The sequence below is a fragment of the Candidatus Paceibacterota bacterium genome (genome assembly GCA_041660505.1).
GTDB lineage: Bacteria > Patescibacteriota > Minisyncoccia > Phycocordibacterales > JACRKE01 > JBAZWG01.
Genome location: JBAZWG010000002.1, coordinates 1 through 57,671 on the forward strand (window position 1 = coordinate 1; position 57,671 = coordinate 57,671).

Consider the following 57,671-nt stretch of genomic DNA (forward strand, 5'->3'; position numbering starts at 1 on the left):
AAGATGAATATAGACAACGCCTAGCCAATATCGACTTGGGCTCACGGGAGACTGTTGCGTCAGAATTTGAGAAGGCAAAAAGTTTTTGGTTGAAATTCCCAGTCAAATATATGCACAGCCTAAAAAATTCTGACTGCGCCGGAGAATATATTTATGAATCCAAAAATGTTCGAGACTCGTATCGCGTACGCGGAGCTGAGGATTGTCGTTTCGTGCAGAATTTAATTCTTGGCCCATCTAAGGATTGTTACGATCATCTTGGTTGGGGCGACGGAGCCGAACTCGTGTACTATTGTCAACAGGTTGGAAGTGGCGCCTATAATGTGCGTTTTTGCAACTCCTGCTTTCTTCAATGTCGCGACATGCAATACTCGATAGCCTGCATTTCATCGAACAATCTATTTGGCTGTATTAGCTTGCGCAAAAAAGAATACTGTATTCTTAATAAGCAATATTCTAAAGAAGAATATGAAGCCCTGATGCCGAAAATTATAGAGCATATGAACGCGATGCCATATGTAGACGCACAAGGACGAACGTATAAATATGGCGATTTCTTCCCTTTAGACATGGCACCTTGTGCATACAACGAGACGCTTGCCCAGGAATTTTTTCCGATAACTAAAGAAGCGGCTGAAGCCATGGGTTCTAGGTGGGCCGATACAACTAGTCGAGAGTATAAAATTACAGTACCAGCGAAAGACATGCCCGATAATATTAAGGACGTGTCTGACGCAATTTTACAGGAAACGATCGGCTGTGAGCATGCTGGAAATTGTCTCGATGGTTGTTCGGTGGCTTTCAGAATTATTCCAAAGGAACTCGAATTTTATCGCTCAGTAGGTATACCCCTCCCCAGAATGTGCTTCCGTTGCCGACACATGTCCCGTGTCGCACTCCGCAACCAACCCGGCCTCTACGAACGCACCTGCGCCAAGTGCGGTAAACCCATAAGCACGCCATACGCTCCAGACCGGCCGGAGATTGTGTATTGCGAAACATGTTACCAACAGGAGGTTGTATAAAATAGCTATTTTTGAATAAATTTCAGTCTTTCCATCACAAATAATTATGGAACCGCTTGTGTCAGACACGGAGAATATTGAACCGACATATGAAAAAAATATTGGTTCTCGACTTATTTCTGTTTTAATGAACGAAGAGTTGGCACCTTATTGCCTTAACACGTATATTAATTCATTTTCGGGAATGGGAGTGGATAATCCTGAACAGCATGCACAGAAAACGAACGAGTTGCTTTCGCAGGACAAGCCACTGCGTGAGCGAGAACGGGAAATCTGGGAATATTTGAAGACGCTTTCGGTGCATTATACACCTTTTGAGTCATATGTTGCCGGGCTCGTAAACGAACGACGAGACATTATGTTCAAGCAGGTTGCTCCGAACTTACTCATCGAAGGAAAAACTTTGGATTTCGGTGCTGGCAATGGAGAGTTTATGAGACAGGTCCATGCGAGCTTCCCAAAACTGGACATTGAAGGATGGGATGTTGTAAGCGATGATTCAAAGGGCCAGGTGCAGGTATACGACGGTAAAGTCGTACCTCGTGATGATAAATTTTATGATCAGGCATATGCGACCACTGTCCTTCATCATACGGCAGACCCATTTGCCGGTGCAGAAGAAATGGCACGGCTTACAAAAGAACGCCTTATTCTGATCGAGACAATTCCCGGTGAGCACACCGGCGATCGCAAAAAAGACTGGGACATTACCTTTGTTGCCGATTACTTTTGGCGTTTGATCCACCGAAGCACCGAACCGGTACCCGGCTCATATTTAACAGCAGAAGAATGGCAAAAATTGTTTACAGAAAGATTGGGGTTCAAGCTAAAACACTTTGAAAACCTAGGCCAAGACCAGAAAACAATCACCGTGAAGCACATACTTGCCGTGTTTGAACGAACCAGGGTTGTATAAGGAAGAGAGCTCTGGTATAGTTTACCCATGAAAGCAAAAGCTCCTAGTACGAAAAAGTATTTGACCGAGAAAAAGTTCGGTATTTTTCAGAGTACTTTTGATAAGGCCATGACGGGGATTGCGAAATCTTTCGCCGGAATTCATCAACTTCTTGCAGAACACGGCAGAATGCATGCAAGCCATACAAAATCCTTTGAGTTAATAATGACCGAACTGAAAACAATTCACACAGATAACCAACATTTCAAGCAAACTATGTCGGCCATGCAGCGCGATTTAACTGGGCATGATAGACAGCTCGACAATCATGAAATCCGCATAGAGAAACTGGAGGTACATGCATAGAACTCCAGAAAAAAATATTCTTGTATTTTATCACGCCAATTGCCCGGATGGGTTTGGCGCCGCTTGGTCGGCTTGGAAGTCGCTTGGCGACACAGCAGAATATATTCCTTATCAGCATGGGCGCACGCAACTGCCGGATGTAACGAGTAAAGAGGTTTATACGCTTGATATGACCTTACCCGAGCCGGTATTTAGTGATGTGTTGATTAAAGCTAAATCACTAACGAGCATTGATCATCACATTACAAATCAAGATCATATTGGCCGATCAACGAAATTCGTTTTTAACGTGAATCATTCCGGCGCATCACTTTCTTGGATCTACTTTCATCCAGAGTTGCCGGTGCCTAAACTTATTCAATATGTAGAGGATAACGACTTATGGCTTCATAAGTTACCTTTTGCTCAGGAGATTCCATCAGCGACATGGCTTTTAGACTATAACTTCGATGAGTGGAGCGATTATGCAGACCTACTTGATGATTCAGTAGGATTTGAGAAATCTACAGAACAGGGGACACTCTTGCTTAAAGCATTCTTGAAGCAAGCAGGCGAGCTGGCCGAGGAGCACTATTTTATAGAACTCGAAGGGATGAAAATCCCGGTTGCGAACTGCCCGGGCCATGTCTCCGACGTTGGTCATATGCTCTATACCAAGTATCCGCCGATGGCACTCATGTGGTCACGCAAGAAGAACGCAATAGTTGTGTCATTACGCTCCGACGGCAACAAAGACGTCTCGGAACTTGCTGTTAAATACGGCGGGGGCGGTCACAAAGCGGCTGCGGGGTTTACGATACTTCTGGATACCGTAGATATGCCGGAAAATAAGCTAAAAAAAGACTTGTTGGCCAAACTTCTTTCCCCTTCGCAAAAGTAGCTATTCTCTGCTATTATTAGCCATACATAACAATATTGTATGGAAAGAACATATATCAAGGATCTTGGCCAACAAATTGGCCAGGAAGTGCTAATTAAAGGCTGGGTTAACGGGCGACGCGATCAAGGCAAGTTGGTCTTCTTCGACTTTCGCGATATGAGCGGACTTGTACAGGGAGTAGTGCTTCCTAAAAGCTCGGCGATGGATACGGCTAAGGACATCCGAAATGAATTTGTGGTAAAGGTAGAGGGGGTTGTAAATAAAAGGGCGGAAAGAAATATTCAAGCCGGACGCAAAAATGGCGACATAGAAATTGAGGTAAAGAAGATTGAGGTCCTGGCTGCGGCAGAGGCTTTGCCATTCGACATGTCATTCGAGAGTTTTAATTTCGATTTAACGACACAGCTTGATCACCGCGCCTTAATGCTCCGCCACCCGCGCTTACAAGCGATATTCAAAGTGCAAAGCGTCATCATAGATTCCTTCCGGGAATACATGAAGAGTCAGAACTTCTTTGAGTTCCAAGCTCCGTCTATCACTCCGGCCACTGCGGAAGGGGGCGCGGAGGTCTTTCAGGTTAATTATTTCGACAAGAAGGCATACCTTTCTCAATCTCCGCAACTGTATAAGCAGATTGTGATGACAGCTTTCGAGAGGGTCTTTTCGGTAAATAAAATCTTTCGCGCAGAGCCGAGTGCTACCACCAGACATCTGACCGAGATTGTTTCTCTTGATGCCGAGATGGCATTCATCGACTCTTGGCTTGACGTAAGAGATATGTCAGAATCAACCGTGCGCTATATTCTCAAGGAGGTGAGTACCCGATGCGCAGATGAGTTGGCCATCCTTGGTGCCGAAATTCCAACCATGATTGACAAAACACCCACCCTGTCACTTACGGAGGTGCAAGAGAAAATATTTAAGGCCAGTGGCCGCGACTGTCGCGGTGATAAAGACCTTAATCCGGAAGATGAGCGGGCAATATGCGAAATTATTAAGGAAGAGACCGGTTCAGATTTCGTCTACGTCTATGGTTATCCGACTCGCCAGAAGCCCTTCTATGTCTACCCTAATCCGGAAAATCCAGAATTTAACGAGGGGATGGACCTTCTCTGTCGCGGCGTGGAGTGGCTCTCCGGCGGACGTCGCATCAACGACTACAAGCAGCTTATGCAGCATGTAAATGAGTGGAACATGGACCCGGAGAAAATTTCTATGTTCCTGGAGGCCTTTCGCTACGGGGTCCCGCCAGAAGGCGGGTTTGCGTTCGGAGCAGAGAGACTTACGATGCAGATATTGGGACTCAAGAATGTCCGAGAGGCCTCAATGTTCCCAAGGGACATGAATCGGATAGATACATTATTAAGCCAGGAGTAATGCCGCAATTCGCCGTCAAAAATGAAAAATTCGAGGGACCGCTCGGGCTTTTGCTTACCTTGATCACCGAACGCAAGATGCATATTTCGGAAGTTTCTTTGGCCGAGATTGCCGACACTTATATTTCTTACGCGTCTAAGCTCGAGGAGTTCCCGATACACGAATCAGCCGAGTTCTTACTCGTCGCCTCGACACTCATGCTTATCAAATCGCGTTCGCTCTTGCCCGGCATAGTCATAACAGACGACGAGCAGAGCGAGATAAAAAATCTTGAGGAGCGCTTGAGGTTATACGCAATATATCAAGAGGCAGGCAAGAAAATTTCTGAAGAGTTCGGGGCTAGAGAATTACTATTACCATATGAACGTAAAGAAACTGTTATATTCGCACCGCCCGCAGACGGTTCGCTATGGCCAACAGGGTTGTCTAGAATAGTCATGAACCTGCTTAATGCCATACCAACTATCGCGCCTATCCCGCAGACGACAATCAAGAAGATAATGTCGCTGGAGGAGGCAATGCAAGGTCTGCTCACGCGCGTCACGCAGGGGATTAAACTGTCGTTTAGAGAAGCTCATGAGGGCAAGCACGGGCCGGAGCATAAGCTAAATATTGTTTTAAGCTTCCTAGCTCTGCTCGAATTAATGAGGAGAGGCAAAATAAGCGTCGAACAGCACAGCACCTTCCATGACATACTTATCCAACCGGAAGAAGTAAGCACACCGATATATGGATAAAAATATAGCGAAATAAAAAAACTAAAATGAACCGAGAAAATAAATCCTGCCAGAATTGTAAACAAAGCTTCGTAATAGAACCGGAGGATTTCGCCTTTTACGAGAAGATAAAAGTTCCTCCGCCCACTTTCTGCCGTGAATGCCGCAGGACGCGTAGACTATTGTGGCGAAACATTCGTACGCTTTATCGCGGCTCTTGTGCGCTTTGCGGACAGGCTACAATATCGATGTACGCACCAGAGAGCCCTTATGTCGTATATTGCCGCACCTGCTGGTATTCCGACAAGTGGGACCCGACGAGCTATGGGCGCGATTACGACTTCTCTCGACCATTCTTCGAACAATTTGGTGAATTACTCCGTGTCGTGCCACGCGTTGCGATACTATATTACGGTAATCCTGTTAACTGCACTGCTTCTAACTCGCTCCTTGATAGCAAGAATTTGTACATGTGTTATTCGGGTATTTTTAGCGAGGACTGTGCATATTCGCAAAATTTAGACCAATCCAGAAGCTCCTTTGATTGTCTCGATGCAAAAGAGCTGGAGCTTTGTTATGAAAATGTCGATGCCACCAAAAATTACAATTCGCACCACCTCGTACATACGCGCAATTGTCTAGAATCATCTTTCCTTTACGATTGCTCAAACTGTCAGAACTGTTTTATGAGCAGTAATTTGCGCAATAAACAGTATGTGTTTCGCAATAAGCAATACAACAAAGCAGACTATGAACTTGCAATCAAGGAATTAAATACCGGCACCATAGCCACTATTGAGGCACTGCGTACTGAATTTAGGCAGATGATCAAGGGAGCATTGCATAAATATGCCGATATAAACAAATCTTCAAATTGCACAGGAGATATGATTGACAGCTCAAACAGCGTTCGCCAGTCGTTCAATGTTTACAACGGCGATAATCTTAAATACTGCGATCGACTATTACCCGGCCATAAAGATTCTTATGATGTTATGGGCGGCAGGGGTTCGGAATTACTGTATGAAGGGATTATTTGCGGGTCAGGATCCAACACTATTCATTTCTTCAATTCTTCCGACCAAGCTCGCGAAACAGATTACACAGACTGGTGCATGGATGTTTCTAATTTATTCGGCTGCGTGTCTTTGAGAAAAAAGAAATATTGCATATTAAACAAGCAATACTCGCAGGGGGAATATATCGCTCTGCATAAAAAAATTATAGAACACACTACCCAGACCGGAGAGTATGGGGAATTCTACCCTAAAGAAATCTCACTTTTTGCATATAATGAGACGTTGGCTCAAGAATACGACCCTCTCACAAAAGTAGAAGCTCTCGCAAAAGGTTTTAGGTGGCGAGACCCCGACACCAAGGATTATAAAGTTACGCTCCCAACGCAAAACCTCCCGGAGTCAATAGATGAGATTGATGACAACATCATTAACGAGACCATTGGTTGCGCGCATGAAGGAAAGTGTAACGACGGGTGTACTACTGCCTTTCGAATAATACCAACAGAACTTTCCTTGTATCGCAATATGCGACTTCCCATACCGCGTTTATGCCCAAACTGTCGACACGTAGAAAGACTTTCGTATCGCAATCCATTCTATCTTTGGCACCGACAATGCATGTGCGATAAAGCTCATTCTCATCATCAAGGTCATTGCTCGAATGAATTTGAAACAACCTACGCCCCTGATCGGCCGGAGATAGTTTATTGTGAACAGTGTTATCAAAATGAAGTTGTCTAATTTAATCAGCTCCGACGCTTTGGTCGGAGCCCCGACTGCAACGTCGGGGCAAGAAGTGGTATAATAGAAGATAATATGGAAGTCAGGATACTTGAATACAAGATTGGATTGGATGAACTCAAATAATAACATGGAGAGAACAGCACTATTCTACATGGCGAATGCGCACCCAGAGATTGGGAGGATGTTGAACTATGCCGAAAAGGGCGAGACGATTGCAGCCGAAGCGGCGCAACAACGCGCCCTTGCTATCGTTGATACGATACTTGCGCGGCACGATATCGCTCCCGCAGGTAGGGAGGAGTGGCGTGCCGTAAAAAGTCTTCTGATGGGTTATACGATCCTTGATGAGTACGCACGCAAGGTATTGCGGAACTTTGCCGAACCGTTTTCTTACAAATTTATGTATGAATACGCACATGGAAAGTAGCGTGATACAACTCGACCGGAAAATAGAGGCTCTGCTTTTTATGAAAGGCGAGCCTATGGGGATTGCGGAGCTTATGAAGCTTTGTTCTGTCGGAGAAGGGGAGCTTGAGATGGCCATTGCAGAACTAATTACGCGACTTGAGGCGGGCGCGACGCGGCTCACACGCACGGAGGATACTGTGGCGCTCACGACCAAGCCGGAGCTTTATGAATTCTTGCAGGAAGTCTTGAAGCTGGAGCGGACAGAGCCTTTGACCAAATCCCAGCTCGAAGTTCTCTCGATAGTCTTGTACGAGCATCCCGTAAGCGCGGCCAAGGTAGAATATGTGCGCGGGGTTAATTCTCGCTACAGAATCCGTGCGCTTATGCTCCGCGGGCTTATCGAGCGCAAAGCAGACGAGAACGACGCTCGAGTTTCTCTCTATGTGCCGACCATCGAGCTCCTCCAACTCCTAGGAATCACGGATGTGACACGATTGCCGGATTATGCTTTAATTAAAGACAAACTTGCCGCTGTGGTACAAGACAAGCATTAGGCATTATCTTTATGAACGCGCCGATTTTAAAGATTTTTATACCGCTTACCATATCATTCCTAACCGGATTGGCGATAACGCCGACTCTAACTACTTTTTTATATAAACACAAATTGTGGAAGAAGAAGGTACGCAGTGTCGGTATCGACGGCAAGGCCACGCCGATCTTCAGCAATCTGCATAAAGATAAAGAGGTTGGCACCCCGCGCATGGGCGGTATCGTGATCTGGGGGAGTACGCTGATAACTACACTTATATTTTTCGGCCTGGCGCAAGTCGATCATAACAGTATTCTCGAACGATTCTCTTTTCTCTCGCGCAATCAAACCTGGCTGCCGTTTATTTCTCTTATCGCCGGCTCTTTAGTTGGTCTGATAGACGACATCTTGCACGTTGCGGAGAACGAGGGTCACGCGGTGGGCGGAGGGGGCCTCTCTTTGGCGAAGCGCCTAGCCGCAGTGCTTGTCATCGGGCTCATCGGCGGCTGGTGGTTCTATGCCAAGCTTGGCAACAGCACCCTCTGGTTCCCATTCGAAGGCCAGATCTACGTCGGATTATGGATGATACCACTGTTTATGCTGGTAATGATTGCAATGTATTCCGGTACTGTTATTGACGGGCTAGACGGCTTGTCCGGCGGAATCTTTACTATCATGTACGCGTCGTATTCTCTCATCGCTTTCTATCAAACGCAATATGACATAGCCGCACTTTGTGCGGTAATCGCCGGCGCAACGCTTGCGTTCCTTTGGTTCAATATCCCGCCCGCCAGATTCTATATGACAGAGACCGGTACGCTTGGCCTAACTATTACCTTGGCAGTTATTGCCTTTCTTACAGACACCGTTCCGGTTCTTGTCTTTATTGGTTTTCCCCTGCTCGCGGAATCAGGTTCAGACATCATTCAACTATTGTCAAAAAAATTCAGAGGCGGTAAGAAAGTTTTTCTTGTCGCACCGATACATCATCACTTCGAGGCGCTTGGCTGGCCGTCGTATAAAGTGACAATGCGCTTCTGGATAGTGGGTATCATCACATCTATCATGGGTATTGTTGTAGCGATAGCGGGCAAATAGAGCAGATTATGATAGAACGCTTTACTGTAAAGATGCTTAGAGGATCGGCAGAGCAATTGAAATTCAAGTGTATTGTTGAGCCTAAGTTCGGCCATGTCGGTTATATAGAAAATAATACCGGCGAGAGATTCTTTTTTAAGTTATCAGCTCTGGATATAAATCCACTGGGCGCTTCGAAGATTGCGACTGATAAAGATTATACGCAATTCCTGCTGGAGAAATTCGGTTATCCTGTGATATCCACAGAAACATTCTTCTCTGACGAATGGTGCAGAATAAATAATACCCAGAATAATTTAACTGCCGCACTGGAATACGCAGAAAAGGTTGGTTATCCGCGCATAGTTAAACCCAACAGCAAGGGCCAGGGTAGGGGAGTGGCCAAAGTATATTCCGACGAAGAGCTCAAATTGGCACTTATTAATATTTTCGCAATAGATAATATCGCGCTTATACAGCCTTGCGTTCCGGGTACTGATTATCGCGTTGTAGTGTATAAAGATAAAGTTGTAGCGGCATATTCTCGCACGCCACTTATTATATTCGGCGACGGAATAAAAAGCATACGAGAGCTCTTGCCTGCATATGACATACCACTGCCAACAATCGTATCGAGGATAAAGCGCGAGTATAATTTGACATTGGATTCTATCCCAAAAAATGGCGAGAGATTACAGCTTCTGGATAATGCCAACCTCTCGACCGGAGGCCAAGCCAGAGACATGACAGATACTATATGCGATAACGCGAAAGAGTTAGCCATAAAAGCGGTAAAAGATCTGGGGCTCAATCTGGCGGGCGTTGATATTTTAACCACAGACGATATCGAGAAGAGCATGGTAGAATATGTAATTGTAGAGGTTAATTCGATGCCGGGCATGGAACATTATTCGGCACTAGGTCCGGACCAGCTTGAGCGTACTCGCAGATTATACATAGATATAGTGCAAGATTATTTTAGCCATGATTAGTAATGAATAGAACAAAAAGAGTAGATGTGATACTAGCCACACTTACCGTGCTATTGGTCACGATCGGCTTTCTGGTATTCGCCTCCGCTTCTATGGGTTTGCTATCCAGGGGTGGAGCCAATTATTCCTTGGTATTAATGAAACAGGGTGCTATTGCGCTCGCCGGTATTGTTTTGCTATTTTTCCTCGCTACGAAGATCCATTATAAATTCTTTCAGCATTATGCCACGGGGATTTTTTTCTTAACCCTTATACTCACTATTCTAGTTTTCATTCCGCACATAGGTTTCAGCACCAAGGGAGGTACGCGCTGGATAGATCTCGGTTTCGGCACTATTCAGCCATCGGAATTTCTAAAGCTCGGCACGGTACTCTTTTTGGCTGCTTATTATGCGAAGATAAAGACTCACGTGACTTCGTTCACAAAAGGCTTTCTCCCGTTTCTTATTACTGTCGCAGTTGTCGGCGCGATAATACTTAAACAGCCGGACACGGGGACATTCCTGGTGGTCGTTTGCGGTGCTACTGCCGTTTTTCTGGCTGCAGGCGGGCGCTGGTTGCATTTAGCTATTTTCGCATTGGCGGGAATAATTCTTGCTGCCGGTCTTGCTACCGTATACCCGCATGTGCAGGACCGTATTAATACTTTTTTGAATTCAAAACAGGGGACTCTGGATACTTCGTACCATTTGCGTCAATCGCTCATAGCCATAGGTTCGGGGCAGATAATTGGCCGAGGCTTCGGCCAGAGCGTGCAAAAATTCAAATATCTCCCGGAACCGATAGGTGATTCCATATTTTCTGTATTTTCCGAGGACTTCGGCTTTATCGGCTCATCTGTTCTAATTCTATTGTTCATGTTCTATTCCTTGCGGGGGCTTCGTATCTCCGACAGGGTGCCCGATCAGTTCGGTAGACTTCTTGGTATAGGAATTGTTATACTGATAGTGTCACAGTCGTATATAAACATAACGGCTTTGACCGGTATTATCCCGCTTACCGGAGTCCCGCTTGTCTTTATAAGTCAGGGCGGTACGGCTCTGTTAATGGCGTTCATTGAAGCGGGGATATTATTGCAAATTTCTAGACATACTCAATAGTTATGAAAATATTATTTACCGGAGGGGGAACGGGTGGACACTTTTATCCTATTATCGCTGTGGCGCAGGAACTTGCACGGCTATCGGAGGAAGAAAAATTCGTAGCACCTCAACTCTACTTCATGTCGAACGGCCCGTACAACAAACGAGCGTTATTCGACAACAGTATCGCCTACATTTTCGCGCCGGCTGGTAATCAAAGAATATATTTTTCACCAAAGAATATCTGGAATCTAATAAAAACATTTTTTGGTATTTTGGGCGCCATCTGGAAAATATATCTCCTGTATCCGGATGTAATCTTCAGCAAGGGCGGGTACAGCAGTATCCCGGCGCTCGTAGCGGCGCGGGTATTCGGAATCCCGGTTGTTATCCACGAATCAGACAGTGTCCCTGGGCGTGTTAATCTCTGGGCGGGCAAATTCGCCGTCAAGATTGCCGTATCGTACCCTGAGGCAGCCAAGTTCTTTCCACCGGACAAGACCGCGGTCACCGGCAACCCAATTCGTAGAGATTTCTTCTCTCCGGCATATTCCGGAGCGCATGAGTTCTTCGGCTTCGATCCGGCATTGCCGGTGATCTATGTGACGGGTGGCTCAAGCGGGTCTGCAAAAATGAACGACACGCTTGTCGACACACTTCCACAGCTAATAGAGCATGCCCAAGTCATCATACAGACAGGCAAAGACTCTTACGAAGATATCTTGAAGAGAGTGACCTATATACTTGAAAAGACGGGTAAACAGTCTCGCTGTAGGGTTTATGACTACGTAAATACATCGGCCTTGCGCATGATCGGCGGGAGTGCCGCAATAGTTATCTCACGAGCCGGATCTACGATCTTCGAGATTGCCGCATGGGGCATACCGAGCATAATCATCCCGGGCGATGAGAGTGTCTTTCATAACGACCATCAACGCAAGAACGCTTACGCTTACGCGCGCACCGGTGCATGTGTTGTCATAGAGGACAAGAATCTGCGTCCGAATATATTATATTCGGAAATTGAACGTATTTTGCAAAGTCAGGAGGTGCAAAAAAATATGCGTGAGGCGGCCAAAGCATTCGCGGACGATAAGAGCGCGCAACGTATAGCGCGAGAACTCTTAACGATTGCTTTGTCACATGAAATATAAGTTTGTAATTATATATTTTTTGCTAATTCTGGCGCTGACTCCGCTAGCCTCAACTGTTGCGCAAACTGCCGATCTACAGAGTAAAATAGACGACAAAACCGCCCAACTTAAAAAGCTAGATTCAGAAATAAAGGCGGCAAGCTCCTTGGCTGCCAACGCCGGCAAAGAGGCAACCACGCTGAAGAAAACGCTTGCTGGCCTAGACGCGTCGCGTAAGGCACTCGAACAGCAGATAACCACTGCGAAAAAACAGATCGGTGCAACACAGGGTACGATTAAAAATTTGAATGTTTCGATACAGGCAACAACCAAACAGCTAGAATTACGCAGAAACATGGTGGGGGAGACTGTGCGCATATTGGCCGAGACAGAATCAGCATCTCCAGTAGCCGTCTTCCTTGGTTATGATTCTATGGGTGCTTATTGGGCTTATGAGCAAGGCGTAGAACAAATACAAAAGAATCTCACCGCCCGTATCATAGAGGCCAAACAGACTAAAGAATCCCTTGACCAGAACAAGACAATACAGGAGAGGGAGAAGGCGCGCTTAACCGATTATTCCGAACAAGTTCAGGATAAGAAGAAGATTGCCGAAGCGACAAGCCAGGAAAAAAAGGCTTTGCTCGACGTGACGAAATCAAAAGAGGCCACTTATCAGAAGCTTCTGCTGGAGAAGAAGAAGGAACGCGAGGCCGTAGAAGCCGAATTACTTGATTACGAAGCGAGGCTTTCATTCACCCTCGACCCAAGTTCTATACCCAAGGCAGGTACGAAGGTATTTAAGTGGCCAACACAAGGCGGAGTTATAACCCAACTTTTTGGCAATACTGCGTTCTCTAGGACTACTACAGCCTATAACGGTAAGGGTCACAATGGCATCGATATAGGAGTGCCAATAGGTACACCGGTTTACGCCGCCGCAGACGCAGTGGTGCGCGGTTTCGGCAATACAGACTTAAACTGCAAGGGAGCCTCCTATGGCAAATGGATACTATTAGATCATGCCATGAATATGAGTACTCTCTATGGTCACATGTCGCTTATCTCCGTTACCGAGGGACAACTCATTAAAGCTGGGGACAGAATAGGCTACAGCGGCAATACCGGATACTCAACCGGTCCTCACATTCACTTCTCATTGTTTGCTAAGGCGAGTGTCAATATAAGCAAGCTCCAGAGTCGAGTGAGGAGCTGTGGTGCATATACCCTGCCCGTAGCGTCCTTTAGCGGCTATCTGAATCCAACTTCATATTTGCAGATGCTGTAGTTTACGATATAATAATATTATGCCTAAAAAATTTTATACAAAAAGGGGAGTGTCTACACTTGGAATCATCGTAATCATCTGCGCTGTTATAGCGCTTCTTGTGTTCTTTAAGACAACCACATTCGACGAGGTTAAACAGCTTGGTATTGATGTCGGGCAAGGAGCCGTCGCCGTTCTCAAGGCAATCTGGTATCAGGTCATTATGCCGATCGTAAACTTTCTTCTGACAATTTTCTCGAGAGTCGTCCATAAGTAGGAGAGTGATGATCAGCGTATCCTTGTTAGAATTTATAGGCTGGCTAGCATTCGCAATAATCCTTGGAGGGGCCATTACCATCTGGGCAATGGATAAGATAGGATAGCCCCCTAGCCGCCATGACCTTTTCCGACACACCGTGTCGCAAAAGATATATTCTACGACATGTATAGTATTATACAATACCGCTCCCCTCTAATAAATAAGCCTACTGGAGGCCTTTGCAATTTGCGGCCGGTGTGTACCCCTTTGCTCGTGCCTCAGCCACTGAAGCAAAATATATTTTATTTGCGGTACTGATCCGGTTAGCACCTCCGCACCATGGATAGTAATACTTGGTACCCCCTTTCGAGGCCACAAGAGTGCCTCCTGTCCCCTGCTTGGGTTCAGAAGGTCCAGACGCTTGGCTTCCGGGTTCCGTTTTGAGAAGCCGAGCGTCTTGAGCCGGTACGGGTTCGCTTATTGTTACGGCCGGCCTTTGTTTGTTTAGATTAGCAATAAGCCCTAGCTCGAATGAACCTACAGCCACGAAAATAACCAAAACAGCCAGAAACAGGCGTGAATCCAGGAAGTGTCGCACGGTGGACAGAAATCGGTCTAGGCGTCCTGTATTGCCCTCCTCGTCGAACTTGATTATTTCCCCCGAATCTGGTATCATAATACCCATTATATCACACCAATATGGCACATAAAAAAGCAGCCGGTTCAACAAAAAATCTACGCGACTCAAACCCAAAGTATCTTGGCGTTAAGATTGGCGACGGTCAGACGGCTAAGGTTGGCAATATAATCGTCCGCCAGCGCGGAACTCGCGTCTTGCCGGGTAAGAACGTCTTAATGGGTACAGACCATACCCTTTTCGCCTCTAAGGACGGCAAGGTCAAGTTCGGCACGAAGCGCAAGACCCACTTCGATGGCACAATCAATCGCCTCCCTATCGTCAGCGTAGAATAGCCTTATAGCGCAGTTATAACCACTCGAACATGAGTGGTTTTTTCGCCCGCCTTAAGCTCTACTTGATGCTCGCCAATATGCTTGAGCGGCTTCTCGAGGACAACGAATTCTGCCGGAACAAGAATGCTGTGCTTTGCAAGCTCTGTAACTATCTCGTCTTTATGTATGCCGGCAAATAAACTGCCGGTCTCTGTTGCTCTGGATTTGAACGTTAGCGTCAAGCCTTCTATTATTTTGAACTTGGTGAGGAGTAGCTCTTCTGCTTTCTTTTTATCAAGATGACCTTCTTCGACTTTCTTTTTGGCCCAGGCCTCCTTAGCCGGTGTAGCGACTTCTGCCAGTCCGTTCTTTACGAGATAATTCCTGCCATAACCGTCAGACACATTCTTGATCTCGAATCTCCTGCCGACATCTTTTATATCTTTAAGTAAAACAACCTTCATATATTTATTATTTCCAGAGGGAATTATCTTTTAATACTGCGAGGGCCTTATCGAACTGCGGATCAATCTTCTTGTCTACATTATCTTTTGTAATCGTCACAGGATAGTCCGGTGTGAGTCCGGAGTCGGAGATTGATCGGCCCTTTGGGGTAAACCATCTGGCGATGGTTATTTTAGCTTCCGTATCGGTCGTTATTGGAATAAGTTCTTGCACAGAACCTTTACCGAAACTACGCTCGCCAATCAATTTCGCCACTCCCTCGTCCTGCAAAGCTCCTGCGAGAATTTCTGAAGCCGAAGCCGAACCTCTATCTATTAATATCGCTATCCGTGGAACACTCTTTAGTTGAGAAACGGTACCGCGACTTTTGTGCTCCTTGGTTATTGCATTCGCTTCGGACCCCGAACGTTCGCTTACAACAACCCTCCCTGCAGGCACGAACCAGCTCGCGATATCTACGGCAGAATCAAGATAACCGCCTGGGTTCCCGCGCAGATCCAGGAGGAGTTTATCAGACCCGGAATCGACGAATTTCTGGAGCGCTTGACGGAATAGGTCTGATGCCTGCGCGGAAAAATTATATAGTCTGATAACAAATATTCCGTCGGGGCGTATACCCTCATGACCTTCCGCATTACCGATTATGCTCGAGTTCCCTTCTATGCTTATAGTCGGAATAACTATGGTGTCGCGAGTAATTGTAATATCTCTTTGAGGTTCTCCGTTGCGGCCAATCGTAATCTTCACTTTCGTTCCCTTCTCTCCCCTGATTTGTTGCACTGCGACATCAACAGGCAAATCGGCGGCGGATTTATCGTCGATTTTTACAATTCGATCGCCGGACTTGATCCCCGCTCGAAATGCGGGCGTATCCTTAAGCGGAGCTACGACGGTCAGAGCTCCATCACGAATGCCGATCTCCATACCGACTCCGCTAAAGCTGCCATTAACTTCGTCCTGGAATAACTTAGCTTCTTCCGGCGGGAAGAACACGGTATAAGGGTCCCCCAGAGACTTGAACATTCCCTCGATAGCGCCATAAACTCGATCTTGACTCGTAATTTTTTTTGCATCAGTGCCGGTGGCCATATTACCGAGCCCTTGATGTGTTGCGACATAATGGTCGTCAATAGCCTTCCATGCCTGCCAGAAGGGGGCGAAGTCGACATCCTGTGGTTGATCCTGATTTTTATTGAGAACGCCCAGAACTTTATCCGTAAGCGGTTTGTTAGAATACCCGACATATGCGCCGGCCATGAATGACGCTCCTAAAAGGAGTATGACTGCGCCTATTAATGTTACTTTCTTACCATAAGGTGTCATTTATACAGTATCTCATGTAGACGGGAAAATTTCAACGCGTTATACTATTCTAATGATTACCAGCTATGACATGCACGGTACCACCTGGGTAGACCTCGAGAAGCCGTCCAAGGATGAATTGTTCGGGCTTAAAGAAGCTTACAATATCCACCCCATTGTATTGAACGAACTCAGTGAACCGTCTCTGCGCACAAAAGTTGATCTATATCCGAATTACGCCTATATGATCTTCCGCTTCCCTTCTCTCTTGAGTAATGGGGATATCCACGACACGGAGGAGCATGAAGTTGACTTCATCGTCGGCAAGAATTTTTTGATAACGGCGCATTATGAATCGATAGAGCCGATTTACACAATGGGCAAATATCTGGAGACCGGCGCAATGCTAAACAAAGACAGGCAAATCGAACATGCCGGCTTTTTATTCTACGCAATAATGAAGCGCCTTTATCAAGCATCAGAAGATGACTTAATACACCTGCGCCATCATATTAAAGACACCGAGGAAGCAATTTTCGCCGGCAATGAACAGAAGATGGTGGAGGAAATTTCCAAGTTAAATAGAGTACTTATCAACTTCTGGTGGTGTACGCGAACGCACGATCAATTACTTTCTTCATTCGAAATCGTCGCCAGGAATTTCTGGGGAGAGTCTTTCCACTACTATCTTCATTCGTTATCCGGGGAGTTTTCTAAAATAGACAAAATGATAGATGGTTATAAAGAAGTCGTCATCGGCCTGCGCGACACGAACGACTCACTTCTGACGACAAAAACTAATCAGACGATGAAGGTGCTCTCGATGGCGGCGGCCACTATCCTACCCATATCGGCGATAGCATCGATATTCGGGATGAATGTCCAGCATATGCCGTTCGTCGAACTTAAGTACGGGTTCTGGGCAGTCATTCTGCTTATGGTTTTGCTTTCTGTCGCCGGTATGGCATACTTCAGGTTCAAGAAATGGATATAGTTTTTACCAATACCCTATCTAGGCAAAAAGAGATTTTTAAGCCCATTCGTGAGAACGAGGCGGGTGTTTATTACTGCGGGCCGACGGTTTACTGGACGCAACATATCGGCAATCTGCGAGGCGCAACCTGCGCGGATTTGATTGTGCGCGTTCTTAGATATAACAATTACAATCTTAATTTCGTTCGTAATTATACCGACGTCGGACATTTAACAGGAGACAATATTGGCGATGCCGACACTGGCGAAGACCGCATGGAGAAAGCGGCGAGACGCGAGGACAAGTCACCCGACGAGATCGCTAGAACATACATAGAAAGATATGAACAAGATACTAAAGAGCTCGATTTATTGGAGCCGACTCATAAACCGCGTGCAACAGAACATGTTCAGGAGATGATAGAAATAGTAAGGACTTTACTGAAAAAAGGCTTCGCCTACGAGACTGATCTAGCGGTCTATTTCGATGTTTCCAAAGCTCATGACTATACTCGCCTATCCGGTCAGGATTTAGATATGAACAGGCCTGGCGCCGGCACGGGTGATACGGAAGATCCAAACAAGAAACATCCCTTCGACTTCGCTATATGGTTCTTCGCCGCGGGCGCGCATGCAAACGCTCTGCAAACTTGGCCATCCCCCTTTCATTCAGTTTTGGTCAAGGACGGTACAGGTTTCCCCGGCTGGCACATAGAATGTTCGGCTATGAGTAAAAAGTACCTCGGCCCGACATTCGACATCCACATCGGCGGGATAGAACATATACCGGTGCACCACACCAACGAAATCGCCCAGAGCGAATCGGCGAACGGAGTGCGCTATGTTAACTATTGGCTTCACAATGAGCACCTTCTGGTCGATAACAAGAAGATGGCTAAGACAGAAGGTACTGCATATAGTTTGAATGAGGTTATAGAAAAAGGCTTTTCTCCCCTCTCGCTCCGATATCTATTCTTGACCGCGCACTATCGTTCTTCGCAAAATTTTACTTGGGAGGCGCTCGGGCAGGCGGAGACAGCGTATAAAAAACTTCTGGGTTTTATCGAAGAACACAGATCAGACGAGCTGGGATCTATTATAGAATCATATGAACAATCATTTCACACTGCGATCAATGACGATGTAAACATCCCGAAGGCGCTGGCGGTAATGTGGACAATGATTCGAGACCAGAAGCAGAAATCTGGAGATATAGTCGCTACTTTATATCAATTTGACAAAGCATTAGGGTTAAGACTTGCTTATACACAGGAAGATATGCCCGAAATTTCGCAGGAGCTTGCCGATTTACTAGCCCAGCGTAACACTGCGAGGGAAAATAAGGATTGGATTAAGGCCGACGAACTGCGCAATAAAATAGAGTCACAAGGATACATAATTAAAGACACTGACAAGGGGTCAAAGTTGATTAAACGGTGATATACTGATTGCCTTATGTCAGAGCGCGGGCAATTTATAAAAAAGGTCAGACTTCCTCCTCAAAACAATGAGGCTGAACAGGCGCTCCTTGGTTCTATTATGCTTAGTCCCTCGATACTCGAGGAGATAATGACGATAGTAACACCGCGATCCTTTTATTCAGAGAAGCATCGAGTCGTTTACGATGTGTGCGTAGAACTATTCCAGAAAGGCAGTCCCGTCGACCTCCTCTCTGTCTCAACTCGCCTAACAGAGCGGCAACTAATCGATCGCGTCGGAGGCGCCTCATTCCTGACCGAGTTGGTTAACGTTGTACCGTCCGCTTCCAATGCGGAATATTATGCCAAAATAGTTCAGAAAAAATCCACACTGCGCGAACTTATCGACACCGCCGATTATATTTCTTCACTAGGATATAATGAAGAAGAGGACTTGGATATTGTACTGGATAAAGCCGAGAAAAAAATATTTGAAATCGCGAACCTATCGCCTAAACAGAAATTCGTTAGCATCAAGTCAACACTTTCTGAAGCATGGGATAGAATAGAAAAATTGCACGAACATACAGGAGAATTACGCGGAACGCCTACCGGCTTCCCCGAACTTGATAGTAAACTTGCGGGACTCCAAAACTCGGACCTGATCATTCTCGCGGCACGACCCTCGATGGGTAAAACCTCCCTAGCAATGGATATCGCCCGCCAGGCGGCAACTAAGCATAATATCACGGTCGGCATCTTCTCTCTCGAAATGAGCTCTCAACAGCTTGTAGACCGTATGCTTGCGGCGGAATCGTACGTAGATTCTTGGCATTTGCGTACCGGTAAATTATCCCGAGATGAAGATTTCGCCAAAATCCGTGACGCACTTGATAAACTATCGCGTGCGCCGATATTCATCGATGACGCACCGGATTCGAGTATAATTAATATGCGGGCAACCGCACGCCGGCTCAAGGCAGAGCACAATCTGGGGCTTATAGTCGTTGATTACCTCCAGCTTATGGCGACAAGCAAAAGCTATGATTCATTAGTACAACAGGTAACCGAAATCTCGCGCTCGTTAAAGGGCCTCGCCCGTGAATTGAATGTTCCCGTGCTTGCACTTTCCCAGCTCTCGCGCGCCGTTGAGGCGCGCGGCGGAGAACCGCGCCTGTCCGACCTCCGCGACTCCGGCTCTATCGAGCAGGACGCGGACGTCGTAATGTTCATCCATCGCGAGGATAAGTATGATAAAGAGTCAACGCGCCCGAATGTCGCCAAGATTATCATCGCCAAGCACCGTAACGGCCCGACCGGCGAGGCCGAGCTCTACTTCGACGAGAAGCGCGTTAGCTTCGTCAGTATCGACAAGTCAGGTAACGCCGGCGGCGATGGCTTTGGGGGGTTTTAATTTTAGAAAGAACTCACACGAATTTACATGGTCTGGTTGAGTGACGAGGAGATCCGAGGACCTGAAAATTTGTTTGCGGGTTTGAGAAACAACAATGTCAGAATCAGTACAAAAACTTACCGAGTTATTTAGCAAGTTTCCGGGTATCGGCCCGAGACAAGCTCGGCGCTTTGTCTATCACCTGCTTGAAGAGACAGAGTCTTCACGAGGTTTTCTCGCTCAAAAAATCCTGTCGCTAAAAAGCGAGATGATGCGGTGTTCAAAATGTAAAAGATTCTTTAGCGTCGGTGATGCTCCTCATCAGAATCTTTGCCCGTTATGCGCAGACACGGCTCGCGACAGTTCCCTACTCATGGTCGTAGCCCGCGATGTAGACCTCGAAAGTGTCGAGAAAACAAAACAATATAGCGGTAACTATTTCGTTCTGGGTGGCCAGCTTAAAATCTTAGACAAAAATCCTGAATCCAGAATCAGAATCATTGAGCTCGAGGCACTACTGCACAAGTCTCCCGATATAAAAGAAATAATAATAGCAATGAACGCCAATACCGAAGGCGATTATACTGCCGACTATGTGCGCCAAAAGCTGACGGAGTCCTTCCCCACCCGCGATCTCAAGATTACCGTCCTAGGCCGCGGTCTTTCGACAGGCACGGAATTAGAATATTCTGATTCTGAAACGATTACCTACGCACTTAAAAACCGCTTCTAGCGGCTCTTAAGTTTCTTTATTTTATCGAAGTGATTTTGACTTTGGTGTACGGTTGGCGATGGCCGTTTTTCTTCTTGTACCTTGACTTGGCCATATACTTCATGACGATAACCTTGTCGGCTCTCCCCTGTTCGACAATCTCTGCCTCTACAGTCTTGCCCGCTACCGTCGGCGTGCCGAGCGTTGATTTGTCGTCTTCTGATACCAAAAGCACTTCAGCGAAGCTGATTTTATCTCCCGCATTGCCCTCAAGCTTCTCAACGCGGAAACTAGAGCCTTCAGTAGCGATATATTGCTTGCCCCCTGTCTTGATAATAGCCAATTTCATAGAAATACTATTATACACGATTTTACGAATTTCGCAATGACCCTACAGGGAATCGAACCCTGATTACCGCCTTGAGAAGGCGATGTCCTAACCGTTAGACGATAGGGCCGAAAAAGGAATTAGACCCTATTTAACCATTCTTTTTCTTGTCTGACAAGCAGTTTTTCGGCTTCTTCGGGAAAGGCCATTATTTCTTTCACCACCCTCTCCATGCGGACGCCTTGCGAGCCTTTTACCAGTATCAGATCACCTGATTTTATTATCGGCTCTATATACTTCCCCGCTTCTTCGGCAGTGTCGAATGACTGAATCTTATCGGGATCTAGACCCGCCTCGCGAGCGCCGTCGGCGATGAATTTGGCGCGCTGGCCGGCCGTCACAAGCAGGTCACAGATCTTGGCAACTTTCCTACCTATCTTCTCGTGTGCTTGAACAGTATGTTCACCAAGCTCGAGCATGTCGCCAATGACAGCAATCTTTTTGCCTGCAACCTTAAGCTCGTTCAAACTATCCAGCGCCTTCTCGGTAGCCAATGGCGAAGCATTATAGGTATCGTCCAGAATTATAGTATCTTTCTCCCCTTCTATAAGGCGCAGACGGCCGGGTGCCTTTTCGTAGTCCTGCAGAGCCTCAAGCATGGTTACCAGATTAATTTTAAGCGTGTGGCCGACGGCGACAGCGGCTAGCGCGGCATAAATATGGTGCTTACCGAAGATACCTTTGATGCGCACGGGTACGCTCTTGCCATCCATATCGAGCTTGAAGCTGATGCCTTCTGGGAATTCTTTGCCGTTGTTGGTTTCGTACAGTATTCTGTCGTTGGATGCACGAATATCGGCTTCTTCTTCGAAGCCATAAGTGACGGTTTTATGAGAATGCGTGCCTTCCGCCGTGACCCCCATTGCGAACACGAGCGGATCATCTGTATTTAGGACCAGTGTCCCGGTTGCTATCAGGCCGTTCTTAATTTGGGATTTCTCCTTGGCCAGAGCTTCCTTTGTTTTAAAAAATTCGATATGCACCGGCACTTCGCCCACGCTTGTCACGACGGCAATGTCGAGTGGCAGCCAGCTGGCTAGAGACTTAATGTCACCGGGCCTATCGGCACCAAGCTCGAGGATAAGCCACTCGGGATATTCGTGCGGGAAAATTATAATGACCAAGCCATAAGCCAAATTATAAAGCCAGCTAAAGAGGTTGCCCCAGCCTGAATCAAGACCGAGAATAGTGAGGGGAACGCCAAACTCGCTATTTAGACTCTTTTTGCTTTTACGTACTCTATAGGCAGTCGCTAGCACCGCGTGTATCGCGTCTTTAGTGGAAGTCTTGCCAACGTTACCCGTAACACCGACAATGCGCGGTTTGTATTTCACCAATACTAGCTCCGCCTCTTTGCGCAGAATACTTAAGATAATTTTCTTGATGATACTTTTGAACATATTTGACTGTTATCTGTCCGGTGGAATATTGTAATAGTTTATCAAAAACTTTGTAAGACTCATAAACGGGTCGGTCAAGGTGGCGGAAGCATACTGCGCCCCCTTGGGGTAGGTATGGAACAGGAATATCAGGAATCTGGGATTGTATGCCGGGAAGTAGCCAAAGAACGAGTGGAGGTATCTGTCATCATAATACTCTTTTGTAGCCGGATTGACCATCTGCGCCGTGCCGGTCTTGGCCGCGATACTGTAGTGTTCCATCTTGGCTTTGCCGTTTACGAGAGCTTTGTCGACTACGGTTACGAGCATTTTGGTAATTGCAGTTGAGGTTTCGGGCTTCAGTATTTGTACACCCTGACTAAAGTCTGTCTTATCTACTATGCCCAGACGATATTCTATTCTGTCCAATATGTGCGGTGCAACGAACCTGCCGCCATTCGCAAGCGAGGCGAGCGCAGTGGCCATCTGGATTGGTGTGACAGCTATCCCCTGCCCGAAGGCCGCTGTGGCATAATTAACATCTCGATTACTTGAGAGATTAGCAATCAGGCCGCTCGCTTCATTCGGCAATTCTATACCGGTCTTCTCGCCAAATCCATAACCTTTCATATACTTCGCAAAAGTGGCGTTGCCTGTTTTCTGCTCCACGAAGACCATGCCGACGTTCAATGATTGATTCAAAACTTCCTGCATATATATCCGACCTCGCGCCTTGCCGTCGTAATTGCTTATCTTCTTTTTATCGAGAATAATTGAGCCGGTGTCGGTGTACATCGTGTCGGGAGTAAGCACGCCGGAATCAATCGCCGCAGCCATTGCAAGAGGCTTCATTGTCGAACCCATCTCATACATATTTTCGACATTCGGATTCTGGAAGGCGCGCGGATCTTTGACCGCATTGAACTCGTTAGGGTCATAATCTGGATATCCAGCCATGGCAACGATCTTGCCAGTCATTGGGTCAAGAATTATTCCTCCTATCTGATCGGCATGCCACGTTTTTTCCGTCGTAGCGAGTGTATCTTCCAGTTGCCTCTCTACTGTCGGTTCAACCGTCGTTACAATATCACCGTCTAGCTGATTCCCGCCAGCAGACATCGCGGAACTTAGATTAGAGAATACTTCGGCGAAAAAATTCACATATAAGCCACCTGCGTGCCGAACAAGAATGTCGTCGAAGTAGGATTCGAGCCCGGCTCTACCGGATACCGTATCCCCCGTATCCTTCGATAATCCGACAAACCCAAGGAAGCCAGAACCGAGCCTCCCCCCGGGATAGTAGCGCTTTTTTTCCGTATAAATAGTAACACCCTTTATCTTTAGTGCCGAAATGTTGTCGGCATTCTTCTGGTCTATATTTTTTTCGATTACTTCGTAGGTATCGTCCTTTTTTGTCGCGCGGGCAAGAAATGTCTGTTCGTCCGTCGTCAGATTGCTCTTGAGCCTAGTGTAGACTTCCACGGCATTCATTAATAGTGCCGGATTCACCGCAACGAAGTAGGTGTCCTTGAGTGTCGCCGCCGATACTCGCCCCCCGGTCTTTTCTTTAAAGTAAATATTCCCGCGTGAAAATTCGGCGGTTTCCGAATGAGCATATTGACGATTGGCAACCTCCGCGAATTCAGCGCCGTTCAATACTTGAATATACGCAAGTCTGGCGACACATACTGCCGCAACCACAACGACAATTAGTGAGAGGAGTCGTACACGCATAACAAATTATGACGCACCCGGATCAATTACCCTTCGTTAACATCACTATCGGCTCGCCATTAGCATCGACATATTGGACATGCGCCGCATTTATGTACTGCATCGAATTGGCAGTCTCTATCGTAACCTCGTTCTGAAGCGCAAAATATTTTGACTCCAGCACGGCGACACTCGATGAAAGTTCGTCGGTCCTCTTTTCTAAAGCCATTCTACCGACAACATGACCGACGGAGGCGTTCACCAAATACCCGTAGGCAAGGATCTGAATGACTACGAACGTCGCAAATACCGAAAACGCCCGACGTCCTTTTTCGGTTGTATTTTCTTTATTGCTTTGTGTATACAATTTTGTCACGATACTTTTTCTATAATCCTTAATTTTGCGCTTCTGGCTCTGGGGTTTTTTTTGACTTCTGTCTGCGTTGGCGCTATGACTTTCTTCGTGATTATTACCCCACCCCGCTTTTTAAAATCAATGAACTTCTTTTTGACTATTCTGTCTTCGCCGTCATGGAATGTAATGACTGCTATTCGGCCAGACGGAGCTAAGTAATCCCATGCGGAGCCGAGTGCGATTACAACAGAACCAAATTCGTCGTTAACGGCAATGCGTAGAGCCTGGAATGTCTTGGTTGCGAAATGGATTTTGCGATGCTTATAGAATTCCGGAACGGCCTTTTCTATAATCTCGACCAGATCGAACGTAGTAAGTATTTTTTTGTGCTTCCTTTCTTCTACAATAACCCTCGCTATCCTGCCCGAGAACTGCTCTCCGCCAAATCCGCGCAAAATTGCCTCGAGAGACTCTTCGGACCATTCGTTAACGATAACCCGTGCAGTTAGTACATTTTCTCCGGGGTTCCTCTCTAGGGTCATAACAAGCGGCTCGTTGATTTGGAAAGAGAATCCTCGTCCGGATGATTCGAGCTGAACAGAGTTAAGTCCCAGATCAAAGAGAAATCTATCTACCTCACCAGGTTTAGTGCCGACTATTTCAAGCGTGTTCTTAATGTCCCTGAAATTGCCAATTTTGAGTGTTGTTTTACATTCGAGAGCGCCGAGAAAATCTTTTACGTCGTTCACATTCTGTTCGTCCGCATCTAGGCCGATAAGCCAGCCGCTAGTACCGATCTTCTTGCTGATTTCGCACGTATGTCCGCCTCTGCCGAGCGTTGCGTCTACAACAGTCTGTCCCAGTTTAAGGTTAAGGCCGTCTATTGTTTCTTGTAAAAGAACCGGAATGTGTTCTGAGTTATCTTTAAACTGGCTCATATTGCACCAATATCTGAAAGCTGCTGCGCCAGACCGGCTACTTTGCCTTGAATCCCCTGCTTGTAGGTCGTCCAGATTTCTTCATCCCAGATTTCTACCCGTGAATATACTCCCGTGACTATCGCGTTTATTTTGAGACCGGCATGCAGTTTCAAAAAATCAGGAATCAGAATGCGTCCGATAGTATCCACTGCTGTCTCCACTGCGCCCGAAAACATAAAGCGGTTGAAGTCTCTTGCATTTACCTGTCCGATGGAAGGGGCCGCCAATTTCTCGGCAACAGTCTTCCATTGGCTCATGGGGTAAACGAAGAGACATTTATCCAACCCGTAGGTAATCACAACGGTCTTGCCCAATTCCTTCCGGAACTTTGCCGGCAGCGAGATGCGCTTTTTTTCATCTATCGTGTGATGATACTCGCCAATGAGCATAGACTTTTATGATTTACCCCACTCTTTCCCACTTGAGTATATTTTATACCACTTCATCACACAGCACAACATATTTTATAGTGGATAACTCCTTAATTACAACGCAAAAACGCCCGTAGGCGTCTTTGTCAATCCTGTTTGAAATCTGAATCTCTACTTTATTTCTACAATAGAATATGATGCTGTCTGGCCCGATGGGGTTTTTACGATAAATGTATCACCCGCTTTCTTGCCTATCATCGCCGCTCCAATAGGAGATTCGTTCGATATCTTGCCATCTTTAGGCTCGGCCTCTTCCGAGCCGACGATACTGTATTCCACGGCTACACCGCCGTTCTTTTTAACCACAACCTTCGATCCGATATCTACTGTTGTGCCGTGCTTCTCTTTAACTATCACTGCTTGTTTCAGAACATCCTCGATCTTGGCAATACGTTCTTCAAGATCAGTAAAAGCCTCCCTGGCCTCTTGATATTCCGCATTTTCCGACAAGTCTCCAAGGGATTTTGCGTATTCGAGACGTCCGGCAACCTCCTGCCGTCCGGTCGTTCTTAAACGTTCAAGCTCTGCCGAAAGCTCGGCAAATTTCTCTTTTGTTAGATAGTCGTTTGACATATGGATATACTATATATCTAAAATGACATTGAGTCAACTTTTGATGTATTCCGGGGCGTGCCAGAACATCCAGTCGAAAAGTTGGCGCATCACGTAAACACCGCCAATGGTATTATGAACGGGACCGGCCTCCATAACTATCGTAAATGCATATTTAGGATGTTCATACGGGAAGAACCCGACAACCCATGAGTTTACCTTAGATTTAGAGACGCCGAGCTCGGCCGTGCCCGTTTTGGTTGCAACCTTTAAATAATCAAGATTAAGCCCTTTACCTGTGCCGGTTACTGCGGACATGCGCATCCCTTCCTTTACAACATTAAAGTTCGCTTGCGGAAGATCTATAGTGCGTTGGATTTCCGGTGTCTCTGTCTGTAATATTGTCGGCCGAACCAGTTTGCCATTCGTAGCAAGCGCCGCGACAGCCCGCACGGCCTGAATAGGCGTCACAAGAAATCCATATTGACCGATGACAGTATGGTACGTATTTCCTACGCGCCAAGCGGCGTCCTTCGGGAATGTCTTGGCCTTCCACTCCGGTGAAGGAATATTGCCCATCTTCTCGTCCGCGAATTCGATCTTCGTCGGTTCGCCGAAACCAAACATGCGCGCATATTTCTCTATATTCGTAATACCGAGCCCCCTTTGATCCTTATATCCGCCCCCTATCTGATAAAAATATTCGTCTGACGACTGCTCTATCCCCTGCCTCATATTTATCCAGCCGTGTGCTTCCCAGTCTTTAAAAATAGTAGGCTTCTCAGGGTCGTAGGGGTTCGGGATTACAAGTTGGCCTGTGCTTAAAATCTTTTTATCAGGTGAAATTATCCCCTCAGTAAGCGCGCCTATTGCCATGAATGGCTTAATAATAGAGCCGGGCGCATACAATCCAGACACCGCTCTGTCGAGGAATGGTTTAGCCGGATCACGCAACGATTGATTTATGGCAACCCTGTCATTGCCTGCAGAAAAAACTAGTGAACTGAATTCCGGATAACTTGTAATAGCCACGAGTTCCCCCGTCTCAACGTTCATAATTATTCCCGCTCCACCGGCAAATCCCCTGTCTGTAGAAACGGCTTTTATAATTTCGTACAGCTTCTGTTGAACTTTTGCATCAATAGAGAGAACGAGCGGTTGTCCGGAAATTGGATCTTGCTGAACGCTTTCCGACAGCGTGTGCCCAAGGGCATCTGTCTCGGTTATCTTAATACCTGGCGTACCGGCCAGCCGAGTATTAAAAATCTTCTCAACACCGTCAATGCCGACAGTTGTTGTCGCCATAGGAATAAATGAATCGCTTGTGGTAGCATCGTTCTGCCCGAGATAGCCGAGCAAATGACTGAATCCACCGCCCTCCATATAATTGCGCTCCGAACCGTTGTTCCAAGCAAGAAGCGTCCCATTCTTATCTTTTATAGACGAACGTTCGGGAAAAACTGGGAAAAATCGCAGTGTATTAACGAGACTCCGTTTATAAAAAGCCTGGCCTTGATTAATTTGCAAAGTGAAGAGTTTGCCTCCGATAAAAATTATCGCTAATAAAAAAAATGCCGCCAGGGTGTACAACGACTTCTGGGAAATCGGCTTTTCTATGCGGCCTTCAAATTGTTGAGTGTTGAAGGTCGGCATATTCCGGGCATCCAGGAAAATTTCGTCCGGATATATTTCACCAGTGTTTCGTGATTTTCTTTTCATGTAAATTAAAGTTGTGTCTGAACACCTGTAGAATAAAAAAGATGATTGTCCCAATAATTGTGAAGGTTGCGGTGCTGGCTAACGGCCCCGTTGCTCGAGAGTAAATCAGATCGTAGAGAAGCGAGAATAAAACTATTTCGTAATATGATGCAAACATGAATGATCCACAAACGAGCGCGCCGGCAAACAGCCACCATGGTGCGAATATCAGCAAAACGAAAATGAATATATCTAACGCGTAGCGGGAATACATGTGCGTTTTATATTATTCGAGTCCTTTCGATCAACATAAACCCATTTAAGGGTATGCAGATTTACGGGACTCTTAAGATATATCGTTTCAAACGGAGCGTCCTCGGTCTTCTTGACCTGCTCAACCCTTGCGACAAGCGTGGGCTTTTCTGTAGGCAAAGTGGCCTCATCAAGCACGTTTATTTTTATATTCTTCGGTAAACTGGCAATGAACGTGCCATCGCCGTCGCCTTGGATATTCACAGAAACATGCTCCTCCCCCAGAAATACTGAGGTTGTCACCTTGGCCGCCGAATAGAGTATTACTCTAGAGGATGATGTGTATACATCCGAGACAGAGCCGAGCACTATGTCTCCGAATGAATACACCTTGTCGCCACGAGAAATGCCGTCAGTACTGCCGACATCAATCAGCATAGACGCATAATATGAACGCTCCGGCGAAAGCAGAACAAGCGCCCCGATTGAATTTGCAGTCGGGGCACACAGAGTCCAGGGCGTGGTTGAAGAAAAAACCGTATCCTTTCTTCTTGATAATAAATTCTTGAGCTCATTATTCTCACTTGTCAGAACCGAAAGATACGATAGTCTCTCGCGAGAAAGTTCTATATCTGTTCTTAGCGCCTCATTTTCTGTCATGAGATTTTCTTTGCTTTTTAGGCCGACAGAAAGCGAGTCGACAGAGCGGACAATAAATTGCCCCGCATAAGTGAACGGGCTTACTAAAAAAATTACAAACTGCGAAGCATAGGTTCGAGCCGGGGAAAAAATAAGGGCGAGGGCGAACGCAACGAGCGTAAACGTCCATGACTTATACCAATGCGGCTGATTTCTATTCTGGAGGTAGGTCGTCTTCATCTTGGACAAGTAAGTCTCTATAAAATTCGATGTCGTCTAAGATTATTCCGGTACCCCTTGCTACGGCCGTAAGCGGGTCATCGGAAATATATACTGGAATCTTCAAATCCTCCTCGAATACCTTGGTCAAGCCACGCAGAAGAGAGCCGCCGCCAGTGAGTAATATGCCTCTATGCATGATGTCCGAAATAATTTCTGGCGGAGTTAATTCCAACACTTCGCGTACGGCCGTCACCAGAAGACTGATTGATTGCCCGATTGCCTCGGTAATATCCTCGTTCGTCAGCATTATCTCGCGAGGGAGGCCAGTGACGAGGTCGCGACCCCGCACTATAGTTTCTAACGATTCGGATTTTGGATGGATAGAACCTATGGCAATCTTGACCTCCTCGGCGGTCTTCTCTCCGATGAGCATTTTGAACTCATCGCGCACATAGCCGACAATATCTTGATTAAGTTTGTCGCCCGCTATACGCAAGCTCTTGGCTTTTACGATGCCGCCGAGCGATATGACCGCTATGTCTGAGGTGCCGCCACCTATATCGATTATCATATTACCTATCGGCTCGTAGACGGGCATACGGATACCGATAGCGGCGGCAATAGGTTCTTCTACTATATGCACTTCGCGCGCGCCGGCATTCTTAACAGCATCTCGTACGGCACGGCGTTCGACATTCGTAATACCGGACGGTACCCCCACGACCACTCGCGGACGGATTATCTTACGCGGAAACATTGCCTGTGTCTTTTTTATGAAATAATGTATCATCTCCTCTGTTGCCTCGAAGTCGGAGATGACACCGTCAACCAGGGGCCTCACCGCAACGATGTGCTGGGGCGTGCGGCCGAGCATCGAACGCGCATCACTGCCTATTGCCACAACCTGACCGGTCTTTTGGTTCAAGGCAACTACTGACGGCTCATTGATAATGATGCCGTTCCCACGAACAAACACGAGCGTGTTGGCGGTACCCAGATCCATACCCACGTCGCTTGAGAATTTTGTGAGCAAACTTTCGAGAACTTTATTTTTCATATCCGATTAGCTTGGCCATCAGTTCATCCTCGGTCAGTCCGATTGCGTCTGTATCCTTACGCGCTTTATATTCCAGCTTGCCAGAAGCCACAGTCTTCGCACTTATAATCACCCTATGCTGGATACCTATCAAGTCGCTGTCGGCAAACTTCTCTCCGGCTGGTTTATCTCTATCGTCATACAAGACCTCTATTCCCTTCGCAGTCAATCTTTCATATAACTTATCAGCATCGGAACTGACATCGCCAAGAGATACTAAGTGTATTATAAAAGGCGACACAGCCTCCGGCCAGACAAGCCCTTTCTCATCCGCGAAGTATTCTACAATGACACCCATAAGTCGCGAGAGGCCGATACCATAACAACCCATGACGACCAACTCATCTTTACCTTCACTTGTTCTGTAGGTTAATTCAAACGGTGTCGTATATTTCGTCTTCAATTCGAAGATATTGCCAACCTCTACTGCCGACTTTACTATAAGATCTTTCGAACCGCATGATGGGCAAACACTCTGTTCCGCGATTATTTCTTTATTTATCGCAACATGGCACTTCTCACAAATAGAGATAGTATCCTCACCGGTCTCGAGCACCGTTTGGAACTCGTGAGAATATTTAGAGAACGATCCGCCGGAGGCAAAGGTTATATAAGTATCTTTGCCGAGTCCTAATCTTTCATAAACCTTGGCATAAACACCCTTCATCTTTTCATAATATTTAGCCAAATCGGCCTCGTCGGCATGGAAGGAGTACATGTCCTTCATAATGAACTCTTTACCGCGCAAGAGCCCTGACTTCGCGCGCAACTCGGCACGGAATTTGTTCTGGAATTGATACACGGATTGAGGCAGGTCTTTATAAGAAGATATAAATCTCTTCAAGAGTGGGACAACAACCTCTTCATGGGTGGCGCCCAATACAAATTCTCTGTCTGACGCGTCTTTAAGCTTAAACAATGGATCGGGACCGGACCAACGGCCGGTTGTTTCCCAGTTCTCTTTAGGATGAAGGGCCGGCATATAGATTTCTTGCCCGTCGGCCTTATCCATCTCCTCGCGAATTATCTGCTCTATCCTATTCATTACTCGCAAACCAAGCGGTAAGAATGTGTATACACCGGCGTGTAATTTATCAATAAAACCGGCACGGATAAGCAGGGTCGCGTTCTTAGACACCTCATCCTTTGGTGCCGTTTTGCTTGTTTTAGTGAAGAGTTGTGATTGTCGCATGATATTTATGATACTACGCTATTAAGACTTTTTGTCAAAAAATTTGTTATCTCTTTTATTCTTAAGGTCAAGGTAATTTGATCTTGTTGAGACCTTTTGTCCAGTCTTGGCTTCGACAGCTCGACGAGCGACACCCGCAACCGAACCACCTTCTTTTGCATCTTTTTGTAGGGCTGGCAGTTCGCGAGAATCTTTGTTGCGAGAAATTTGAGTTGTTGTTGCTTCACCAAGCATCGTTAAAATAAGCTCGAGCTCGTTCATGTGGTCGCGTGGATTGTCTGGACTGTTCAAGCTCTTAAACTCTTTAATTTCTTTTGCTGTCATTTCGAATGCGCCCTGATATATCTCGTTAGTCAATATCGCAAAGTCAATCCCCTCCCTTGCACCACGATCTTTCCACTCATCTGTTAGCGTATTCCGGATATTAATACCACGCATTCGTTTGGCGACCCAATCTTCTGAATAGCCTTTCCTGTCGTATATCTGTTTTGCTCTAACTATTGCCCGTTCCGGGTCTTGGATTTCCTCTATGCGCTCCTGACCGACCTTTGCAAGCCAGAGCTTGAAAGGCTCGGCTTTTGGGGACGGTATGGATTGGATTATTCTAAACATACCCTGAAGATTTGTGCTGTCTGTCTCATATAACTTACCGTCTGCTGATGGTAATTTCAGTTGTACGATTTTTTCGTACAACTCGGAATATCCTTCTGAAATAAGCTTAATTTTAAGATCGCTCCAATATCGCCTCGGGTTTTGGCTCTCTGAAAGAATGCCTACGATATCAATTATAGAGAAATACCACTGCTCATTATGCCATGTTCTGCGAACTTCCTTCTCTTCGAAAACAGCTGATTGTTTTACTTTTATGTCTTTTTTCATGCGATTTTAGAATAGCTTTACAATGTCGTGTACGGTTACGATTGCCATCAGTATTATGAGGATTGCGAAGCCTGCGGAATGGACCTTTTGAGTGAATTCCGGTTTTATCGGCGAACCTTTAATTTTCTCTATTATAATGAATAGTATTCGGCCACCGTCCAAGGCCGGAATAGGTAGAATATTAAGAACTGCCAGATTAATGGAGAGCAACGCCATGAATGCCAGTATATAAGAGAAGCCAATGCCCGAGGCCATGCCGACCATCTTGAATATCCCAACCGGCCCACTGACCTGTCCGACCGTTGATTCTTTTGCGAATATTCCTGTGGCGAAATAGTACAAACCTGTTATTGTTTCTTGCGCCAAGCGAACTGTCATGAGACCGCTCTCTCTTATCGCCGACATTGGAGGCAGATACGCCTCACCCATAATGGCAAAAGCGATACCTATTTTATATGTCTTGCCGTCTTCGGATTGCGGGGTAACAGTTACGAGTTCCGGCGCGGATTTACCTGCGTGTTTGATATTGAGAATTATCGGCTTGCCGACGCTTTTCGCCACCAAATCGGAAATATCAACAGACCCGAGTACCGTATCTCCGCTCGACAATCCGGCACGCGATGCCGGCGAATCATTTGCTACATAGTCTATTATTATCTGTCTATTGCGCAAATATTCCGGATTTATCGTACCTTCTACGGGTAAGAGAAGGCCTGTCTGGAGGCTTACGAATAACAAAAGCAACGCGAGCAATATATTCCCGATTACGCCAGCCGCGAGAATGATTATTTTTTTGTATGTCTGCTGGGTGCTGAAGCTGCGTGTTGAAAATTCGGAGGTCGGACCTCCGAAAGTCGTCGGAGGTCCGACCTCCGAATTTTCACCTTCTTCTCCCAATATTCTGACGAATCCGCCGAGAGGCAACCAATTCAGCGAATAAAATGTTTCGCCGTATTGTTTGCCGAAAATTTTTGGCGGGAAGCCGAGCCCAAACTCATCGACTTGCACACCGAAGAGCTTCGCGGCAATGAAGTGGCCGAACTCATGAGAAATAATAAGCGTCACGAGGACGATAATGAAGAGTATGGCTGTAAACATGTTTTATAACTCGATCTCCTTGCGTTTGCGTTCGTGGAGCTGTTCCAATTTGGCAACTGTGTCGTCTACCATTTTCTGCAGTTCGTCTTTATATCTGAACTTTTCATCTTCTGTGACTGTGCCTTCTTTTTCTTGCTTTTGAATATCATTCCAGATTTTCTCGCGCTCGGCGCGCAGAGAAATCTTAGCTTCCTCGAGTTTCTCCCCCGCCAGCTTCATAAGCAATTTCCGGCGATCTACCGTGAGCTCGGGGAAAATAACTCTGATAGACTTGTTGTCAGGGCTGGTTGAGACGCCGAGATTAGCGGAAGCAATACCGGTCTCGATAGCCTTCACGAGCGACGCATCCCAGGGTGTAATGCGTAAAGTCTTGGGATCCTCAACGGCAATAGCCGCCACGTTCGATACCGGCATTTTGGAGCCATAAGAGTCTACCAGCACACTATCCAAGAGCGCCGGCGTCGCCCTACCCGTGCGGATAGAGCCGTGCTCGTTCACAAGCCAGTCTTCTACCCCCTTTGCCCCTATTTTAAAACCCGCAAAATTATAAGCCATAATTTAAGTTGAAAGTTATAAAGTTACAAAGTTGAAAGTAATACGATTATATCACACAGCTTGCCCGCCGACGAGGCGGGGCAGATGTAAGGCCAAACTCTCAAGAATAAGTTTAATGGCCGGCGCCGTGTCGTGTATATATTGCTTGCTCTTTTCGAGCAGTTCGAAGGCTGTTTTGTCTTTTTTCGCCAGTTCCGGGTTCTTTGCATAATATATTTCTAAAGCAGACAATATTGCACCGGCATCGTATTTAGTCCGCGCGTGCACTTCATCACTCTCATCGCGCACGTCAAAGAATGTCTTTTCTAGATATTTCAACCGTTCGATCGGCGTTTTCCTCAGAAACTTTTCTGCGTCGAAAACTTCTTCACTTGGAAGCTTAGCTTCCAAGTCTTCTAAAATATGTAATCTTGAGCGGAGGGTTGGTAATAAGTCATCCGGATACGGCGTAATGATAACAAACTTAGTTCCGGGCATTGGCTCTTCTAGTGTCTTGAGTAGAGCATTCTGCGCCTCTCGTCCGAAGCCGTACGCGCCGATACTGAATGTCTGTACATCCCCGTCTGCCACTGCCAAGCTTGCCCTGCGGTGCAATTCATGTGCGTCGGCGATATCAAATGTTACGTAAACTTCATCAGCAGAGACGGGCTCGCCTTGTATCAAGAATGCATGGTGAGTTGAAAGTTGAAAGTTGAAAGGGGTTCGCATTTTACTTTATACTTTAAAACTTTGTAACTTTCAACTATTTATCGCTTGCTTATAATACTGCGTTTATATGTATCAAGATGCTCGAGGGCGACACCAGTGCCTTTAGCCACACAAAAGAGTGCTTCGTCGGCAAGCTGAGCTTTGACCCCCGTCTTGCGATAGACCAATTCCGGCAGATTGCGAAGCTGGGAGCTCCCGCCGGTCATGATTATGCCTTTATCAATAATATCAGAGGCGAGCTCCGGCGGTGTCTCTTGCAAAACATCTTTAATCGCCTTGACCATCTGACGAAGCTCGTTGTCAATCGCCTTCACAATCTCATTCGTCGCCATCTCGGCACTGCGCGGGAGACCGGTCAAGAAATCTCGACCCTTAATAATAGTGCGCAATTCGCTCTCCATCGGTACTGCAGAACCGATCTTCACCTTAATTTCTTCTGCGGTCTTGTCGCCTATCGCCAGATTAAACGTGCGTTTGATATATTCCGTAATAGCGACATCCATTTTATTACCGGCACACTTGACGGATGTAGAGGCCACGATACTGCCAAGGGATATCACCGCTACGTCTGTCGTACCGCCGCCGATGTCGACGACCATGTACCCGCATGGCTCATGAATCGGGATGCCGGCGCCAATCGCCGCGAGTATCGGCTCCTTGACCACGTAAGCACTGCGCGCACCAGCCTTGATGGCTGCCTCGATGACAGCCCGGCGCTCGGTCGAGGTAATACCGGCAGGTACGGATATCATAACGTCGGGCTTAAAAAAGTTCCACTTGCCAAGAGCCTTCTGGATATAATACCGTAACATCGCCTCGGTCACGCGATAGTCGGCGATGACGCCGTCCTGCATCGGTTTGTAGACAAGTATACCGTCCGGCGCCTTGCCCACCATCTCTTTGGCCGCCGCGCCGACGGCCAAGACTTTATTATCTATCTCCGAAACAGCCACAACTGAAGGCTCGTTTAGAACAATCCCCCGCCCAGGTACGAAGACGAGCGTGTTGGCGGTACCCAGATCAATACCAAGCTTGCGAGTAAATCGAGGGAATTCAAACTTCATTACCCTACTATAGCAAACACTTTTTACTGTCCAAAGCTTAGCTTTGATAATTTCGATATGTGTGGTATAATTTAACAATGCGAATTATTGAATTTTGTGCGAATGAATATTACCACGTCTTTAACAGAGGCAATAATAAACAAGTAATCTTTCGCGATGATAGCGACCGTTTCCGATTCCTGTTCGCACTGCTTTTTTTTCAGGCTCCAATCAGCTATGACCAGATTGGCAGATATATAGTGTTTTTAAAAAGGCACAGGACGGACATTAGCCAGAATGATTCATTAAAGGATTTAGCGGAGCACGTACTGGGCAAACGCTCTATAGAATTAATCAATTTTTGTCTTATGCCAAACCATTTCCACCTTGCCGTTAAGCCAATGAAGGATAATGCAGTGTCGCTATATTTACATAAAGTATTAACTTCGTATACAAAATATTGGAATAAAAAATATAAGGCGACGGGACACCTGTTCGAAGGATCATTCAAAGCTGTCCGTGTTGCTGATAATGACCAGTTTTTATATCTATCGACCTATATACACAGAAACCCCGCTGAATTATCGACGTGGATTGGTCGCGAGCATGAATATCCGTGGTCGAGTCTGCAAGACTACCTTGGTGTTAATCGTTGGGGAAAACTGCTTGCGACCGAAAATATTTTAGAGCAATTTGACTCGATTGAGGAATATCGGGCTTATGTTAACGATAGCACAGCAAAAACCGGCGATGACGACATCGAGTTTGTCCAAAGCTAAGCTTTGGACATTGGACCCTACTTCCCGTACATATATAATGAGTAAATCTCATTGGCCGACAACTCGCGGTTATAAATACGCACGTCATCGATTCCGCCCTTCCACGGTTCAGCCGGCGCGCCATAATCACCAATATACATATTTACTCCGCCATCGTTATATACTCCGCCAAGATTCTTGTTATCGCTACCCACAAGTCTACCATCTATATATAAATACTGTGCGGAGTTTGTTTTTACACAGACCATATGATGCCATTTACCGTCCTTATACACATTGCTTACTGCCGGGGACGCAATGGTCGCTGCAACTCTTAGACTGCAATACATTTGAGTACCGCCACTATCCCCCATCAATACTGCACTACCAGCAGAGTATTTTCCCAGAATAAAATAAGCGGTGGCGCCAGGGACTTGCCCTCTATTGAACCAAGCGGAATATGTCCAACTATTCGCATTGGTTGGCCCGAAGTTGTTGCCCAGATTTACAGTATTATTAGCGCCATTCTTTGGGAAATACAACCCTTGTCCAATTTTCCCTGCAATAATACTTGTCCCTGTCACTGTCCCATTTTTCCCATTTCCACTTTTGTCTAACATTACACCGGTAGTCCTGTCCACAGCATCAAACGTCCACCAGCCGACGAGACCATTTGTGGTGCTTTGAGCCGAGACTAGCGCTGGACTGGCTGTGACCTTCGCGCCACCGAGTGTATATAATGAGTAAACTTCATTGGCCGACAAGGCGCGGTCGTAGACACGCATGTCGTCGGCTTGCCCTGAAAAAATACCGTCTGACTCGGCGTTACCAAATACTCCAAAATAGTAAACACTGTTTGTTATATTAGGGGTTACCGTGGTCGGAGTACCGGATATCGCCTGTAGTACACCATTCACATATATCTGCGTGGTTGTATTTGCCGCGCCGGGAGATTTAACAATGGTCACTAAATACCATTTATTTGCCGTTAATGCACCTGCGGCTGTTGCGACAGAATTGCCGGAAGCGTATTCGACCGAAACAGCCCCTGCTCCGCGCAAATTAAAGAAGGTGCCTATAGCCGCACCAGCACCACCGTTACGATCACCCGTAAAAAGACCTGCGCCGGATGTTGTTGTATCTCTCAATTTCACCCACTGCGATAAGGTTATAGACGCATTACCAGAGATGCCAGAATTATTAGCACCAAGTAGATAACATTTCTGCCCATTTGTGGTCGCTGTTGGCGTAAGCGATATTCCTCGACTTATCTTCGCGGTTACAAATTGCGGCGTGCAATTCGTCCCGCTCTGTGTTGTAAACATATGACCATTACCAGTCTTATCTATTGTATAAGTACTCCCTGAATCTGGGGTATCGAAAGTCCACCAGCCGACAAGGCCATTCGTGGTACTCTGCGCGGAAACTTTCGTCGGGCTTGCCGTAATCTTACTTGTACCGAGCTGGTACAGAGCTTTAATCTCGCTCGCAGACAATGCACGACTATAAATGCGCACGTCGTCGATAGAGCCGTTAAAGTTATATCCTCGTGCGTTAACTCCGCCTGGTCCCCATGGGCCGTCTGCAGCAATATCCAATTCTCCATCCGGCGCATTTTGCGAACCGGTTATCGTTGTCGGGGTCTGGGCAATTCCGTCGATGTATAAGGTTATTGTTGTACCGTTTATTGTTTCGACCGCATGATGCCATTGATTATCTCCATAGGCACCGGCGCTCGTAGAAAAAAAGTCTGTACCGTTATAGTACTCCGCAGATACTGTATTATTCGTATTCATCAATAGACCCCAAAGATAGCGGTTGGGAGCATTATTAAGCGTATCTTTTCGGAGAATCGACATTTCACCTGCCGCATTCCCGCTCGTTTTAAACCAAGCCGAAATCGTAAGCGTAGAACCCAGCCGCAGGCTTGCGCTATCGGGCACGGCGACGTATTGCGATGCACTAATTGCGCTCCATGAAGCATTAGACGACAGAGCTTGGCCGATCTTGCCCTGCACTTTACTCATGCTTGTTAATGTCCCATGATTTGCATATAAGCTTTTATCCCTCACTTGCGAACCTGTTACGTATCCTGAATCAAACGTCCACCAGCCAACAAGGCCATTCGTCGTGCCCATCGCGCCCAGAGCCTGCGCGCTCGAAACTGCAGACGCCTCTGCCTTGCCGGCCAAAAATAGCGCAGGCAACAAAAGCAAGAGCGCGAGGAACCTAGTTAAAAGTTTAATGCTTACGAGTGTCACAATTTTCAATTTCTAACTTACAATTATTTACGGCGTCGTACTCGTCGCATTTGGGTCTATTACGTTAACTATTCTTATCTGTTCGATGGCATTATTACCTGAATTATCTACTGCGTTATATTTAACCTCATGTGTACCGGCTAATGTTGTGTCTATCTGATCGCCTGTCGTGACTATGCCGAGATTATGATCTACGTTGTCTGTAACTGTTGCGCCCATGTCGCTGTAACTCGAGCCCATGTTTATTGTAGATGGGTTGAGGCCGAGCATTGTGATGACCGGAGCCTCTGTGTCTGCTGGCGGGGTCGAAGTACCAGCAGGCGCCCCGGCTGGGGCAGTTCCTGCCACGCACTCCCCTGCTACGCTGGCGACGAGGCCACTTGACACCTTCAAACAATACGGATTGCCTGTCGTGTCGTCATATAATGTGACACCTATCGGGTTTACTGACGAGCCAACCTTCATACTCTTTAACACGTTTAAGTCTTGTACCACCAATCTGCCGTTCTCGTCCAAGCTCCAGTTGCCCGAGGCAGAAGCCAGACTCTTTATATTGACTATTGCTTGCCCTTGCAGGTCGAGTACGCGCGCTGTTGCGAGCTTCATATAACCCGTACTTTGATCTACTACCCAGTCTGAACTCACGGCGCCGTCTGCAATACCCGAAGAAATATTCTGATAACCAAGATTGACGAAGACAGTAATACTGCCTGTCTGTGAATAAGAGCCGTCGGGTAGAGTGCCGCTCCAAGGCTCAAGGGCGATACCAACAGTCTGGCCGGAGGTCGTCGCCTTCATACCGATACCTGCCGCCGATGAAAGCGTGATGTAGTCACCAACCGCAATATCCCCTCCTTCAAGGTTAACTTTAGTCGGCACGCGACCAGAGAGAGCCACGGGACGCGAAGTACTCGCCGTAAACTCCGAACTTGCACCACCGAGCAGAACACCGGGGTCAGTAGATATGATTCCTATTACCGGTATGATAGTAGAACTTGCCTTTCTCACAACAAGAGTCGAGGTAGAAGTATCCAACGATACTAAGTCACCCGCCGAGATAGTCTCGTCCGTTATTTTGTAACTCTCTGCCAGGTCCACGGTTTGCGTCGAAGCTCCTCGAGAATAAATCTGTCCTGCCGGTACAGAACTACATGCTACCGTAGCGGAACTCGTTGACACGCAAAGACCGGAACCAGTCCCTGTTCCGTAAACTTCGAGCTTCGCCCCTGGCGTCGTCGTCCCGATACCGACGTTGCCCCCCTGTGCCTGAAAAGCGATATTCTGATTATATCCCGTGTTCTGCTGTATTCCTTGAAATTCAAAGACATTTGAGGCATTGGACATTGTAACCTGTAGTTGCTTTTGTGTTGTCCCCTGCTGATTTCCAAACTCCATAAGTTTAACGCGGTCTGTTGCAGTCTCGCTTACTGGAGAGATAACTCCATTCACGCTTAGCTTGTAGTTAGGTGTGGTTGTCCCGATGCCTACGTTGCCCGCGTTTGTTATTGACAACTTCTCCGAGCCTTGTACCGCTAACCCCATGGTTGCTCCTGTACCTCTTGCGTCTAAGAACGCTTTACCAGCATTACTCGTGTATATAGACAGACCAGTAGCGGCAGCAGCGGAGAAGGTGTTGTTGCCAATTACCAATCCATAAGGGCTATCATCATCTCCTGTTATTTTTAGCAGTTGTGTTGCGGCTGTCCCACCATCAAGAATTTCAAGTTTTGCCGAAGGACTCGTCGTCCCGATGCCGACGTTGCCATTCTGTTGTATTCTCATCTTCTCAGCATTAGCTGGTGAGAATGAGATATAGTTTCCAGTACCAGCAGAGTAGTTGGTTTGGAAATCAAGTGAATTATCACCAGCGTCATTGAAGGTTATTTTGGCATACTGTCCCGCTACTCCTGCGCCCAAGTTATCCAAAACGATTTGCGGATTGCCGCGAGTCCCCTCGTGAATTGAAAGTTTAGCCCACGGAGTTGTGGTTGCAATTCCGACATTACCATTCGTATCTATCATCACTTGGTCAGTATTTGAATAGGAGTCTGACCCTTTTCCAAAAAACATTGTCCCATTACTACTCTGTATGTAGCGATGATGCAAACCAGATACGGCATCGGTATCAGAAAGATAAAACATTGGGGCGATATTGGCGATATTTAACAAATATGCTGGCGTCGTCGTCCCGATACCGACGTTGCCGTTTCGGAGCACTGTGAACGATGTCGTTGTTGCCGTTAATGTTGAGCTGGCCACCGTGAATATCGGCTGGGTGCCGTCAACATTGCTGTCGCTTGTGTTGGCGGAGACAGAGAGTTTGGCCCATGGGGTTGTGGTGCCGATACCGACTAGCCCGCCGGAGGTGATACGCATGGCTTCGGTCATTGCGGTGCTATTGTTGGTACTGAAAGCTAAGTAGCCAAGTTGATTGTTTGTTGTAGAGTTTTCTTTAAACCCAACGATGCTGGCGAAATTTCTGATCGATGAGGGGATTAATGGTACATCGTCTTTATAACCACCGAAGGCGATAGAGCCACCGGTATCTACAGCTTGGGAATTATTCGATCGTATCAATAATTGTCCCGTAGCGGTACGCGTCGGGACGGTGCTCGAGCCATAGATATCAAGCAGAGCTAGCGGCGTCGTCGTGCCGATGCCGACATAGCCACTGCGGAGGATTGTAAATAATGAATTGGTGGCGCTGGCGGTAGAGCTCGCAACGACAAAGAGCGGGGTGGCCATGTTGGCAGAGGAGTCGGTCGTATTGCCTTGTATCGAGAGTTTAGCAAATGGTGAGGTAGTGCCGATGCCGACAAAACCATTAGTGGTGAATTGGCCTGTGCTTGTGGTGGTGGCGTTGCCGTTCACGGTCAAAACAGATGTTGATGTTGTGCCTGTTGTAGTGAGGTTGGCGTTGGTGCCAGAGGAACCAATGAGAACGCCACCGGCAAAGTTGGCGGCGACGCCGTTCGGGTTGGTAATTGGATAGCTGACAATAACAATACCGGAACCGCCACCGCCACCCGCGCCTCCTTCTGTAGCACCGCCACCTCCACCGCCCGAGTTAGTGGTTCCGGCAGTACCAGCACCAGAAGTACCTCCTGCGCCACCGCCACCAAGCCCTCCAGAACCTCCGCTTTGAAGATCGCTGGAGCCACCACCACCGCCACCATAGTAGACGGTGGTTACACCATCGCTAATAGCGGTAGTTGTGCCTATTCCGCCGACGCCGGCGGCTGCATCTGACCCATTACTACCAGTAGCACCCGCTCCGCCACCACCACCGCCACCATTATTCTGTGCCGCTCCGCCACCATTATAGCCTTGCCCCGAAGTACCGTTACCGCCTGATTGACTGCCGGCACTGGCAGCACCGCCACCAGAACCACCATCGCTACCAGCCCAAGTGAACGCTTGAGAACCTCCCTTACCTCCTCCTGTGGCCACTACAGTACCAAACTGCGAATCGCCTCCGTTAGTATTAGTGCTACCGGTAGCACCCGCTCCGCCAGCACCGACTACTACTGTTATGCTTTGAGAAGGCGTCACCGCGTATGAATATCCGTTACTAGGTCCGCCGCCAACAACTCCTCCTCCACCTCCTCCACCGCCATCAACCCACGAAGTAACGCCGTTCTTGCCTCCACCGCCACCACCTGCCACCACGAGCACCTTAACGCTGGTTACACCACTACTTGGAACGGTAAAAGTGACAGACCCGGTATTGGTAAATGTATGAACCCTGTAGGTCTGTCCACCTGACGTATAGGTAGTGACGGTTCCTTGATTGTCTGTAGCCGATGGCGTTGAGCCTACTGCATTAACATCGAGTGAATATGCCGGCGTCACAACGCCGATGCCGACGAGGCCTGCGGACGTGATAGTTGTTGTTGCAGTTCCTCCAAACCACGACTGATCGTTGACGGAAAGTTGAGTTGTCGAAGCATTAGTAAACGTGGCTTGGCCGGTGACTGCGAGCGTGCCGGATAATGTCGTTGCGCCGGTGACGGAGAATGTGCCACCAACGGATGTGTCGCCGGAGACAACGAGAGCTGATGTGCTTGCTGTGCCCGTCACCGCCAGATTCGTCGTCGTGGCGTTGGTGCCTGTGGCATTCACGAAGGTGAAGTTTTGGAGGGTGGTGCTACCTGTGAGCAAGATGTTGGTGGCGGTGAGGAGACCGTTATTAAGAAGCGTAAGCCTCTCGTTGTTCGCGAAGTCGGCGAAGGCGAAGAGTCTGCCGGTGTCATTGGTGCCGAAGCCGTTGACGGCGAACTTGGCGGATGGCGAGGTTGTGCCCACGCCGACACGGTCGGAATATGAACTGCCGGTGCCGTCGGCAAGAGCGTAGACCGTGAGGGTGGAGGTAGCACCAATGCCAGCCGAGAAGCCGAGCTCGGTACCGGAGGCGAGCGTTGTCGAGGCGAGAGGCATATTGATCCAATCAATGAGACCGGCGTCGGCCTCGAAGGATTGCGAGCCGGTGATGAGCTGGGCAATGGTGGTTGAGCCGGTGTTGTCTATAGAGAAGAGCGTGGTGGAGGCACTGTCTGTGACTTCGAAAGCTCGGCCTGATGACGTGGCTGTGCCCCAGATGGTAACCTTGGCATATGGCGAAGTGGTGCCGATGCCGACGTTGCCTGTCGATGAAATGTAGATGGAAGAGGTGGCCTGTGCTACTCCCGCATCGTTACCGACGAGCAAGAAGCCTTTCGTAAGATTGAGAGTGGTGAGAAGTGAGGATGTGGCAGTTGAATACAATCCGCCGGTAGAAGTAAGTGATGCAAAACCGGATGTGTAAGAAGAGAATGTCGCGTTGCCGGAGACTATGAGCGCGGATGTGCTTGCGATGCCCGTCACCGCCAGATTTGTCGTTGTCGCATTCGTGCCCGTGGCGTTTGCGAAAGTAAAGTTCTGGAGAGTAGTTGACCCCAGTGTAAAGATATCGCCGAGATAATTCACAGAGAATTTGGTGGAGGATGCGACTTTCATATCTAGCAACATACCGGAGAAACCGGCTAGGGCATCGGTGCCGATAACTGTGCCCGTGGTGGAGAGTTTTTCGACAGAAAGTAGGGCGTATGGTGATGAGGTACCAATGCCCAACAAGCCTTCGGCGGTCACTGCGCCGAGAACCGTACCAGAACCATTTTGCCATTCTTGCAGATCTGCTGTTTGGCTTGTGATGCCTTGTACGATCAAACCTTTTTCACCGACCTCAGCAGTGCTGACGTGAAGTTTAGCGAGCGGTGTGGCATGCGAGGTGGCGGTATTGCCGAGAACAAGGGAGCCTATGAAGATCCAATCTGATTGGCTGGCGCTTATATTGAGTTTGTAATATCTATAGTTCTGTGCTGTACCTAGGGCATATGTTCTGATTTCACCAGAGCTCCAAGCGGGAACATTTGTTTGTGTATTCAAAACAGTCCATGCCGAATTGTCGTTTGAACCCTCGAATGTCCAAGTTTTTGGCCCATAGGTGTAATAAGTGGTATACGAGTCTGCCTGGATTTTATATTGATTTACAGTTGTATAGGTTCCCAAATCAATTTTCAACCAACCTGAAGTACCATTAACACACCACGCCGTCGAAGAATCTGAATCAAAAGATTGCCACGCAGAACAGTTGACCTCTGTAGACGCACTTGCCACATACGGCGAAGGGGCGCTGTCGCTCGTCAAGAATGTCGGGATCTGAACATTTGCCGGCGTAGAACCAATAGCTAAGCGAGAGTTTATCGAGTCAAAATACATGATGCTGTTATTCTGACTGACTGCTCCATTAGCACCAATATACGGGACAGAGCCAGAAGTAAGCGCGGTAAGCGAGAGCGTACCGCCAACCGTTGAATTGTCGCTGACGATGAGCGCAGAAGTTGATGCTGTACCCGTGACTGCAAGGTTGGTGGTTGTCGCATTGGTACCCGTAGCATTGGCGAAAGTGAAGTTCTGCAATGTAGTTGATCCCAACGTAAAGATGTCGCCAAGATAATTTACGGAGAACTTGGTGGATGAGGCGACTTTGAGATCAAGTAACGTACCGGTAAATGTTGATAATGAATCAGCGCCAATGACGGTGCCTGAAGAAGATAGATGTTCGATAGAGAGACGAGCATATGGGGTTGAAGTGCCCATTCCGATCAGGCCGTTATAGAATGATGTGAAGATAGGGGCGGAACTTGTGGCGTTTTGTAATGAAAATATGGAGATACTTTGTGAACGAGAGGTCGTAGCGTTGAGCGAGAAGAAGCCGTTCACATTCAGACTGTTCCAAAGTCTGGTATTCCCCGCCACTTCGACATTGCCGGATGAGAAAATGTCGCCGGAGTAAATTGATGATGCGCCGGAGTCGGCCTCGGCAAGAGTACTGCTTGAGTAAGCGAAGCCGATCATGTCAAGAGTACCAGCCAGCATTGTGCGCGCCAATGATGAATATTCAACAGATGAAAGTGCGGTCGTACCGCCATCATTTGTTCCGGCGATGGCATAAACATAACCATTTACAACAAGAGATGTGTGATATTCCCTAGCACCGCTAAATGGCGTAGCGGTGAGCGTCGTCCACGCGCCGAGAGTGCCATTTGCATATATCTTGGCATATTCGATGGAGGAAAGGTTGCCGCCGCCGATACCGCCCATCGCGTACAAATATCCGTTTGCCACCACGGCGGATAACGCTCCTCTGGCTGTATTAAGAGGAGTTGCGGTGAGCGTCGTCCACGCGGCCAGCGTGCCGTCGCTGTTTATCTTCGCTGACTCTACCGACGATATGGACGTTCCACTTGTTATTCCACCAATTGTATAAATATATCCTCCAACAACAACTGACGCGTGAATATTTCTGGCTGCGTTAAGCGGTGTCGCCGTTAGGGTCGTCCATGTACCAAGCGTACCGTCACTATTTATCTTCGCATATTCGACGGTAGCGGTATCGCTTATGCCGGTACGACCGCCCATAACATATACATAACCGTTAGAAACTACGGAGGCGTGCGCGTATCTGGTGATATTTAATGATGCCGTCGTTTTCCACGCACCGAGCGTGCCGTCGCTGTTTATTTTTGCGTATTCGACAGTATTAACCTGTACTCCACCTGTACCATTACCACCGATGGCGTAGACATATCCGTTGGCGGCGATAGAACTGTGCTGATATCTTGTGATGGTAAGCGATGACGTTGTTGTCCACGCACCAAGTGTGCCATTACTGTTTATCTTGGCATATTCGACAGATGAAAGCCTGGTACCGTTGTATCCACCGATGGCGTAGACATATCCGTTGGCGGCGACTGATGTCTGTTGGTAACGAGTCGTGCCTAGAGATGATGACGTTGTCCACGCGCCAAGTGTGCCATCATTGCCGGAGTTGAGCGCAATTGTTTTCTGCGCAACCGATACCGGATACACAGGGGATGAAGTCCCGATGCCGACGTTGCCGCTATTCTGCTGGACAACGAATTGCGATGTGCCAACTGTTAAGCCGCCCGTTGAGAATGTGGAAGTGGCGGTGGTGGAAGTAATTGCGAGCACGCTCGTTGTACCGATTGATGCGGTAAAATTCTGGAGCGTGGTACTGCCCAGCGTAAAGATATCACCGAGATAATTCACCGAGAACTTGGTGGAGGATGCGACTTTGAGATCGAGCAATAGGCCGGAGAAGCCGGTGAGCGCATCTCCCGCGATAAGCGTGCCGGCAGAAATCCCGTCGACGGAGAGCTTGGCGTAGGGCGTTGAGGTACCGATACCGACGTTACCGGCAGTACCTTCTATCACCATGCTGGTTTGCGGTGTTGCAAACATGTCTCTCGGAGTAGTTAGGAACCGAATTGCTGTTGGTACGGTGTCACCATTGTCTTCGGCTTGTTTCGCGGCGACAATATCCAAGACTCGCGCATAACGACCCGCAGACGGATAATCTATTACATAGTTATATGAAAATGTGGCTCTGTCGTCCGCCAAATAACTCGGCAAACTCGTTCCTCCATATCCTCTGAATATTTTTATATCTTTACCATAAACGTCTAAACCTGCAGTGGGACTTTCGGTCCCTATTCCTACGTTGCCGCCGCGTGTTACAACAAAGTTAGTTGTTGTAGCAATATCGGTTGAGGATGATATCAAGAAGAGCGGTGCGATTAGGTCTAGATCGGAAGTGTTGCCACTCACAGAAAGTTTCGCGTAAGGCGAAGTGGTACCGATGCCGACGAGGCCAGTATCGGTGATGGTCATCCGCTCGGCACTGGCGGTTACGAATCGAAGGAAGTCGTCATCACCGGCGGTGATGTAGGTGGTCTGGGCGGCGTTGATGACACCGCCTAGGCCTTGCCAGACACTGTTGTCGCCGAAGCCTTCGAACTGGTGCGTCGTTGTGTTGTAACGGATCTGGCCGGCAAGCGCCATGCCCGGTCTCTGGGCTGTTGTGCCAATTGGGAGATGGACTGCGTCGGTGGCGTAGATGTCGAGACTCGTGGCCGGTGTTGAAGTGCCAATGCCGATGCGACCGCTTGATGACTGGACGATGAATTGGCCGGAACCGATATTAAGGCCGCCTGTCGCGAACGTCGATGTAGCTGTTGTCGATGTCGCAGTGAATGACGAGGCGACCACTTCGCCCATAACAGAGAGCGGTGCATATGGCGAGCTGGTGCCGATGCCAACATTGGAATTGCGGTAGATGTTGGAGCCGTTCACCGTCCAATTGGAGAATACTGCCGCAACACCATTCTGGAGTAATGAACCAGTGATGTTGATATCGCCCGCCACATCGAGCGCATGTTCGGGAGAAGTAGTGCCAATGCCGACAAGGCCGGTGAAGATGGCGCCAGTGCCGGTGGTGGTGCCCGTAAGTGTCCCGCCACCAAGCGGCAGATACCCGGAGATTGTGCCCCCGCCGGTGAAGGTGCCGGAGATGGTGGCATTGGTGATGGTAACGCCGTTCAATGAATCGATGCGATTAGAGAGACTGATGGCGCGATAGTTGCCGGCATCGACAGCGGCGCCATGCGAAGCGTTGGCGTAGATGAGGGCTGTGAGTTTGTTGTCGAGCTGGTTCAGCTTGGTAGCCAAGTCACTTGATGTAACACCGGAACTTGTTTGTTGGTAAATGATTGTTGGTTTGGTTGTTGTAACGGTTCTCGCGGGCGCACTGCCGATGACAGAAATCTTGCCCGCCAAACTATTGACTTGATCACGTAATGCTTGTATATCGCTGTTTACAGTTGTAGTTGACAGAGTATCAGATATCGTGGCAATGTCGGTGACTTTTTGACTGATAACAGGGGTGGTAACTGTGACTGTCGGAGAGGGCTTTTGGACCTGCGGAGAGAAGAAGGAGATGAGCGACGTTTGAACGCTATTGAATATGTCCCCTATCGTACTGCTGATGCTTGCCATATATTGGCTAGGTAGAGCCGTATATTCATTGACGAGGGAGGCGTGAGCTAGCGAAAAATTTGCAATAAAAAAGACGGTTAAAACCGCAAAGTAAACTACAAATTTTCGCACCGAATGCATACATTAATTATACTAAAATATGACCACGTTTAGTACGCATTTCCGAGACATGTTGTGGATAATTAATCCTTATTCTGTAAGGGTATTTATCCACAGGTTGACATTTTTATTCGGTTGGTACTTTTCTGGCCGAAAATAGGGTACAATCACCTCATGCAGGTCATCACACTTATCCCCATCGTCCGTGGTATCGGCAAAGACGAGCTTACCTACTTCTCTACCCTGCCTGTCAAGGTCGGCGACATTGCCACTGTCACCATCAACTCGCGCGAAGTGCGCGGGATAGTCACGGACGTACTCGACGCGAGAACGGCAAAGAATTCTGTGAAGCGCGGAGACTTCGCGCTAAAGAAGGTTCTGAAGATCGAGCCGGGATTTATTGCACCATCTGTCATTTCTGTAGCAAAAGAAACTTCTGATTATTTCGCTTGTTCAGTGAGTCAGGTTCTCGGCTCGATGTACCCCAAAAACGTACTAAACGAAGTTGAAAGTAAAAAGTTGCCGTGCCTGCCGGCAGGCAGGAAAGTTGAAAGGAATCACCCCTCTCCTTCGGGGAGGGGCCGGGGTGGGGTTGCAATCGAAGGAACCCGGCAAGATCGTTTTGTTTGGATTCAAAAAAACTTAATCAAGAGGAATATGAAAGTCTTATATATTTCACCATCGAATCATGAACTAGCAAAAGCTAAAAAAGTTTTCAATGATACTGAAATTATTTGCGTATCGCCGGAATATGGCTTTGTATGGCTACCTTATGTCGATACGATAATTTTAGATAACGAAAGTGGCGCTGGCTATCATGATAATTCACGGGCACAAATAGATTTTAAAAAAGTGTACGAATTTCATGCGCTGGAAAATAAACAGCAAATAATTTTCGCTGATAACGTGCTTGATCTCAAATATTTCGCAAATCCAAAAAGTGGCCAACATCGGGTGTTGACCACTTTTCCAAAAGTTATGGTGGTAAAAAAGGAAAAAACTGCTCTGCATAATTCTTGGCTCGTGAGTAAAGAAGCAGTGGGATTGACGGAAAAAATACTTGCAAAAAATTCTAGAATGTTCTTCTTCGCTCCACGTAAAAGTATCGCGAGTATCACCGTATGTGGTGATTGCGGCGAAACCGTGCAGTGTGAGACTTGCAAACGGCCACTTATGCTCGCACGCAAGAATGGTAAACGAATATTCATCTGCCAAAAATGCTCTCAAATCACGCAAGTAGATATATCATGTGCAAGCTGTAATAGCTGGAAGTTGAGACCCCTGGGTGTGACAGTTGACTCTGTCGCTGATGAGCTGGAGCGATTATTTCCCAAGGCGACCGTCTTGCGAGTGTCGGGCGACATCACAAAGACCAAGACCCAACTTGCAAAAATCATCAAACAATTTTATGCCACATCCGGCGCGCTGCTCGTCGGCACCGAGCTTGCGCTCCCCTATCTCGAACAGCTAATTTCTTATTCTGTAATCTCCAGTATCGATTCGTTTTTATCAGGCAGAAGTTTGTCAGGTACGGACAAAGCCGCGCGAATTATCTTTGAGGTTGCAACCCTTGCCCATGAAAAAGTTTTAGTAGAAACAAGCGACCCACACCAGCAATTTTTTCAAGATATTTCTGATGGCGGAGGTTTAACCTCCGCTATGCTAAAAACATATCGCGAACATGAACTTGCAGAAAGAAAAAAGTTTAACTATCCGCCATACAGTATTATCATAAAAATAAATTCAGAAATATTTTTTATAAATAAAGAGAAGTGGCCGGACGCAGAACTCGTCGCGAGAATTCGCGCGTTGCCAAAGGGCTCAACCTACACCATAGACGCAAACAGTGTCGTGTAGTATAGTAGGGTGATGAAAGTGATGTTGGATGGCGCACCGGTACTGCGCGAAAAAGCAAGAGAAGTACCTGTACCGGATATCAAAAAAGGCTTATATAAAGCCATGGTTGCAGACATGCAGGCTACGCTCCTGAAGTGCCACGATGGGGTAGCCTTGGCCGCCCCGCAGGTCGGCAAGAGCATCAGATTATTCGTAATATCGCCAAAAGTATTTCAAGCCGAACAGGAGTTAGGAGATGGGAGATCGGAGTTAGGGAAATCCAAAACCGTATCCCCCAAACTCCAAACTCCTAACTCCCAACTCCCACGCCTCGTCTACTTCAACCCTAAAATAAAAAAAGTTTCTGCCAGTAAAAAAGATCTCGATGAAGGCTGCCTCTCGGTGAACGGCCTCTATGGCAAAGTCCCGCGCAGTACAAAGGCGCTGATTGAAGCCTACGACGAATACGGTATGAAGTTTACGCGCGGAGCATCGGGCCTGCTCGCGCAAATCTTCCAACATGAAGTCGATCATCTTGATGGCATTCTCTATATCGACAAAGCATCGGAACTCAAGCAATTAGAAAGTAGGAAAACAGATGCTTAATTCGAATGGAAGTTGGGAGTTGGGAGTTGGGAGTTGGGGAAAATACAACTTCGTATTTTTTGGTACTTCTAACTTCGCCGTCATAGTTTTAGACGAGCTCAAGGCCGGCGGCTATCTACCGAGTTTAATTATTACAGTGCCTGATTCCCCGCAGGGCAGAAAGCAGATAATTACTCCTTCACCGGTTAAACTCTGGGCAATTGAACATAATATCCCTATCGAACAACCCGAGAAACTCCTAACTCCCAACTCCCAACTCCTAACTCCTAACCGTGACTTCGGCATTGTCGTTGATTACGGCAAAATCATTCCGCAGAAAATTATAGATATCCCGAAACACGGACTTCTGAACGTACACGTGTCTCTTTTGCCAAAATTTCGCGGGGCTTCGCCAATGCAAACAGCAATACTTGAAGGCGAAGCAGAGACCGGCGTAACTATAATGCAAGTGGTAAAGGGGCTCGATGAAGGCGATATAATTGCACAAGAAAAATTTGATTTGGCTAACTGGCACCCGTATTTTCTTGAACTTGCAGACAAAACCGCACATGCCGGCGGTAAATTGCTTGTAAAAATTCTGCCGGATTATCTCGCCGGCAAAATTACACCAATTAAACAAGATAATTCTAAGGCAACTTTTACGCGAAAATTCGAGGTGCAAGACGGTTTTATAAAACCTGAAATCGTGCTGGGCACAGAGACTGGAGAATTGGCGCAAAAAGCAGAAAGAAAAGTCCGTGCCCTGAATCCAGAACCCGGCACCTGGACCGAGTTAAAAATAAGAAATACGGCTCTACGTATAAAGATTCTGAAGGCGCACTTAGAAGTAGATAAATTTATACCCGACACTGTAATACCCGCCGGCAAGAAAGAGATGTCGTGGCAAGACTTCAAAAACGGGAATCTGTAAGCTACGCCTTCTTAAGACCTTTTAAAATTTTCTTGATCTTTCTTGCCCCTCTAGTTCTAAGAGTTTGAGCGCGGTCCTTCTTCGAAACAATTTCGCGCTCGAGCTCATCTTTCATCGCGTCTATGGAAGCATAGAGGTCGTCTGTCGTAGCCGAGGCGTTATAACTGTCTTTACCCACCTTGACGTGCGCTTCCGCCTTAAACAATAATCCCGAATGATGATGTTTGGTCGTCTTGCCGATCTCGACTTTTACTAATACAGTGTCGAGCTTCTCTTGCTTAACGAGCAATTTCTTTAGCAAGCCAAACTTCTTCTCGACATACAACTGTATCGCCGGTGTCAACTGCATCTCTATCGCGTTGATGTTTAACTTCATAGCGTGAGGTTATTTAATAAACTTTCCTGCCTGCCGACAGGCATGGCAACTTTATACTTTTAACTTTTAACTATTCTGAACACCTCCAGAGCCGCGCATACGTATGCTCGCCGTATCGAAGATACTGAAGAGCTTCGAGGGTGATGTGTGGCCGGAGATAAGGCGCACAAGCTTCTCCTCTACGCCTAATGTTCTTGCCAAGAGCTCTGTAACTTTCTTATTAGCGAGATTGCGCTCGGCCTTCTCGCGCACCCACATCTCATACTTGTCAGAAGACACCTTTGTTACACGATCAGCCTTGGCGCCCGGCGTAACCTTAACGTGGATATACATATCGGTAGAATACTCTACTTGGTGATATTTGTGAATGGGCCTGTGATAGTGTGCTCGTAGCCGTTGTAATACGGGTAGGAAGCAGTGGAAGTTTGGCCCTCTGCGGCCGCATCATCGGTGTCGGCATTCTGGGGCGCGATAGTAGCGCTCGAGTTAAGGCCCGTCGCAAGAAGGTCGGTATTCTCATTGATATTAAAGTCTATTGTGCGGTTGACACCGAGGCCGACATCGCCTTTGACGTACGCATTAAACGAGTCGCCGCGCTCGATGCGGATACCATCCTCACCAAAATCGGAATCATAGAAGCGTGAGTCGCTATCGCGAGGGACGGCATCGAATTCATACTTCTGCCCGCGATATTCGACGACTGTCTTAACATTGTGTATATCATCTCCACTGGCCGAACCGTTCTGACGCCAAGCAAGAGAGTTAAGAGTAATAGGCTCCGCACCGCTCAGATCGAAACGCACGCCAGAGAAAGCAACGCCTGCTGAATTCAAGATAATACTCTTGTTCAGAGCCGGGTCATACGAGCCGATAGTACCCGTCAAGCTCCCAATGACATACGTCTCATTGACCGTCTGGAATCTGCCGGCGATTGGCAGGCTGCCCTGAACCGGTGCGTCTGCATCGATTGCCGTAAGTGAGAGCCTCGCCAATTCCCCATCGTGCCCCGTGAGATCGCTCGCCATGGCACCATAGAGCGTGATTTCTTGCGACTCGTCTTGCTTAATAAGCATTGGCTTCTTTAATCTCAAAATATAAATATGATCTGTATGAGGTGCGAGAACATAGGCCGCATCTTCATATATCCCTAAATACGAGAATACCGATTCGCTCGCCATGCCCGTCTGCATGATGGTAAGAGCCTTTACTGTTACATCGGCGCCCTTGGCCGTAAACTTAACTTTGGTAAATTCTGCCCCTTGATCTGCGGCGACAAGGAGCCGTTCCGCCGGATTTTCTAATTGTTCGACGAGGAGCGCTGGAGCCTCTGTGGCCGGCACGCTGACGACGCTTGCCGTAAGCGCTGAACTGCTTTGCGCGATCATCTGGGCCAGCTCCTTACGAAGCTCTACTATTTTCTTAAGCAACGCGACAATAAGCTCTTGCTTGCTGTTCGATGATTGCACTGTGGCATTCGCCGTCTGCACGGACACGAACGACACCAGAAGCAATAAGCCAAGAGCGACACTTTTAGAAACTGATTTCATGTTGTTACCGTTACTATAGCACTAAATAAGCAGATGTGAACCCCGAAATCAAGAAAACAGTGGATTACTTACTATCTTCAGATAACGGCCTCATAAGCGGGAACATCTGCGTCTCGCGGATAGGTTTGTCTGCCAAGAATGAGAATAACCGCTCGCCGAAGCCGAAGCCACATGTTGGCGGCATACCGTGCTCGAGCATCTCCACGAACTCCCAGTCCGGCATCATCGCCTCCTCATCTCCGGCCTCAAGAAGTTTGTTCTGTTCCTCGAAGCGTTTGCGCTGGTCCAGTGGATCATTAAGCTCTGAATATCCCTTGCCGGCCTCACTGCCGGCGATAAGCGGGATGAATGTCTCGGTAAATTCCGGATGCCCGGGCAGACTCTTGGCGAGCGGCATGATGAGCTTGGGTAAATGGACGAGGAAAGCCGGGCCGGAAATTTTCTTGCGACAATACTTCCAGAGGGTGTCGGTTAGCCGTTCCTGCGTCTCGCCTTCATACTCAACCCCGAGTTCTTTAAGCTTTGCTTTGATCTTTTCTGCATCGGTCGCAACTACATCAATACCTGTCTGGCGCAACACTTCGTCGCGGAACTCGATCCTCGGCCAGTTGCCGGCGAGGTCGAATTTGTGTCCGCGCGCCTCGAACTTTGTCGTCCCGAACACTTCTCGCGCAATAGTCTGATACAAATCTTGCACCAGATTCATTCCGTCTTCATAGTTCGCATACGCCCAATAGAATTCCAGATTGGTATATTCCTGCAGATGGTCAGGGCTCGTCCCCTCGTTCCTATATACTCGGCCGATTTCGTAGATTTTCTCGAAGCTTCCGGCCATTAGGCGCTTCTGCCATAACTCCCCCACTGAAATTCTTAAATATAAATCTATATCGAAATCATTGTGATGTGTCGTAAAAGGCCTAGCCTCGGCACCGCCGGTCGTGACTTCCAAGGTTGGCGTCTCTACCTCGAGAAATCCCTTCTTCTGCATGAAGTCGCGTGTTACAGCCCAGAATTTCGCCTTCTTTATGAACAAATCACGCAGTTCATCACTCTGGAGCAAATCAAGATAGCGCTTCCTGTAACGCGTCTCTTCGTCGGTCAGGCCGTGCCACTTCTCGGGCAATGGCAAGAGGGCTTTAGTCAGGAATGTCCATGACTTTACTAAAATAGAAATTTCGCCTTTCTTGGTCGTAAAAATAGTACCGCTGACGCCAATAAAATCGCCCGAGTCAATCACTCTGGTAAAAAGATCATACGATGCGTCATCAACTTCGCCGACTTTTAAAACAACCTGAATGCGACCGGAGAAGTCCTGAATGTGCGCGAATGTTATCTTGCCCATCTCGCGCCGGAGCATCACGCGACCGGCAGTCGTAACATCAGCACCATCGCCTGCGGCAACAGCCTCGGCGCAAGTATGCGTCCTCTCGAAGCGGTCGACGTAAGCCGAGACGCCGGCAGCCTTTAACAATTCAAGTTTTTTAATTCTATCGGCTCGTTCTCCTGTCTGTTCTATTTTATTATCCATAATCACACTATTCTACACCGATAACATGGCGCTTGTCTACGTTTAATTAGGCGCCGAAAATTTATGTTGCCAAATGCAACTTTTTATGTTTTAATTAGAACAATATCAGTTCCCTACCATCACCCCAATACAGTCCCGCCAGAAGCGGGGCGAAAGGTAAAGTGCTCCATGAAGTCCTTCTTCACGCCATGCGAGGTGGCGAAGCTCGTCAACATCTCGTACCGCCAGATCCAGTACTGGGATAAGACGAACTTCATCCGCCCGTCTTACCGGAAGCGCGGGAAATACCGCCTGTATACCTTCGCTAATCTCATCCAGCTCAAGGTGGCGCGCACCTTGCGTGACCACGACTTCAGCATCCAGCGTCTGCGCAAGACGATTGTGAACCTGAAGGAGCTCTTGCCTCAGGTGGCTCACCCATTGGTGGAGCTCACCTTCCTCATCGAGGGCGAGAAGATTCTCGTCTTCAACGGCGAGGTCCTCATGAACGCCGTCTGTAGCCAGAACTACATCCGCTTCGACGTGAAGACGCTTCGCGAGGAGATCAAGACGCAATTCCCCGAGGCGTTCGCGCTGGAACCGCCTAGCCGCTACGGTGGCAAGGCGGCAAAGTGAGGTGAACGGTAATAGTGATGGAATCGTCCCGAGTCAGCAATGGCTCGGGACGATTTGTTTTCATAATTTCTTCGGGAAGAGTATCGACAGCCACATGGAGATTCCGAGCGCAACACAGATGACCAGAAGCGAAGTGAGAGACGAAAGATGAATATCGATAATATCCAGAAGCATTTTTGCACCGATGAATATCAAGATGAAGGCGAGACCTTTTTGGAGATGATGAAATTTATGCAAGAAGCCCTCAATCAAGAAGAATAGCGCGCGCAGACCCATCACGGCGAAGATGTTCGAGGTGAAGACGATGAAAGGATGCTGGGATATCGCGAACGCGGCGGGGATAGAATCGAAGGCGAAGACAATATCGGTCGTCTCGACGAGTATTACAATCAAAGCAAGCAGAGTAAAAAATAGTTTGCCATTCTCGCGGACGACGAATTTACCGCCATGATGATTAGTACTGAAACGCAGATATTTGCGCGCGTATTTTACAACTCTCCCATCCTCCAGATTGGCGTGCTCTTCTTTCCTTTCTGCGAAGAGTTTAACTCCGGTATAGAGCAAGACTATCCCGAATATATATAGAATCCAATGGAACTGGCTGATGAGATAGGCGCCGGCACCGATGAATATCGCACGAAAGACTACCGCACCAAGTATCCCCCAGAAGAGCACTTTATGATGATACTTCTCCTCCAGCTTGAAGTAGCTAAAGATAAGCATTATAACGAAAAGATTGTCTACGGATAGCATCTTCTCCGTCACATAAGCGCCCAAGAATTCCGCCGCGAGTTCCTTGCTCATGAAGATAAAAACAAGGAAGGCGAACGCGAGCGAGATAGCCACCCAGAACATCGATTGGATAAGAGCCTCCTTAGGTTCTATCTTGTGCGCACGCTTGTTGAAGTAGCCGAGATCGGCAACAAGAAATGAGACAATAATAAAACCGAACAAGAGAGATAACGATGTTTGAGGGTCCATTGGGAAAGGGGCTATGCCTTGCGCGTGAGCCAGCCGGCGACAAGCATACAACCGGCCACAATATTCACAATAGCATGCGCCGACGCTTGTGTCTCGGGCAGGCCGACAACAAGCATATAGACATGGGTAACTACCACGACGAACAACCCGGCCATATACAACCACCAACTCATTTTATTATTTTCGTACATAATATTTCTTAGCTACTTAATAATCATATTTTCTTTTAAAGCAGCGGTGTCAGTTTGGATTTTTTCTTGAGTAGTCCGCGTATCAACCTGTGACGTCTGCGCCGGCACGTATATCGGCTTCAATCGGGTTTGGGATAGTATTGCTTCCACCTGCGCCTTTAGTGCGTCAATCTGACTTCTTAGAGAAGCCTTCGTTTCATCATCGGTGGCAATATTCAACTGTGCCATTAAAGCATCGATTTTCGCCGAGACGGGAACTATTTGCAATTGTCCTTTCAGTGCAGTGATTTGTGCCGGCAAATGAGCCTGTGCTACGACGTCGGTAGTAGTGTCTAGTTGATTCTGTAGTTTATTAATTTCCGCCTGTATATTCGCCATTTTTTCTTGGGTGGTTAGATATCC

At 47.5% G+C, this 57,671-nt stretch carries 54 protein-coding genes and 1 tRNA gene (1 of these 55 running past the window's edge); 25 read left to right on the forward strand and 30 right to left on the reverse strand.

Annotated elements, in window-relative coordinates:
* The 15 genes from WC764_03855 to WC764_03925 form a co-directional block, all read left to right on the forward strand.
* On the forward strand, positions 1–1,025 hold a 1,025-nt coding region (locus WC764_03855), incomplete at its 5' end, for a hypothetical protein (protein MFA6006827.1).
* A gap of 46 nt (positions 1,026–1,071) precedes the next feature.
* Complete coding sequence (locus tag WC764_03860; protein MFA6006828.1) at positions 1,072–1,941, forward strand: methyltransferase domain-containing protein; 870 nt, start codon at positions 1,072–1,074, stop codon at positions 1,939–1,941.
* Positions 1,942–1,968: 27 nt separating this feature from the next.
* Positions 1,969–2,286 (forward strand): hypothetical protein, encoded by a 318-nt coding sequence (locus tag WC764_03865; protein ID MFA6006829.1) that lies wholly within the window; start codon positions 1,969–1,971, stop codon positions 2,284–2,286.
* Positions 2,279–3,166, forward strand: coding sequence for a DHHA1 domain-containing protein (locus WC764_03870; protein MFA6006830.1), 888 nt, complete (start codon positions 2,279–2,281; stop codon positions 3,164–3,166). The genes WC764_03865 and WC764_03870 overlap by 8 nt, the downstream gene beginning before the upstream one ends.
* A 39-nt stretch (positions 3,167–3,205) precedes the next feature.
* The gene (gene aspS / locus WC764_03875; protein ID MFA6006831.1) at positions 3,206–4,543 is read left to right on the forward strand and encodes an aspartate--tRNA(Asn) ligase; all 1,338 of its coding nucleotides are present in this window, start codon (positions 3,206–3,208) and stop codon (positions 4,541–4,543) included.
* Complete coding sequence (locus WC764_03880) at positions 4,543–5,280, forward strand: ScpA family protein (protein MFA6006832.1); 738 nt, start codon at positions 4,543–4,545, stop codon at positions 5,278–5,280. The genes aspS and WC764_03880 overlap by 1 nt, the downstream gene beginning before the upstream one ends.
* A gap of 26 nt (positions 5,281–5,306) precedes the next feature.
* The gene (locus WC764_03885) at positions 5,307–7,019 is read left to right on the forward strand and encodes a hypothetical protein (protein ID MFA6006833.1); all 1,713 of its coding nucleotides are present in this window, start codon (positions 5,307–5,309) and stop codon (positions 7,017–7,019) included.
* Between the two features lie 112 nt (positions 7,020–7,131).
* Entirely contained in the window at positions 7,132–7,449 is a 318-nt protein-coding gene (locus WC764_03890) for a hypothetical protein (GenBank protein MFA6006834.1), read from the forward strand.
* A complete protein-coding gene (locus tag WC764_03895; protein ID MFA6006835.1) occupies positions 7,427–7,984 on the forward strand; it encodes an SMC-Scp complex subunit ScpB in 558 nt (185 codons plus the stop codon). The genes WC764_03890 and WC764_03895 overlap by 23 nt, the downstream gene beginning before the upstream one ends.
* Before the next feature lie 11 nt (positions 7,985–7,995).
* A complete protein-coding gene (locus WC764_03900) occupies positions 7,996–9,060 on the forward strand; it encodes a hypothetical protein (GenBank protein ID MFA6006836.1) in 1,065 nt (354 codons plus the stop codon).
* 8 nt (positions 9,061–9,068) lie between these two features.
* Positions 9,069–10,031 carry a hypothetical protein gene (locus WC764_03905; GenBank protein ID MFA6006837.1) on the forward strand — a complete coding sequence of 321 codons (963 nt, stop codon included), beginning with the start codon at positions 9,069–9,071 and terminating at the stop codon, positions 10,029–10,031.
* Positions 10,032–10,033: 2 nt separating this feature from the next.
* The gene (locus WC764_03910; GenBank protein MFA6006838.1) at positions 10,034–11,131 is read left to right on the forward strand and encodes a putative peptidoglycan glycosyltransferase FtsW; all 1,098 of its coding nucleotides are present in this window, start codon (positions 10,034–10,036) and stop codon (positions 11,129–11,131) included.
* A gap of 2 nt (positions 11,132–11,133) precedes the next feature.
* Positions 11,134–12,267, forward strand: a complete 1,134-nt coding sequence (locus WC764_03915; GenBank protein MFA6006839.1) for a UDP-N-acetylglucosamine--N-acetylmuramyl-(pentapeptide) pyrophosphoryl-undecaprenol N-acetylglucosamine transferase — start codon at positions 11,134–11,136, stop codon at positions 12,265–12,267.
* A complete protein-coding gene (locus WC764_03920) occupies positions 12,257–13,534 on the forward strand; it encodes a peptidoglycan DD-metalloendopeptidase family protein (GenBank protein MFA6006840.1) in 1,278 nt (425 codons plus the stop codon). The genes WC764_03915 and WC764_03920 overlap by 11 nt, the downstream gene beginning before the upstream one ends.
* A 19-nt stretch (positions 13,535–13,553) precedes the next feature.
* Entirely contained in the window at positions 13,554–13,790 is a 237-nt protein-coding gene (locus WC764_03925) for a hypothetical protein (GenBank protein ID MFA6006841.1), read from the forward strand.
* Between the two features lie 208 nt (positions 13,791–13,998).
* Here the strand turns inward: WC764_03925 and WC764_03930 are convergent, their stop codons facing one another.
* Positions 13,999–14,448: a hypothetical protein gene (locus WC764_03930; GenBank protein MFA6006842.1), complete on the reverse strand. Its 450-nt coding sequence runs from the start codon at positions 14,446–14,448 to the stop codon at positions 13,999–14,001.
* Between the two features lie 23 nt (positions 14,449–14,471).
* Here WC764_03930 and rpmA point away from each other — a divergent pair, with 23 nt between their 5' ends.
* Positions 14,472–14,744 carry a 50S ribosomal protein L27 gene (gene rpmA / locus WC764_03935; GenBank protein MFA6006843.1) on the forward strand — a complete coding sequence of 91 codons (273 nt, stop codon included), beginning with the start codon at positions 14,472–14,474 and terminating at the stop codon, positions 14,742–14,744.
* A 2-nt stretch (positions 14,745–14,746) separates the two neighbouring features.
* On the opposite strand, the gene rplI is transcribed toward rpmA, so the two are convergent.
* Together rplI and WC764_03945 are read right to left on the reverse strand one after the other, a co-directional pair.
* Positions 14,747–15,187: a 50S ribosomal protein L9 gene (gene rplI, locus WC764_03940; protein ID MFA6006844.1), complete on the reverse strand. Its 441-nt coding sequence runs from the start codon at positions 15,185–15,187 to the stop codon at positions 14,747–14,749.
* Between the two features lie 7 nt (positions 15,188–15,194).
* Positions 15,195–16,511 (reverse strand): S41 family peptidase, encoded by a 1,317-nt coding sequence (locus WC764_03945; GenBank protein MFA6006845.1) that lies wholly within the window; start codon positions 16,509–16,511, stop codon positions 15,195–15,197.
* A 52-nt stretch (positions 16,512–16,563) separates the two neighbouring features.
* On the opposite strand from WC764_03945, the gene WC764_03950 reads away from it, so the two are divergent.
* The 4 genes from WC764_03950 to WC764_03965 all read left to right on the forward strand — a co-directional run bounded on the left by WC764_03950 (position 16,564) and on the right by WC764_03965 (position 21,006).
* Entirely contained in the window at positions 16,564–17,484 is a 921-nt protein-coding gene (locus tag WC764_03950) for a magnesium transporter CorA family protein (GenBank protein MFA6006846.1), read from the forward strand.
* Positions 17,475–18,902, forward strand: coding sequence for a cysteine--tRNA ligase (cysS, locus tag WC764_03955; protein MFA6006847.1), 1,428 nt, complete (start codon positions 17,475–17,477; stop codon positions 18,900–18,902). The genes WC764_03950 and cysS overlap by 10 nt, the downstream gene beginning before the upstream one ends.
* 15 nt (positions 18,903–18,917) lie before the next feature.
* Positions 18,918–20,294: a replicative DNA helicase gene (dnaB, locus tag WC764_03960; protein ID MFA6006848.1), complete on the forward strand. Its 1,377-nt coding sequence runs from the start codon at positions 18,918–18,920 to the stop codon at positions 20,292–20,294.
* A 94-nt stretch (positions 20,295–20,388) separates the two neighbouring features.
* The gene (locus WC764_03965) at positions 20,389–21,006 is read left to right on the forward strand and encodes a toprim domain-containing protein (GenBank protein MFA6006849.1); all 618 of its coding nucleotides are present in this window, start codon (positions 20,389–20,391) and stop codon (positions 21,004–21,006) included.
* A 16-nt stretch (positions 21,007–21,022) separates the two neighbouring features.
* On the opposite strand, the gene rplU is transcribed toward WC764_03965, so the two are convergent.
* From rplU to WC764_04055, 18 genes are all read right to left on the reverse strand, one after another.
* On the reverse strand, positions 21,023–21,334 hold the full coding sequence (rplU, locus tag WC764_03970; GenBank protein ID MFA6006850.1) for a 50S ribosomal protein L21: 312 nt from the start codon (positions 21,332–21,334) through the stop codon (positions 21,023–21,025).
* A 37-nt stretch (positions 21,335–21,371) separates the two neighbouring features.
* Positions 21,372–21,443 (reverse strand) — tRNA-Glu (locus WC764_03975).
* 10 nt (positions 21,444–21,453) lie between these two features.
* Positions 21,454–22,773: a UDP-N-acetylmuramoyl-tripeptide--D-alanyl-D-alanine ligase gene (gene murF / locus WC764_03980; protein ID MFA6006851.1), complete on the reverse strand. Its 1,320-nt coding sequence runs from the start codon at positions 22,771–22,773 to the stop codon at positions 21,454–21,456.
* Positions 22,774–22,782: 9 nt separating this feature from the next.
* Positions 22,783–24,486, reverse strand: a complete 1,704-nt coding sequence (locus tag WC764_03985; protein ID MFA6006852.1) for a penicillin-binding protein 2 — start codon at positions 24,484–24,486, stop codon at positions 22,783–22,785.
* Between the two features lie 22 nt (positions 24,487–24,508).
* Positions 24,509–24,841 carry a hypothetical protein gene (locus WC764_03990; protein MFA6006853.1) on the reverse strand — a complete coding sequence of 111 codons (333 nt, stop codon included), beginning with the start codon at positions 24,839–24,841 and terminating at the stop codon, positions 24,509–24,511.
* Positions 24,838–25,758, reverse strand: a complete 921-nt coding sequence (gene rsmH / locus WC764_03995; GenBank protein ID MFA6006854.1) for a 16S rRNA (cytosine(1402)-N(4))-methyltransferase RsmH — start codon at positions 25,756–25,758, stop codon at positions 24,838–24,840. The genes WC764_03990 and rsmH overlap by 4 nt, the downstream gene beginning before the upstream one ends.
* Complete coding sequence (gene mraZ, locus WC764_04000) at positions 25,755–26,189, reverse strand: division/cell wall cluster transcriptional repressor MraZ (protein ID MFA6006855.1); 435 nt, start codon at positions 26,187–26,189, stop codon at positions 25,755–25,757. The genes rsmH and mraZ overlap by 4 nt, the downstream gene beginning before the upstream one ends.
* A 153-nt stretch (positions 26,190–26,342) precedes the next feature.
* The gene (gene greA / locus WC764_04005; protein MFA6006856.1) at positions 26,343–26,804 is read right to left on the reverse strand and encodes a transcription elongation factor GreA; all 462 of its coding nucleotides are present in this window, start codon (positions 26,802–26,804) and stop codon (positions 26,343–26,345) included.
* 33 nt (positions 26,805–26,837) lie between these two features.
* Complete coding sequence (locus tag WC764_04010) at positions 26,838–28,502, reverse strand: penicillin-binding transpeptidase domain-containing protein (protein MFA6006857.1); 1,665 nt, start codon at positions 28,500–28,502, stop codon at positions 26,838–26,840.
* Positions 28,474–28,755 (reverse strand): hypothetical protein, encoded by a 282-nt coding sequence (locus WC764_04015; GenBank protein MFA6006858.1) that lies wholly within the window; start codon positions 28,753–28,755, stop codon positions 28,474–28,476. The genes WC764_04010 and WC764_04015 overlap by 29 nt, the downstream gene beginning before the upstream one ends.
* Positions 28,734–29,612, reverse strand: a complete 879-nt coding sequence (mreC, locus tag WC764_04020; GenBank protein ID MFA6006859.1) for a rod shape-determining protein MreC — start codon at positions 29,610–29,612, stop codon at positions 28,734–28,736. The genes WC764_04015 and mreC overlap by 22 nt, the downstream gene beginning before the upstream one ends.
* Positions 29,587–30,651, reverse strand: a complete 1,065-nt coding sequence (locus WC764_04025; GenBank protein ID MFA6006860.1) for a rod shape-determining protein — start codon at positions 30,649–30,651, stop codon at positions 29,587–29,589. The genes mreC and WC764_04025 overlap by 26 nt, the downstream gene beginning before the upstream one ends.
* Entirely contained in the window at positions 30,641–31,882 is a 1,242-nt protein-coding gene (locus tag WC764_04030; GenBank protein MFA6006861.1) for an aminoacyl--tRNA ligase-related protein, read from the reverse strand. The genes WC764_04025 and WC764_04030 overlap by 11 nt, the downstream gene beginning before the upstream one ends.
* Positions 31,883–31,903: 21 nt before the next feature.
* Positions 31,904–32,761: a Bro-N domain-containing protein gene (locus tag WC764_04035; protein ID MFA6006862.1), complete on the reverse strand. Its 858-nt coding sequence runs from the start codon at positions 32,759–32,761 to the stop codon at positions 31,904–31,906.
* Positions 32,762–32,767: 6 nt separating this feature from the next.
* On the reverse strand, positions 32,768–33,859 hold the full coding sequence (locus WC764_04040) for a site-2 protease family protein (GenBank protein ID MFA6006863.1): 1,092 nt from the start codon (positions 33,857–33,859) through the stop codon (positions 32,768–32,770).
* Positions 33,860–33,862: 3 nt separating this feature from the next.
* Positions 33,863–34,414, reverse strand: a complete 552-nt coding sequence (frr, locus tag WC764_04045; GenBank protein ID MFA6006864.1) for a ribosome recycling factor — start codon at positions 34,412–34,414, stop codon at positions 33,863–33,865.
* A gap of 51 nt (positions 34,415–34,465) precedes the next feature.
* Positions 34,466–35,122: a hypothetical protein gene (locus tag WC764_04050; protein MFA6006865.1), complete on the reverse strand. Its 657-nt coding sequence runs from the start codon at positions 35,120–35,122 to the stop codon at positions 34,466–34,468.
* A gap of 38 nt (positions 35,123–35,160) precedes the next feature.
* Positions 35,161–36,186, reverse strand: coding sequence for a rod shape-determining protein (locus WC764_04055; protein ID MFA6006866.1), 1,026 nt, complete (start codon positions 36,184–36,186; stop codon positions 35,161–35,163).
* A gap of 77 nt (positions 36,187–36,263) precedes the next feature.
* On the opposite strand from WC764_04055, the gene WC764_04060 reads away from it, so the two are divergent.
* Positions 36,264–36,944, forward strand: coding sequence for a transposase (locus tag WC764_04060; GenBank protein MFA6006867.1), 681 nt, complete (start codon positions 36,264–36,266; stop codon positions 36,942–36,944).
* 17 nt (positions 36,945–36,961) lie between these two features.
* On the opposite strand, the gene WC764_04065 is transcribed toward WC764_04060, so the two are convergent.
* The gene (locus WC764_04065; protein ID MFA6006868.1) at positions 36,962–39,184 is read right to left on the reverse strand and encodes a LamG domain-containing protein; all 2,223 of its coding nucleotides are present in this window, start codon (positions 39,182–39,184) and stop codon (positions 36,962–36,964) included.
* A gap of 27 nt (positions 39,185–39,211) precedes the next feature.
* Positions 39,212–48,580, reverse strand: a complete 9,369-nt coding sequence (locus tag WC764_04070) for a glycine-rich domain-containing protein (protein MFA6006869.1) — start codon at positions 48,578–48,580, stop codon at positions 39,212–39,214.
* 273 nt (positions 48,581–48,853) lie between these two features.
* Here WC764_04070 and WC764_04075 point away from each other — a divergent pair, with 273 nt between their 5' ends.
* The 3 genes from WC764_04075 to WC764_04085 are packed head-to-tail and all read left to right on the forward strand — an operon-like array spanning position 48,854 to position 52,031.
* Positions 48,854–50,536: a hypothetical protein gene (locus WC764_04075; protein MFA6006870.1), complete on the forward strand. Its 1,683-nt coding sequence runs from the start codon at positions 48,854–48,856 to the stop codon at positions 50,534–50,536.
* Positions 50,537–50,548: 12 nt separating this feature from the next.
* Positions 50,549–51,121 carry a peptide deformylase gene (locus tag WC764_04080; protein ID MFA6006871.1) on the forward strand — a complete coding sequence of 191 codons (573 nt, stop codon included), beginning with the start codon at positions 50,549–50,551 and terminating at the stop codon, positions 51,119–51,121.
* Positions 51,114–52,031 carry a methionyl-tRNA formyltransferase gene (locus WC764_04085; GenBank protein MFA6006872.1) on the forward strand — a complete coding sequence of 306 codons (918 nt, stop codon included), beginning with the start codon at positions 51,114–51,116 and terminating at the stop codon, positions 52,029–52,031. Before WC764_04080 ends, WC764_04085 begins: the two co-directional genes overlap by 8 nt.
* A 1-nt stretch (position 52,032) precedes the next feature.
* Here WC764_04085 and raiA read toward each other — a convergent pair whose 3' ends face one another.
* The 4 genes from raiA to lysS all read right to left on the reverse strand — a co-directional run bounded on the left by raiA (position 52,033) and on the right by lysS (position 55,482).
* Positions 52,033–52,407, reverse strand: a complete 375-nt coding sequence (gene raiA / locus WC764_04090; protein MFA6006873.1) for a ribosome-associated translation inhibitor RaiA — start codon at positions 52,405–52,407, stop codon at positions 52,033–52,035.
* A gap of 66 nt (positions 52,408–52,473) precedes the next feature.
* Positions 52,474–52,740: a DUF167 domain-containing protein gene (locus tag WC764_04095; GenBank protein ID MFA6006874.1), complete on the reverse strand. Its 267-nt coding sequence runs from the start codon at positions 52,738–52,740 to the stop codon at positions 52,474–52,476.
* Between the two features lie 14 nt (positions 52,741–52,754).
* Complete coding sequence (locus tag WC764_04100) at positions 52,755–53,954, reverse strand: hypothetical protein (protein ID MFA6006875.1); 1,200 nt, start codon at positions 53,952–53,954, stop codon at positions 52,755–52,757.
* Between the two features lie 64 nt (positions 53,955–54,018).
* Positions 54,019–55,482: a lysine--tRNA ligase gene (gene lysS / locus WC764_04105; protein MFA6006876.1), complete on the reverse strand. Its 1,464-nt coding sequence runs from the start codon at positions 55,480–55,482 to the stop codon at positions 54,019–54,021.
* A gap of 168 nt (positions 55,483–55,650) precedes the next feature.
* Here lysS and WC764_04110 point away from each other — a divergent pair, with 168 nt between their 5' ends.
* Positions 55,651–56,097, forward strand: coding sequence for a MerR family transcriptional regulator (locus WC764_04110; protein MFA6006877.1), 447 nt, complete (start codon positions 55,651–55,653; stop codon positions 56,095–56,097).
* Between the two features lie 60 nt (positions 56,098–56,157).
* Here the strand turns inward: WC764_04110 and WC764_04115 are convergent, their stop codons facing one another.
* The 3 genes in view from WC764_04115 to WC764_04125 are tightly spaced (at most 12 nt apart) and all read right to left on the reverse strand, a layout consistent with a single transcriptional unit that may run on beyond the window.
* A complete protein-coding gene (locus tag WC764_04115; GenBank protein MFA6006878.1) occupies positions 56,158–57,078 on the reverse strand; it encodes a TerC/Alx family metal homeostasis membrane protein in 921 nt (306 codons plus the stop codon).
* 11 nt (positions 57,079–57,089) lie between these two features.
* Positions 57,090–57,269 (reverse strand): hypothetical protein, encoded by a 180-nt coding sequence (locus WC764_04120; GenBank protein ID MFA6006879.1) that lies wholly within the window; start codon positions 57,267–57,269, stop codon positions 57,090–57,092.
* Positions 57,270–57,281: 12 nt separating this feature from the next.
* Positions 57,282–57,671, reverse strand: partial view of a peptidoglycan-binding domain-containing protein gene (locus WC764_04125; protein MFA6006880.1) — the 3' end only. The gene runs 1,071 nt beyond the window's last position; 390 of the gene's 1,461 nt are visible here — the last part of the coding sequence; its start codon lies beyond the right edge, outside the window — the gene reads right to left on this strand; its stop codon occupies positions 57,282–57,284.

Coding starts and splice junctions, on each gene's coding strand:
- WC764_03865 (MFA6006829.1), top strand. CDS start 1,969: ATGAAAGCAAAAGCTCCTAGTACGAAAAAGTATTTGACCGAGAAAAAG.
- WC764_03900 (MFA6006836.1), top strand. CDS start 7,996: ATGAACGCGCCGATTTTAAAGATTTTTATACCGCTTACCATATCATTC.
- WC764_04025 (MFA6006860.1), bottom strand. CDS start 30,651: ATGAAAAATAAAGTTCTCGAAAGTTTGCTCACAAAATTCTCAAGCGAC.
- WC764_04120 (MFA6006879.1), bottom strand. CDS start 57,269: ATGTACGAAAATAATAAAATGAGTTGGTGGTTGTATATGGCCGGGTTG.
- WC764_03890 (MFA6006834.1), top strand. CDS start 7,132: ATGAACTCAAATAATAACATGGAGAGAACAGCACTATTCTACATGGCG.
- WC764_03950 (MFA6006846.1), top strand. CDS start 16,564: ATGATTACCAGCTATGACATGCACGGTACCACCTGGGTAGACCTCGAG.
- rpmA (MFA6006843.1), top strand. CDS start 14,472: ATGGCACATAAAAAAGCAGCCGGTTCAACAAAAAATCTACGCGACTCA.
- WC764_04100 (MFA6006875.1), bottom strand. CDS start 53,954: ATGAAATCAGTTTCTAAAAGTGTCGCTCTTGGCTTATTGCTTCTGGTG.
- WC764_03965 (MFA6006849.1), top strand. CDS start 20,389: ATGTCAGAATCAGTACAAAAACTTACCGAGTTATTTAGCAAGTTTCCG.
- WC764_03920 (MFA6006840.1), top strand. CDS start 12,257: ATGAAATATAAGTTTGTAATTATATATTTTTTGCTAATTCTGGCGCTG.
- WC764_04060 (MFA6006867.1), top strand. CDS start 36,264: ATGCGAATTATTGAATTTTGTGCGAATGAATATTACCACGTCTTTAAC.
- WC764_03860 (MFA6006828.1), top strand. CDS start 1,072: ATGGAACCGCTTGTGTCAGACACGGAGAATATTGAACCGACATATGAA.
- cysS (MFA6006847.1), top strand. CDS start 17,475: ATGGATATAGTTTTTACCAATACCCTATCTAGGCAAAAAGAGATTTTT.
- mreC (MFA6006859.1), bottom strand. CDS start 29,612: ATGAAGACGACCTACCTCCAGAATAGAAATCAGCCGCATTGGTATAAG.
- WC764_04075 (MFA6006870.1), top strand. CDS start 48,854: ATGCAGGTCATCACACTTATCCCCATCGTCCGTGGTATCGGCAAAGAC.
- WC764_04085 (MFA6006872.1), top strand. CDS start 51,114: ATGCTTAATTCGAATGGAAGTTGGGAGTTGGGAGTTGGGAGTTGGGGA.
- WC764_03985 (MFA6006852.1), bottom strand. CDS start 24,486: ATGCGTGTACGACTCCTCTCACTAATTGTCGTTGTGGTTGCGGCAGTA.
- rplU (MFA6006850.1), bottom strand. CDS start 21,334: ATGAAATTGGCTATTATCAAGACAGGGGGCAAGCAATATATCGCTACT.
- WC764_04015 (MFA6006858.1), bottom strand. CDS start 28,755: ATGTATTCCCGCTACGCGTTAGATATATTCATTTTCGTTTTGCTGATA.
- WC764_03930 (MFA6006842.1), bottom strand. CDS start 14,448: ATGATACCAGATTCGGGGGAAATAATCAAGTTCGACGAGGAGGGCAAT.
- murF (MFA6006851.1), bottom strand. CDS start 22,773: ATGTTCAAAAGTATCATCAAGAAAATTATCTTAAGTATTCTGCGCAAA.
- lysS (MFA6006876.1), bottom strand. CDS start 55,482: ATGGATAATAAAATAGAACAGACAGGAGAACGAGCCGATAGAATTAAA.
- dnaB (MFA6006848.1), top strand. CDS start 18,918: ATGTCAGAGCGCGGGCAATTTATAAAAAAGGTCAGACTTCCTCCTCAA.
- raiA (MFA6006873.1), bottom strand. CDS start 52,407: ATGAAGTTAAACATCAACGCGATAGAGATGCAGTTGACACCGGCGATA.
- rplI (MFA6006844.1), bottom strand. CDS start 15,187: ATGAAGGTTGTTTTACTTAAAGATATAAAAGATGTCGGCAGGAGATTC.
- WC764_03885 (MFA6006833.1), top strand. CDS start 5,307: ATGAACCGAGAAAATAAATCCTGCCAGAATTGTAAACAAAGCTTCGTA.
- WC764_03905 (MFA6006837.1), top strand. CDS start 9,069: ATGATAGAACGCTTTACTGTAAAGATGCTTAGAGGATCGGCAGAGCAA.
- WC764_04070 (MFA6006869.1), bottom strand. CDS start 48,580: ATGGCAAGCATCAGCAGTACGATAGGGGACATATTCAATAGCGTTCAA.
- WC764_04110 (MFA6006877.1), top strand. CDS start 55,651: ATGAAGTCCTTCTTCACGCCATGCGAGGTGGCGAAGCTCGTCAACATC.
- WC764_03910 (MFA6006838.1), top strand. CDS start 10,034: ATGAATAGAACAAAAAGAGTAGATGTGATACTAGCCACACTTACCGTG.
- WC764_04010 (MFA6006857.1), bottom strand. CDS start 28,502: ATGAAAAGAAAATCACGAAACACTGGTGAAATATATCCGGACGAAATT.
- WC764_03925 (MFA6006841.1), top strand. CDS start 13,554: ATGCCTAAAAAATTTTATACAAAAAGGGGAGTGTCTACACTTGGAATC.
- WC764_04095 (MFA6006874.1), bottom strand. CDS start 52,740: ATGTATATCCACGTTAAGGTTACGCCGGGCGCCAAGGCTGATCGTGTA.
- WC764_04080 (MFA6006871.1), top strand. CDS start 50,549: ATGAAAGTGATGTTGGATGGCGCACCGGTACTGCGCGAAAAAGCAAGA.
- WC764_03895 (MFA6006835.1), top strand. CDS start 7,427: ATGAATACGCACATGGAAAGTAGCGTGATACAACTCGACCGGAAAATA.
- mraZ (MFA6006855.1), bottom strand. CDS start 26,189: ATGCTCATTGGCGAGTATCATCACACGATAGATGAAAAAAAGCGCATC.
- aspS (MFA6006831.1), top strand. CDS start 3,206: ATGGAAAGAACATATATCAAGGATCTTGGCCAACAAATTGGCCAGGAA.
- frr (MFA6006864.1), bottom strand. CDS start 34,414: ATGGCTTATAATTTTGCGGGTTTTAAAATAGGGGCAAAGGGGGTAGAA.
- WC764_03915 (MFA6006839.1), top strand. CDS start 11,134: ATGAAAATATTATTTACCGGAGGGGGAACGGGTGGACACTTTTATCCT.
- WC764_04055 (MFA6006866.1), bottom strand. CDS start 36,186: ATGAAGTTTGAATTCCCTCGATTTACTCGCAAGCTTGGTATTGATCTG.
- WC764_04035 (MFA6006862.1), bottom strand. CDS start 32,761: ATGAAAAAAGACATAAAAGTAAAACAATCAGCTGTTTTCGAAGAGAAG.
- greA (MFA6006856.1), bottom strand. CDS start 26,804: ATGTCAAACGACTATCTAACAAAAGAGAAATTTGCCGAGCTTTCGGCA.
- rsmH (MFA6006854.1), bottom strand. CDS start 25,758: ATGAGCCAGTTTAAAGATAACTCAGAACACATTCCGGTTCTTTTACAA.
- WC764_04040 (MFA6006863.1), bottom strand. CDS start 33,859: ATGTTTACAGCCATACTCTTCATTATCGTCCTCGTGACGCTTATTATT.
- WC764_04030 (MFA6006861.1), bottom strand. CDS start 31,882: ATGCGACAATCACAACTCTTCACTAAAACAAGCAAAACGGCACCAAAG.
- WC764_03945 (MFA6006845.1), bottom strand. CDS start 16,511: ATGACACCTTATGGTAAGAAAGTAACATTAATAGGCGCAGTCATACTC.
- WC764_04050 (MFA6006865.1), bottom strand. CDS start 35,122: ATGCGAACCCCTTTCAACTTTCAACTTTCAACTCACCATGCATTCTTG.
- WC764_03870 (MFA6006830.1), top strand. CDS start 2,279: ATGCATAGAACTCCAGAAAAAAATATTCTTGTATTTTATCACGCCAAT.
- WC764_03880 (MFA6006832.1), top strand. CDS start 4,543: ATGCCGCAATTCGCCGTCAAAAATGAAAAATTCGAGGGACCGCTCGGG.
- WC764_04115 (MFA6006878.1), bottom strand. CDS start 57,078: ATGGACCCTCAAACATCGTTATCTCTCTTGTTCGGTTTTATTATTGTC.